General features: G+C 72.6%; 43 protein-coding genes and 2 pseudogenes (1 of these 45 running past the window's edge). 18 read left to right on the top strand and 27 right to left on the bottom strand.

Going from position 1 to position 57671, the window contains the following annotated elements:
• Positions 1-154: the 3' portion of an iron-containing redox enzyme family protein gene (locus tag IF17_RS0113010; RefSeq protein ID WP_030565310.1), read on the top strand. It extends 854 nt beyond the left edge of the window; the window shows 154 of its 1008 coding nt (coding positions 855-1008); the start codon falls outside the window, past its left edge; its stop codon occupies positions 152-154.
• Between the two features lie 145 nt (positions 155-299).
• The gene (locus IF17_RS1000000139265; protein ID WP_167344517.1) at positions 300-467 is read left to right on the top strand and encodes a DUF6381 family protein; all 168 of its coding nucleotides are present in this window, start codon (positions 300-302) and stop codon (positions 465-467) included.
• 48 nt (positions 468-515) lie between these two features.
• Here IF17_RS1000000139265 and IF17_RS0113000 read toward each other — a convergent pair whose 3' ends face one another.
• The 3 genes from IF17_RS0113000 to IF17_RS0112990 form a co-directional block, all read right to left on the bottom strand.
• Positions 516-1271 (bottom strand): transporter substrate-binding domain-containing protein, encoded by a 756-nt coding sequence (locus IF17_RS0113000; protein ID WP_030565309.1) that lies wholly within the window; start codon positions 1269-1271, stop codon positions 516-518.
• A 115-nt stretch (positions 1272-1386) separates the two neighbouring features.
• Complete coding sequence (locus IF17_RS0112995; protein ID WP_030565308.1) at positions 1387-1896, bottom strand: DinB family protein; 510 nt, start codon at positions 1894-1896, stop codon at positions 1387-1389.
• 60 nt (positions 1897-1956) lie between these two features.
• On the bottom strand, positions 1957-4368 hold the full coding sequence (locus tag IF17_RS0112990) for a polysaccharide lyase 8 family protein (protein ID WP_030565307.1): 2412 nt from the start codon (positions 4366-4368) through the stop codon (positions 1957-1959).
• Positions 4369-4641: 273 nt separating this feature from the next.
• On the opposite strand from IF17_RS0112990, the gene IF17_RS0112985 reads away from it, so the two are divergent.
• The 6 genes and pseudogenes from IF17_RS0112985 (at position 4642) to IF17_RS0112960 (ending at position 11534) form a co-directional block, all read left to right on the top strand.
• On the top strand, positions 4642-5742 hold the full coding sequence (locus IF17_RS0112985) for a substrate-binding domain-containing protein (protein ID WP_030565305.1): 1101 nt from the start codon (positions 4642-4644) through the stop codon (positions 5740-5742).
• Between the two features lie 217 nt (positions 5743-5959).
• Positions 5960-7045 (top strand): annotated as a pseudogene (locus IF17_RS0112980) (ABC transporter substrate-binding protein); the annotation flags it as partial.
• Positions 7046-7084: 39 nt separating this feature from the next.
• Positions 7085-8071 carry a carbohydrate ABC transporter permease gene (locus IF17_RS01000000136400; RefSeq protein ID WP_032771906.1) on the top strand — a complete coding sequence of 329 codons (987 nt, stop codon included), beginning with the start codon at positions 7085-7087 and terminating at the stop codon, positions 8069-8071.
• Entirely contained in the window at positions 8068-8988 is a 921-nt protein-coding gene (locus IF17_RS0112970; RefSeq protein WP_030565301.1) for a carbohydrate ABC transporter permease, read from the top strand. The genes IF17_RS01000000136400 and IF17_RS0112970 overlap by 4 nt, the downstream gene beginning before the upstream one ends.
• Positions 8989-9044: 56 nt before the next feature.
• Positions 9045-10031, top strand: coding sequence for a hydroxyacid dehydrogenase (locus tag IF17_RS0112965; protein ID WP_051884001.1), 987 nt, complete (start codon positions 9045-9047; stop codon positions 10029-10031).
• Between the two features lie 21 nt (positions 10032-10052).
• The gene (locus IF17_RS0112960; protein WP_030565297.1) at positions 10053-11534 is read left to right on the top strand and encodes an HAD-IA family hydrolase; all 1482 of its coding nucleotides are present in this window, start codon (positions 10053-10055) and stop codon (positions 11532-11534) included.
• Here the strand turns inward: IF17_RS0112960 and IF17_RS0112955 are convergent.
• The 3 genes from IF17_RS0112955 to IF17_RS0112945 all read right to left on the bottom strand — a co-directional run bounded on the left by IF17_RS0112955 (position 11531) and on the right by IF17_RS0112945 (position 15679).
• Positions 11531-12400, bottom strand: coding sequence for a class II fructose-bisphosphate aldolase (locus IF17_RS0112955; protein WP_030565295.1), 870 nt, complete (start codon positions 12398-12400; stop codon positions 11531-11533). The two genes, IF17_RS0112960 and IF17_RS0112955, sit on opposite strands and share 4 nt — an antisense overlap.
• Before the next feature lie 23 nt (positions 12401-12423).
• Positions 12424-13305 carry an SIS domain-containing protein gene (locus IF17_RS0112950; protein WP_030565293.1) on the bottom strand — a complete coding sequence of 294 codons (882 nt, stop codon included), beginning with the start codon at positions 13303-13305 and terminating at the stop codon, positions 12424-12426.
• A gap of 163 nt (positions 13306-13468) precedes the next feature.
• The gene (locus tag IF17_RS0112945; RefSeq protein WP_030565291.1) at positions 13469-15679 is read right to left on the bottom strand and encodes a HelD family protein; all 2211 of its coding nucleotides are present in this window, start codon (positions 15677-15679) and stop codon (positions 13469-13471) included.
• Positions 15680-15987: 308 nt separating this feature from the next.
• Between IF17_RS0112945 and IF17_RS0112940 the strand changes: the two genes are divergently transcribed.
• The gene (locus IF17_RS0112940; protein WP_018512755.1) at positions 15988-16242 is read left to right on the top strand and encodes a hypothetical protein; all 255 of its coding nucleotides are present in this window, start codon (positions 15988-15990) and stop codon (positions 16240-16242) included.
• Positions 16243-16314: 72 nt separating this feature from the next.
• On the opposite strand, the gene IF17_RS0112935 is transcribed toward IF17_RS0112940, so the two are convergent.
• From IF17_RS0112935 to IF17_RS0112925, 3 genes are all read right to left on the bottom strand, one after another.
• A complete protein-coding gene (locus tag IF17_RS0112935; RefSeq protein WP_030565289.1) occupies positions 16315-16743 on the bottom strand; it encodes a pyridoxamine 5'-phosphate oxidase family protein in 429 nt (142 codons plus the stop codon).
• Between the two features lie 65 nt (positions 16744-16808).
• Positions 16809-17723: a serine hydrolase gene (locus IF17_RS0112930; RefSeq protein ID WP_030565287.1), complete on the bottom strand. Its 915-nt coding sequence runs from the start codon at positions 17721-17723 to the stop codon at positions 16809-16811.
• Positions 17720-18610 carry a LysR family transcriptional regulator gene (locus IF17_RS0112925; protein ID WP_030565285.1) on the bottom strand — a complete coding sequence of 297 codons (891 nt, stop codon included), beginning with the start codon at positions 18608-18610 and terminating at the stop codon, positions 17720-17722. Before IF17_RS0112925 ends, IF17_RS0112930 begins: the two co-directional genes overlap by 4 nt.
• A 183-nt stretch (positions 18611-18793) precedes the next feature.
• Between IF17_RS0112925 and bla the strand changes: the two genes are divergently transcribed.
• Complete coding sequence (bla, locus tag IF17_RS0112920) at positions 18794-19753, top strand: class A beta-lactamase (RefSeq protein WP_030565283.1); 960 nt, start codon at positions 18794-18796, stop codon at positions 19751-19753.
• Between the two features lie 13 nt (positions 19754-19766).
• On the opposite strand, the gene IF17_RS0112915 is transcribed toward bla, so the two are convergent.
• The 9 genes from IF17_RS0112915 to IF17_RS0112875 all read right to left on the bottom strand — a co-directional run bounded on the left by IF17_RS0112915 (position 19767) and on the right by IF17_RS0112875 (position 43149).
• A complete protein-coding gene (locus IF17_RS0112915) occupies positions 19767-21527 on the bottom strand; it encodes a thiopeptide-type bacteriocin biosynthesis protein (RefSeq protein WP_030565281.1) in 1761 nt (586 codons plus the stop codon).
• Between the two features lie 56 nt (positions 21528-21583).
• A complete protein-coding gene (locus tag IF17_RS0112910) occupies positions 21584-23500 on the bottom strand; it encodes a TOMM precursor leader peptide-binding protein (protein WP_030565279.1) in 1917 nt (638 codons plus the stop codon).
• Entirely contained in the window at positions 23497-25416 is a 1920-nt protein-coding gene (locus IF17_RS0112905) for a hypothetical protein (RefSeq protein WP_030565277.1), read from the bottom strand. Before IF17_RS0112905 ends, IF17_RS0112910 begins: the two co-directional genes overlap by 4 nt.
• The gene (locus IF17_RS0112900) at positions 25413-28184 is read right to left on the bottom strand and encodes a lantibiotic dehydratase (protein ID WP_244890472.1); all 2772 of its coding nucleotides are present in this window, start codon (positions 28182-28184) and stop codon (positions 25413-25415) included. The genes IF17_RS0112905 and IF17_RS0112900 overlap by 4 nt, the downstream gene beginning before the upstream one ends.
• A gap of 207 nt (positions 28185-28391) precedes the next feature.
• Positions 28392-28568 (bottom strand): thiazolylpeptide-type bacteriocin, encoded by a 177-nt coding sequence (locus IF17_RS0112895; RefSeq protein ID WP_225994999.1) that lies wholly within the window; start codon positions 28566-28568, stop codon positions 28392-28394.
• Between the two features lie 348 nt (positions 28569-28916).
• Positions 28917-41075: a hybrid non-ribosomal peptide synthetase/type I polyketide synthase gene (locus tag IF17_RS0112890; RefSeq protein WP_051884000.1), complete on the bottom strand. Its 12159-nt coding sequence runs from the start codon at positions 41073-41075 to the stop codon at positions 28917-28919.
• Positions 41076-41318: 243 nt separating this feature from the next.
• Complete coding sequence (locus IF17_RS0112885; RefSeq protein ID WP_018512744.1) at positions 41319-41654, bottom strand: antibiotic biosynthesis monooxygenase family protein; 336 nt, start codon at positions 41652-41654, stop codon at positions 41319-41321.
• A gap of 93 nt (positions 41655-41747) precedes the next feature.
• Positions 41748-42167: a hypothetical protein gene (locus IF17_RS01000000136395; protein WP_244890471.1), complete on the bottom strand. Its 420-nt coding sequence runs from the start codon at positions 42165-42167 to the stop codon at positions 41748-41750.
• Between the two features lie 121 nt (positions 42168-42288).
• The gene (locus IF17_RS0112875; protein ID WP_030565267.1) at positions 42289-43149 is read right to left on the bottom strand and encodes a helix-turn-helix transcriptional regulator; all 861 of its coding nucleotides are present in this window, start codon (positions 43147-43149) and stop codon (positions 42289-42291) included.
• A 125-nt stretch (positions 43150-43274) separates the two neighbouring features.
• Between IF17_RS0112875 and IF17_RS0112870 the strand changes: the two genes are divergently transcribed.
• Positions 43275-44267 (top strand): aldo/keto reductase, encoded by a 993-nt coding sequence (locus IF17_RS0112870; RefSeq protein ID WP_030565265.1) that lies wholly within the window; start codon positions 43275-43277, stop codon positions 44265-44267.
• 28 nt (positions 44268-44295) lie between these two features.
• On the opposite strand, the gene IF17_RS1000000139755 is transcribed toward IF17_RS0112870, so the two are convergent.
• Complete coding sequence (locus IF17_RS1000000139755; RefSeq protein WP_244890470.1) at positions 44296-44832, bottom strand: S1 RNA-binding domain-containing protein; 537 nt, start codon at positions 44830-44832, stop codon at positions 44296-44298.
• A complete protein-coding gene (locus IF17_RS01000000136390; RefSeq protein ID WP_237667265.1) occupies positions 44802-45839 on the bottom strand; it encodes an RNA-binding protein in 1038 nt (345 codons plus the stop codon). Before IF17_RS01000000136390 ends, IF17_RS1000000139755 begins: the two co-directional genes overlap by 31 nt.
• A 287-nt stretch (positions 45840-46126) precedes the next feature.
• Between IF17_RS01000000136390 and IF17_RS0112860 the strand changes: the two genes are divergently transcribed.
• Genes IF17_RS0112860 through IF17_RS0112850 form a run of 3 tightly spaced genes read left to right on the top strand, consistent with a single transcriptional unit; the run spans position 46127 to position 49059 of the window.
• A complete protein-coding gene (locus tag IF17_RS0112860) occupies positions 46127-47236 on the top strand; it encodes a FecCD family ABC transporter permease (RefSeq protein WP_030565263.1) in 1110 nt (369 codons plus the stop codon).
• Positions 47236-48021: an ABC transporter ATP-binding protein gene (locus tag IF17_RS0112855; protein WP_030565261.1), complete on the top strand. Its 786-nt coding sequence runs from the start codon at positions 47236-47238 to the stop codon at positions 48019-48021. Before IF17_RS0112860 ends, IF17_RS0112855 begins: the two co-directional genes overlap by 1 nt.
• Before the next feature lie 15 nt (positions 48022-48036).
• Positions 48037-49059: an ABC transporter substrate-binding protein gene (locus IF17_RS0112850; protein ID WP_030565259.1), complete on the top strand. Its 1023-nt coding sequence runs from the start codon at positions 48037-48039 to the stop codon at positions 49057-49059.
• A 73-nt stretch (positions 49060-49132) separates the two neighbouring features.
• On the opposite strand, the gene IF17_RS0112845 is transcribed toward IF17_RS0112850, so the two are convergent.
• Positions 49133-49729 (bottom strand): TetR/AcrR family transcriptional regulator, encoded by a 597-nt coding sequence (locus IF17_RS0112845; protein ID WP_030565257.1) that lies wholly within the window; start codon positions 49727-49729, stop codon positions 49133-49135.
• Positions 49730-49852: 123 nt separating this feature from the next.
• On the opposite strand from IF17_RS0112845, the gene IF17_RS0112840 reads away from it, so the two are divergent.
• Positions 49853-50539 (top strand): SDR family oxidoreductase, encoded by a 687-nt coding sequence (locus IF17_RS0112840; RefSeq protein ID WP_030565255.1) that lies wholly within the window; start codon positions 49853-49855, stop codon positions 50537-50539.
• Between the two features lie 78 nt (positions 50540-50617).
• On the opposite strand, the gene IF17_RS0112835 is transcribed toward IF17_RS0112840, so the two are convergent.
• The 3 genes from IF17_RS0112835 to IF17_RS0112825 all read right to left on the bottom strand — a co-directional run bounded on the left by IF17_RS0112835 (position 50618) and on the right by IF17_RS0112825 (position 54037).
• Entirely contained in the window at positions 50618-51445 is an 828-nt protein-coding gene (locus tag IF17_RS0112835) for an aldo/keto reductase (protein WP_030565254.1), read from the bottom strand.
• A gap of 145 nt (positions 51446-51590) precedes the next feature.
• Positions 51591-53006, bottom strand: coding sequence for an NAD-dependent succinate-semialdehyde dehydrogenase (locus IF17_RS0112830; RefSeq protein ID WP_030565253.1), 1416 nt, complete (start codon positions 53004-53006; stop codon positions 51591-51593).
• A gap of 125 nt (positions 53007-53131) precedes the next feature.
• Positions 53132-54037 carry an NAD-dependent protein deacetylase gene (locus tag IF17_RS0112825; protein ID WP_030565252.1) on the bottom strand — a complete coding sequence of 302 codons (906 nt, stop codon included), beginning with the start codon at positions 54035-54037 and terminating at the stop codon, positions 53132-53134.
• 344 nt (positions 54038-54381) lie between these two features.
• On the opposite strand from IF17_RS0112825, the gene IF17_RS0112820 reads away from it, so the two are divergent.
• Positions 54382-54963, top strand: coding sequence for a snapalysin family zinc-dependent metalloprotease (locus IF17_RS0112820; RefSeq protein WP_030565251.1), 582 nt, complete (start codon positions 54382-54384; stop codon positions 54961-54963).
• 41 nt (positions 54964-55004) lie between these two features.
• Here the strand turns inward: IF17_RS0112820 and IF17_RS0112815 are convergent, their stop codons facing one another.
• The 3 genes from IF17_RS0112815 to IF17_RS1000000138955 form a co-directional block, all read right to left on the bottom strand.
• A complete protein-coding gene (locus IF17_RS0112815; protein WP_030565250.1) occupies positions 55005-55634 on the bottom strand; it encodes a TMEM175 family protein in 630 nt (209 codons plus the stop codon).
• A 212-nt stretch (positions 55635-55846) separates the two neighbouring features.
• A complete protein-coding gene (locus tag IF17_RS0112810) occupies positions 55847-56677 on the bottom strand; it encodes an alpha/beta fold hydrolase (RefSeq protein WP_030565249.1) in 831 nt (276 codons plus the stop codon).
• 356 nt (positions 56678-57033) lie between these two features.
• Positions 57034-57177 (bottom strand): hypothetical protein, encoded by a 144-nt coding sequence (locus tag IF17_RS1000000138955; protein WP_157851153.1) that lies wholly within the window; start codon positions 57175-57177, stop codon positions 57034-57036.
• Positions 57178-57183: 6 nt separating this feature from the next.
• On the opposite strand from IF17_RS1000000138955, the pseudogene IF17_RS1000000140360 reads away from it, so the two are divergent.
• Together IF17_RS1000000140360 and IF17_RS0112800 are read left to right on the top strand one after the other, a co-directional pair.
• Positions 57184-57287 (top strand): annotated as a pseudogene (locus tag IF17_RS1000000140360) (IS5/IS1182 family transposase); the annotation flags it as partial.
• 43 nt (positions 57288-57330) lie between these two features.
• On the top strand, positions 57331-57519 hold the full coding sequence (locus IF17_RS0112800; RefSeq protein WP_030565248.1) for a hypothetical protein: 189 nt from the start codon (positions 57331-57333) through the stop codon (positions 57517-57519).
• Positions 57520-57671 lie beyond the last annotated feature (152 nt).

Here is a 57671-nt window from a genome sequence, read left to right as displayed (position 1 = left end):
TGTCATCGGCGGGCTGCTCGCCGACGAGCCGCACCTGGAACCCGACATCGCCTTCGGTATCGAGGCCACCGGACTCCTGGAGGACCGCCTCGCCACGCGTCTGCTCGCCGCCTGGCGGAGCAACTCCACAGCGTTGCGCGGCCCACTGGACTGACCGGCGGCGACACCAGAGGCCACGTGCGGGGTCACCGTACGTGACCCCACGAGATGCGATCCGGCCGGACTACGGTGACGCTGGGGCTCCGACCGCGCACGCAACACCACGTTGCCGACGGAGGAACCACGACGGAGGACACCCCATGAACCTGCCCGACACCCCGCTGGAACGAGCCCGCCGCAATCGCGAACGCGCCGAGGAACTGGGCCGCGCCGCCGACCGGGCGACCGACCCCGAGCACCGGCAGCGCCTGCGGGAGAAGGCCCGCCGCCTGCTCGGCGAGGAGGCGGCGGGCCAGGAGAGGAGCTGACCCGCGCCTCGCCGCGGCGGGCGCGGGTCGGAGGGGGAGCCGTGCGGGTCAGACGGGGAGCGGGGCGGCCGGTGCCACGAGCGCCCCCTCGATGCCGTGCCGCTCCAGCGCAGCGGCGACGAACCCGCTCGCCTTCATCTCCTCCACGAACGACGCCAGCACCTCCTGCGCCGCCGTACCCCGGGCGGCCGGGATGCCCATGGCCTGCTGGATCACCATGAAGCGCCCCGGCAGCACCCGTACACCGGGAGCGCGCCGGGCCTCGCCCTCCAGCAACTGGCGGATCCCGGCGGCCACTTCGACCTCACCCTCCCGCAGGGCGGCGAGCGCGGCGGGCGCGCCCTGCAGCCGCACGATCTCGGCGTCCTCGATCGCCCGGGTGAGGAAGAGGTCGTAGGCGCTGCCCGAGCCGACCGAGATACGGGTTCCCTGGACGTCCACCTCCCCGTTGCCGGCCAGCGCGGATGAGTCGCGTACGAGATAGCTGCCCTCGATCAGTACGTAGGGAGCGGTGAACAGCAGCCCCTCGCTCCGCGCGGGGTCCACGGCGAAGAAGCCGAGGTCCGCCTTCTCCGCCTTCACCGCCTCCACGGAAGCCGCCGCCTTCTCGAAGACCACGAGCTCCACAGGCACCCCGAGCCGCTGCCCGAACGCGTACGCGAGGTCGACCGACACCCCCACCGGGTCGCCGCCCGCCGGCCCCCGCTGGGCCAGGACCGGATTGCCGAGGTTGATGGACGCGCGCAGTGTGCCGTCGGGCGCGAACGCGGGAACAAGGGCCGGAGCTATCTGCTGCTGGGTCATGCGGGCGAGTCTACGAGCCGGGTGCCGGGCGACGACGGGGTCCGGCACCCCGCCGACCAGGCCCGCGACCGCCTCCGTACGGTCTTGTGCGCCCACCGTTCCGCCTCCGTACGCCTTACGCGCCCACCCTCCCGTCCACCCCTTCGCGCAGCAGGTCCGCGTGCCCGTTGTGACGCCCGTACTCCAGGAGGACGTGCACCATGACCATCCGGAGCGACACCTCCTCGCCCCACCGGGGCTGGTAGCCCGCCAGGTCCAGGGAGCCGGCCTCCCGCTCGATGCGCCGTGATATCTCGACCTCGGCCTCCCACGCGGTGAACGCCTCCGCCCGGGTCGACGCGCTCGCGTCGTACGCCGCCTGGAAGTCGGTCTTCTCGGACCAGACCATCGGGGCGTCCCGGTCCTCGAAGGTCCGGCGGAACCAGGCCCGTTCCACCTCCGCCATATGACGGACCAGGCCGAGCAGCGACAGGGCCGACGGCTCCACCGACTTCTCGCGCAGCTGCTCGTCGGTCAGCCCCTCGCACTTCATGGCGAGAGTTGCCCGGTGGTAGTCGAGGAAGGCCCGGAGGGTCTCGCGCTCGCTCCCGAAGGACGGGGGTCCCACTCGGTGATCATCGTTCATGGCCGCATCCCTCGTTCCGTTGTACCGGCGGTCAGTATCCCGAACCCTCGGCTCCGGCCGTCAGACCAGCCGCACCTTCACCGTCTGCGTGGCCCCGCGCGTCCCCGAGAGATCGCCGAACACCAGCCGCAGCGACGCCCCGGTGGTCGCCGATGTCACGGTCGGCGGTTTCGAGACGACGGAGGCGACGGCCCGGTTCCAGGTCAGGGTCAGGCTCGTCCGCATCCGCATGGGGTCGCTGACGCAGAGCGTCGCCGTGCCGTCCGGGTGCTCGGTGACCATGACGGAGCAGGGGGCGTCCGCGGTGAGCGGTCCGACGCTTCCGCCGAACCAGAAGTTGACGGCGGTCAGCCCGAGCGAGGGCACCGAAACCCCCTGCTGGTCATCGGTGTTGGCGAGCACCCGCAGCCAACCGGTGTCGGCGGCCCGGGCGGCGGTCCGCTGCTCGGAGGCGCCGGGGAGCAGCTGGTAGGCGTACGAGGCGCCTGCCGGGTTCTGGCCGTGGTCGACCCAGAGGGTGAGATAGGCGCGTGTCACCGTCTCCGTGGAGCCCCCGGTGTTGATGTCGCGCCACCGCCCGGACCGGTTCTCGCGCAGCGCCTTGACGGTCGCCCTGCCCGGGAACACATAGCCGCCGTGCCCGCCGAGATGGGCCCAGGAGACGTCGGTCAGGGTCGCCGACCACGGGCGGGTGACCGGTTTCACAGAGCCGTCGACGGTGAAGGGGGCGTTCCCCGTCGGACCAAGGTTGCGGTTGTCCACCGTGGTCTCCACCGCCGCCCCGTCCTGGCTGCGGATCCCCGCGCCGAGACAGACCACGGTGTCGTCCAGGAAGAACCACGACTTCTTCGCCAGCAGCGTGCTGGACAGCCCCTTGAGGTACTGCCCCACGGCTGCCCGCTTCTTGTCCGTGACCCCGCCGACCCAGTTCACATCCGGGAGCGCCACGCCCCAGTCGCCGCCCGCCCCGTCGGCCAGCGGCTTGCGCGAGGCGGTGGTGCCGGGGAGCCGGTACGGGTCGACGGTGGGCCAGAACGCGTCGCTGTACTGGCCGTTGGCGAAGGTGTCGCCCCACCAGTAGAGCATCCCGGACCCGGTGTGCCAGCCGCGCAGATTCTCGCCGTTGCCGGTCTCGTAGTACGTGATCCGCTTGTCGGCCATGGACAGGGCGGCGGCCCAGCCGGGGCGGCGGTGGGTGGCGCGGGCCATGTCGGGAAAGAGGCGGTGGCCTTCCGGCTCGGGGAGCGGGGTGAGCGAGGTGTCGTCCAGGACGGACTTGAGGCGGGAGAGCGCCGTGAGGTTGAGGGAGGGGTTGCTCAGCGGCGGGCTGTAGTAGTCGCGCTGGGCCCAGCCCTTGACCAGCGCCCGCCACCGGGCGTTCTCGGCGGCCGACGCGCCCCGGCCCAGCAGCACGATCGAGGCGAGGATGGGGTGGCCGCGCCGGTGGTCGTCGACCTCGCCGCGGCTGATCGCGCGGCCCGCGACGGAGTCCATGACGAGCCCGTTGTAGAGGAACGGCGCCCAGGCGTTCTCCACCGCGTCGAACACCACCTGCCGCTTCGGGTCGGTCACCTCCCACGCCGTCCCCTTCAGCAGGGCGAACAGCAGCCCGAGCCCGCCGAGCATCACCGACCCGTAGCTGCCGGTGTAGGGCACGGTGGTGTGCTGGATGAACGAGCCGTCGGCGTAGAGCCCGTCGCCCTTGGCGACCAGCGGGAAGACGGGGGAGAGGGCGTCCCGGGCGAGCGCGATCTTGGCGGCCGTCCCGCCGACGACCCCGCGCAGGGCCAGCACCCGGCACAGGTCGACCCGGTTCGCCCCGGTGCTCGTGCCCGTGTACGAGGCCACGGCGGAGTCCGGTACGAAGTGGTCGACGGCCGCGCAGTAGCGCCCGACCTGCGCCGCGGTGAGGGCGTCGTACATCAGCACGCACACGTCCAGCAGGGCCTGGGGCGCGCCGATCTGCCAGCTGTACCAGTTCCCGTACCGGGTCTGCCCGGCCTTGTAGACCTGGCTGTTGAGGTGTTCGAGGCCGGTGACGATCGCGTCGCGCAGGCCGGTGCTCCCCGTCAGGCCGGTGCCCTGCTGCCGGTAGGCCTGGGCCATCGTGTTGAGGCGGATGAAGCTGTCGGCCATCTTCGCGGAGAAGCCGTACGACTCGGAGTCGGTGTCCGGGTCGGGGTCCGCGTACACCGCGTCCGGCCACAGGGCCCCGTTCACCGGAGCCATGGTGTCCAGCCACTGCCGGGCCTGGGTGCCGAGCGTCGCGAGCCGCGTCTTGAAAGGTTCGGCGGTCGGACTGAACCCCTCGCCGAGGATCAGGGCGCTCCAGGTGGCGCGCAGCGCGGCGTACGGATCGTCGGCAGCGGCGGTGGCCGTGCGGGGCGTGGCCAGCACGAGGGCGCTGCCGCCCGCCGCGGTGAGCACGGCGGAGGTGGCGAGGAACGTACGGCGGGACCAGGCAGATGTCATGGGGGAGCTCCGGGCTGGATCCGACTGTTCTGAGCGGGCAGGCACTTTCTAACAGCCGTCCGGCGATCCGCTCAATAACTCTGACTGAATTGATCGTGTCGATCGGTTCGATGGGGGTGTATGGCGCTGCCTCGGGTGCGCGGCCGCGTCGGCACCCGGCAGAGACAGAGCCGCCGGTGGGATCGTTTCGAGCGGATGTGATCGATATGGTTGAGGGGTGTGAGCGAGAGCAGCCGCCACCGCCACAGCCGTCTCAAGAGACCAAGGGGATCCATGCGACTCCATGTCGACCAGCGCCACGAGCGGGTGCTCCAGCTCGTCCGCGAACGAGGCAGCCTCCGGGTCGCCGAACTCGCCGAGGAGCTCGGCATGTCCGCGGTCACCCTGCGCCGGGACGTCGAGGCGCTCGCGGCCCAGGGGCTGGTGGAACGGCTGCACGGCGCGGTGGTCTGGCCCTCCGGGGCGTCCCGGCCGGCCACCTCCGCCGCCCCCTCCGCCGAAGGTCTCGTGGTGGGCATGGTCGTCCCGACCACCGAGTACTACTACGCGGATGTCGTGCGCGGTGCCCGGGAAGCGGTGGAGGCGGCGGGCGCACGCCTGACGATCGGGCTCTCCCGTTACCTCCCCGACGAGGACGAGGCCCAGGTCCGCCGCCTGCTCTCCACCGGCGCCGACGGCCTCCTCCTGACGCCCAGCTGGGAGCGGGGCCACCCGGAGCCGGGCGAGGGGCTGTGGGCGGCCGAGCAGGAGACCCCGGTCGTGCTGGTGGAGCGCTGGGCCCCGCTCGGTCATCCGGTGGCGGGGCTCGACCGGGTCCGCTCCGACCACGCCCACGGCGCCGCGGAGGCGGTCGCGCACCTGGCCGGGCTCGGCCACCGCTCCATCGCGCTCGCCGTGCAGGAGAGCCCCACGGCCCCCCGGCTCAGGGCCGGTTACGCGGCCGCCGTGGCGGCCCTCGGACTGAGCCCGGTCGCCGCCTCGCCCCTTCAGGATGCGCCGTCACGCTCGGAGACCGACCGTTTCGAGCGGACGCTGGAGTACCTGTGCGAGGGGGTGGCGGGCGGCGACGTCACCGCCGCGATCGTGCACAGCGACGCGGACGCGATCGTGCTCATCCCGCGCCTCCAGGCCCGGGGCGTGCGGGTCCCGGAGGACCTCGCGGTGATCGCGTACGACGACGAGGTGGCGAGCCTGGCCGATCTGCCGCTCACCGCCGTGGCGCCGGACAAGCACGCGGTCGGCGCGGCGGCGGCGAAGCTCCTGCTCTCCCGGCTGGGCGTGTCCGACGAGGGCCCGGCCGCCCGCCGCCACCTCGACATCCTGCCCACCCTGCGCGTCCGGGTCTCGTGCGGGGCGGCCGCCGCCGGCGCCTGATCCGACGCGCTCCAGCCGTACCCCGGGTGTCAACGGGCCCTGCGGGTACGGCTTTTCGCATGCCCGGACGCACCGCACGGGCGGCCTGTCCGCCCATCACTCCGTGATCGATTCGATTGAATTGGTCATTTCCTCTTGACGGTGATCGGTTCTGCGCAAAATGATGTGTGGCGTTCGCCTCATCTCCCGCAGTTCGAGGTCCCGTAGGAGCCGGTCCATGTCCTGTACGCACCGCACCACCCGCCTCGCCCTCGTGGCGTCCGCCGCCTCACTGGCCCTGCTCACCACCGCCTGCGGTGGCGGCTCGGGCTCGGACGCCTCGGACCCCGGCGACGGCAAGCCCGTCACGCTCACCTTCTGGTCGGCCACCGCGGGCGCCAAGGAGACGGCCGAGGCGTTCAACAAGACGCACCCCGGGATCAAGGTGAAGTTCTCGCTCGTCCCGGCGGGCCCCGAGGGCGTCACCAAGCTCTCCAACGCGGTCAAGGGCGGCAACGCCCCCGACATCGCCACCATGGACTACTCCGCCCTCCCCGAGTACGCCAGCGAGGGCAACCTGGAGGACCTCACCCCCAGCTCCGGCGAGCTGGTGAAGAAGGAGTTCCCCGAGGCGGTGCAGTCGCTGGTCAACCTCGGCGGCTCCACCTGGGCCGTCCCCTTCGACGTGACACCCATCCAGCTCTACTACCGCAAGGACCTCTTCAAGAAGTACGGCGTCGAGGTCCCCACCACCTGGGCCGAGTACCGCAAGGCCGCGGAGAAGATCCACCAGGGCGACCCGGACCTCACCATCACCAACTTCGGCGGCGGCGACCCGGCCCTGCTCTCCGGCCTCGCCTGGCAGGCCGGCGCCCAGTGGTACGGCACCAAGGACGACGCCTGGAAGGTGAACATCGACGAACCGGCGTCACAGAAGGTCGCCGCCTACTGGGACGGGCTCCTCAAGGACGGCCTCGCCTCCAAGACCCCGCTCTGGGGCGAGGGCGAGACCAAGGAGCGCGCCACCGGCAAGGTCGCCACCATCATCGGCGCCGCCTGGAGCGCGGGGAACTTCCCCGTCAGCTACCCCGACAGCAAGGGCAAGTGGGGCATAGCCCCGCTCCCGACGTGGGACGGCACACCGAGCACCGGCATGTACGGCGGCACCTCCTACATCGTCCCCAAGGGCAGCAAGCACACCGAAGCGGCGGCCGAGTTCATCAAGTGGGTCACCACCGACCCGAAGGCCATGACCGCCCGCCTCTCCTCGCTCAAGACCCCCAGCAGCGCCCTGCCCGCCAACGAAGGCATGCGGGCCGCCGCGCATCCCCCCTCCCCGCCCATCCTGCCGAAGGAGCACCAGGTGGCAGCCCCCCTCACCCGGCCGGTCACGGCCCCACCACCCCGCCGGGCCGCACCGCCGTCGGAGCGCCCCGCCGCACCGAAGAGCCCCGGTGGCCCGGGCGCGCGGCGCGGACAGCGCCGGGCCGTGGCCCTGTTCATGGTGCCGTTCTTCGCCCTGTTCACCGCCGTCACCGTGCTGCCGATGTTCTACGCGGCCTGGATGAGCCTCTTCCGCGAGGAGTCCTCCGGCCTCGGATTCGGCGGCACCGAACGGGTCTTCGCCGGATTCGGCAACTTCACCGAGGCCCTCGGCAACGAGGCGTTCCTCCGCTCCTTCGGCCACATCGCGTTCTACTGCGTGCTGTACATCCCCGCCATGGTCGGCGGCGCGCTCATCCTCGCCCTGCTCGTCGACTCGGCGATGGCCCGGGCCCGCCGCTTCTTCCAGATCGCCTACTTCCTGCCGCACGCGGTACCGGGCCTGATCGCCTCGCTCATCTGGCTCTACCTCTACACGCCGGGCCTCAGCCCGGTCACCGACGTACTCGACGCCCTCGGCGCCAACTGGAACTTCTTCGGCCAGGACGAGGCGATCTACTCCGTCGTCAACATCTCCGCCTGGCAGTGGACCGGCTACAACATGATCATCTTCTACGCCGGGCTCCAGGCGGTCCCGCGCGAGGTCCTGGAGGCCGCGACCGTCGACGGCTCCGGCGCCCTGCGCACCGCCCTCCAGGTCAAGGTCCCGATGATCCGGCCCACCGTCGTCCTGACCCTGCTCTTCACCTGCGTCGGCGCCATCCAGCTCTTCGACGCCCCCAAACTCGTCCAGCTCCGGGCCAACACCATGGGCGAGGACTGGTCGCCGACCATGTTCATCTACACCGCGGCCTTCAAGGGCCACGACTACGGCCTGGCCGCCGCGAGCTCCCTGATCCTCGCCCTCGTCGCCGGCCTGCTGTCCTTCGTCGTCACCAAGCTCGGCAACCGGTGGAAGGCCTCATGAGCACCCAGACAGCCACCCCCGACGCACCGCCCGCCCCCGCGCCCGCACGCCGGCCCTCCCCGCCCCGGCGCCCGCGACGTACCGGCGGACTCACCTCGAAGGTCGCGGTCAACGCCGTCCTGGCCGTCGTCGCCGTCTACACCCTCATGCCGCTGACCTGGCTGCTCATCGCCGCCACCAAGAACTACCGCGACCTCTTCGCCACCAACCCGTTCAGCCTCGGCGACTTCCACCTCCTGTCCAACCTGGACGCCCTCTTCGCGTACAACGACGGGCTGTACGGCCGCTGGCTGCTCAACAGCCTCCTCTACACCCTGGTCGCGGCCGTCCTCTCCACCCTGGTCTCCGTCGCCTGCGGCTACGCCTTCGACAAGTACGTCTTCCGAGGCAAGGAGAAGCTGTTCGGCGTCGTCCTCGTCGGCGTCCTGATCCCGTCCACCGTCGTCCAGCTCCCGCTGTACCTGATGGCCTCGGAGCTCGGCCTCGTCGACACCTACTGGGCCGTGCTCATCCCGAGCCTCGTCAACCCGTTCGGCGTCTACCTGGCCCGCGTCTTCTCCGAGGGGTACGTACCGGGTGAGGTCCTGGAAGCGGCCCGGGTCGACGGGGCGGGGGAGCTCACGACCTTCACCAAGGTCGCCCTGCCGATGCTCGCGCCCGGCTTCGTGACCATCTTCCTGTTCTCGTTCACCGCCAACTGGAACAACTTCTACGGCGCGCTGATGATGCTCAACGACGAACGCCTCTACCCCGTCAACCTGGGCCTGTTCATGTGGAACCAGAACGTCTACCAGCAGCCGGAGCTGTACCCCCTGGTCATCATCGGCTCCCTGGTGGCCGTCGTCCCGCTGATCATCGCCTTCCTCTGCCTGCAGCGCTTCTGGCGCTCGGGCCTCACCGCAGGAGCCGTCAAGTGAGCCGCCCCGCCCCCACCGCCAGCCGGCTCCGCACCCGCCCCCGAACCGTCCTGGCGATGAGCGGGGAGACCCGCGACGCGATCCTCCCCCCGGCTGCTCTGGAGCGGCTCGCCCGGATCGCGGACGTACAACCCGCCCTGCTGGTCACCGACTTCGGCGCCGACGACCCGGTCCAGCGCGCCGCGTTGCGCGAGGCCGAGGCCCTCTTCACCGGCTGGGGCTGCCCGCCCCTGACCGCCGACGCCCTGAGCGCCATGCCCCGCCTGCGGACCGTCGTGCACGCGGCCGGCTCGGTCAAGCACCACATCACCCAGGACGTCTGGGACCGGGGCATCACCGTCTCCACGGCCGCCACGGCCAACGCCCTCCCGGTCGCGGAGTACACGGTGGCGGCGATCCTCTTCGCCAACAAGCACATCCTGCAGAGCGCCCGCGTCTACCGGGAGTCGAGGAGCCGGGTCAACCTGCTGCGTGAGTTCCCGTCCATCGGCAACTACCGCCGTACGGTGGGCATCGTCGGCGCCTCCCGCATCGGCCGCCGCGTCGCCGAACTGCTGCGCCCCTTCGACCTGCGCCTCCTCGTGCACGACCCGTATCTGGACGAGGAGAGCGCGCGGGCTCTCGGCGTGGAGCTGACCTATCTGGACGCGCTCGTCGCGCAGAGCGACGTGGTCACCATCCACGCCCCCGAACTCCCGCAGACCCGGCACCTGTTCGACGCCGGACGCCTCGCGCTGATGCGGGACGGGGCGACCCTCGTCAACACGGCACGCGGTTCGCTGGTCGACACCGACGCACTGGTCAAGGAGCTGGTCACCGGCCGGCTCAACGCCGTACTCGACCACACGGAACCCGAAGTGCTGCCCGCTGACTCGCCGTTGTACGACCTGCCGAACGTGCTGCTCACCCCGCACATCGCCGGCTCCCAGGGCGGCGAGCTCCACCGGCTGGCCGACGCCGCGGTCGACGAGCTCGAACGGTACGCCCACGGGCTGCCGTTCGCCCACGCGGTGGACCCCCGCACCCTGCACCAGCAGGCCTGACCCCCTCCAGGAAGGCACCCCATGCCCCGCGCCCGCCGGGTGCTCGTCGTCGGCATCGACGGCGTACGCCTCGACACGCTCGCCCGTGTCCCCACACCGCACCTCGATACGGTCGCGGACTCCGGATTCCTGGCCCCCGTGACCGTCGCCGAGTCCACCCCCACCATGTCCGGCCCGTGCTGGGCGACGATCGTCACCGGCGTCCGCGTCACCAAACACGCCGTGTGGTCCAACGACTTCACCGGCCACCGCCTCGGCGTCTTCCCGGACTTCACCACCCGCCTTGCCCGCCAGGACGGCCGCCGCACCTATGTCGCGGCGGCCTGGGAACCCCTGGTCACCGTGGCCGACGGCGGCCCGATGTTCCGCCGCCCCACCCGGCTCACCCACCACGCACCGGCCGCCGACACCCCGCAGGCCTGGGAGGACGCCGACGAGGCGACCGTGCGCGACGCCGTCGCCGTCCTGACCCACGAGGACCCCGAGGCCTCCTTCGTCTACCTCGGCGCCCCCGACGAAACCGCCCACCACCTCGGCTGCGGAACGGCGTACGAGGAGTCCATCGCCGCGGCCGACCGCCGCCTGGGCCGTCTTCTCACCGTCCTGCGCACCCGCCCGACGTACGCCGACGAGGCCTGGACCGTCCTCGTCGTCACCGATCACGGGCACCGGGTAGAGGGCGGCCACGGCGGGGCGAGCGAGGCCGAACGCACGGCATGGCTGGCCTGCGCGGGCCCGGACATCACGGCGGGCGCCCGACCGCTGCGCCCGGTCCGGCACGAGGACGTCGCGGCCCAGGTGTACGCCGCGCTCGACCGCACCCCCGACTCGCACTGGACCCTCGACGGCACCGCCGTACCGACCCTGCCGCAGGCCGTCCTCCTCGACATGGACGGCACGCTGGTGGACACCGAACCCCTGTGGCTCGACGCCGCCCGCGAGGTCGCCGCCGCCCACGGCCACACGCTGACCGACGAGGAGGGCGCCGGCGTCCTCGGCCGCACCTGCGCCGACACGGCGACCTACCTCGCGACGCTGAGCCCACGGGAAGTGAGCTACCGGGCCCTGGAATCCGACCTGGAGGACACGTTCCTCACAGCGGTCGAGAAGGGGGTACGGCTACGCCCCGGCGCCCGCGAGCTGCTCGACCGCCTGGCCGACGGGAACATCCCCGCCGCCCTGGTCTCGGCCTCCCCGCGCCGGGTCGTGGACGCGGTGCTCAAGACGCTGGGCGGCGAGGTGTTCCGTACGACGGTGGCGGACGGCGAGACGGACCGCTCCAAGCCCCACCCGGACCCGTACCTCGAAGCGGCGGCGCGCCTCCACCTCCCGCCCGGGGCCTGCCTGGTGATCGAGGACAGCCCCACCGGCATCGCGGCGGCCGAGGCGGCGGGCTGCCGGGTGGTGGCCGTGCCCTCCGCGACCCCGGTCGACGCGGCCCCGGGCCGGAGGGTGCTCGGCGACCTCACGGCGCTGCTGCACACCTGGGGAACACAGCTTTAGGCGGCGCGCGCGGCAGGTGCCGGCAGCACGGAGATCAGCCGGCTCACCGTCCGCGCCATCGCGTCCCTGCCCAGCGCGAGGTACGCGCGCGGATCGACGCCCCGCTCGTCCTGTGCGAGGCGTTCCCGTATCGCCCCGGTCATCGCGATGTTCAGCGCGGTGCCGATGTTGACCTTGGCGATTCCTCCGGCGACGGCCCGCGCCAGCTCGTCGTCGGAGGCGCCGGACGAACCGTGCAGCACCAGCGGCACCGGCACGGCGTGACGGAGCCGGGCCAGCAGGCCGTGGTCGATACGGGCGTCGCGTGAGGTCATGGCGTGGGAGGTGCCGACCGCCACGGCCAGCGCGTCGACCCCGGTGGCGGCGACGAAGGCGAGCGCCTCCTCCGGGTCCGTACGGGCGCCGGGCGCATGGGCGTCCAGCGCATCCTCCCCGTTCTTGCCGCCGACCTGCCCGAGCTCGGCCTCCAGCCAGAGACCCTCGCCATGTGCCCATACGACGGCTGCGCGGGTGGCCGCCAGGTTCTCCGCGTACGGCAGCCGGGCGGCGTCGAACATCGCCGAGCTGAACCCGCACTCCGCCGCCTGGTGCAGCAGTTCGGGGGAGTGGACGTGGTCGAGATGGAGGGCGACCGGAACCGAGGCCGCCCGGGCGCTCTCGTGCGCGGCGCGGGCCAGCGGGCGCAGCCGGCCGCCGTGGTACTTGACCGCGTTCTCGCTGATCTGGAGGATCACCGGCGACCCTGCGGCCTCCGCTCCCTCCACGATCGCTTCCGCGTGCTCCAGGGTGATGACGTTGAACGCGGCGACCGCACCGCGCCGGGCTGCGGCATCGGCGATCAGCTCGCCGGTGGCGGCGATGGGCATGGCAACTCCGGGGTGAGGGGCCGTCAGGCCGTGCTGAGGATGACCGAGCGCGTCAGGTGGCGCGGCCGGTCGGGATCGAGGCCGCGGGCCTGAGCGATCGCCAGCGCGAGGCGCTGCACCCGGACCAGCTCCGCGAGCGGGTCCAGTCCGCCGGCCACCCACCGGGCGCCGGTCGCGTGGACCTCGTCGGACAGCCCGGCCGGTGCGTCACCGAGCATCCAGGTGGCGGTGGAACGGGTGGAGATGCTGATCGGGCCGTGCCGGTACTCCATCGCCGGATACGCCTCGCTCCAGGACAGCGCCGCCTCACGCATCTTCAGCGCCCCCTCGTTGGCGAGCCCCACGCTCCAGCCCCGACCGAGGAAGGTGAACTGGGTGCACTCCACCAGCCCGGTCGGCAGCGGTTCGGCGAGCGCGACCTGGGCGTCCTCCACCACCGCGTCGGTGTGCAGGCCCAGCTGGGCGCGGAGCAGGGTCAGCGCCGAGGTCGCGAACCGCGTCTGCACGACCGACCGCTCGTCGGCGAAGTCGAGGACCACGGTGTCGTCGGCCATCGTCGCCATGGGGGAGTCGGGATCCCCGATGATCACGGTCCGTCGGGTGCCCTTGGCCTGGGCGAGCAGGCCGAGCACTTCGGTCGTGGTGCCGGAGCGGCTCAGCGCCACGATCCGGTCGTAGCGGCGGCCGGCGGGGAACTCCGACGCGGCGAAGGCGTCGGTCTCGCCCTGGCCACTGCCCTCGCGGAGGGCCGCGTAGGCCTGGGCCATGAAGTACGAGGTGCCGCAGCCGACGACAGCGATGCGCTCGCCGGACGCGGGGAGCTGTCCCGCGAGTCCGCCGGCCATCCCCGCCGCCCGCCGCCAGCAGTCGGGCTGACTGGCCAACTCCCGTGCCACATGCGTCATCTGATCTCCCCATGTCCGGTGAATGCTCGAAGCTGCATATTAGGCCCGTGTTTCGAGCATTATCAAGCAGTGCAGGGTGCGGGCCTACGCGACAGGAACGGAAACGCCCCCCGGTGCGTGCCGGGGGGCGTGATGGATGGGAGGAGGGAACGGGCGGCGGTGATCAGCGCAGTGCCGAGGGCAGCGCCTCCCGGTGGATGATGCCCAGCCGCTGGGTGGCCCGGGTCAGCGCCACGTACAGATCGCTCGTCCCGTACCGGCCGGGCTCCACGACCAGCACATGGTCGAACTCCAGCCCCTTCGCCTGCCGCGGGTCGAGCAGCACCACCGGCTGCGTGAGATCGGGCTCGGCCCCCACGGTGAGCTCTTCCAGCGGCGCGGCGATCTCCTCGTGCAGCGCGCGCGGAGCGATCACCGCGAGACGCCCCTCCTGGGGGGTCAGCTCCGCGACGGCCTTCGCCACCGCACCCGCCAGATCCTCCCCGGCGTCCCGCACCCACGGCTCCTCGCCGGTCGACCGCACCGAACCGGGCGCCGCGAAGGAGGGGTTCCGCTCCCGTACGACGCGGGCGGCCAGCTCCATGATCTCGGCGGGCGTGCGGTAGTTGACCGCGAGCGTCACATGCTCGAAGCGGTCCCCGACGTACGGCTGAAGGATCTTCCCCCACGAACCGACGCCGGCCTCCTCCGAGGTCTGGGCCGGGTCGCCGACCAGCGTCAGCGAACGGGTCGGCGAGCGGCGCATCAGCAGGCGCCACGCCATCGGCGACAGCTCCTGCGCCTCGTCCACGATGATGTGCCCGAACGCCCAGGTGCGGTCGGCGGCGGCCCGCTCGGCCGCGCTGCGGTGGTCGATCTCCTCGTGCCGCTCCGCCATGCGCTCGGCGTCGATGATGTCGTGGGCCGCGAGGACCTCGGACTCCTCGTCCTCGAACTCGTACGTCTCCGAACCCCGCGACAGCTCCAACAGCCCCTGTGCATAGGCGATCCGCTCCTGCCGCTCGGCCTCGGCGGCGGCCCGCGCGGCACTGTCGTCGGCCCCGAGCAGCTCGGCCGCCTCGTCGAGCAGGGGGACGTCCGCCGGGGTCCACGCCCCGCTGCCGGGCACCCGCCGCAGGGCGTCGGCATCCGCGTCGCGCACATACACGGGCTCGGCCAGATATCCGGCGAGGAACTCCTCCGGAGTGAGCACCGGCCACAGCGACTCGATGGCCTCGTGGACCTCGCCGCTCATCGCGACGGCCTTGCCGAGCTGCGCGATGTCGTCCGGCCCGAGGAAGTTGGGCCCGCCGTACGGGTCGGCGCCGATGCGCTCGGTGAGCTGCGCGGTGAGGGCGTCGATGATCCGGAACGCGAAGTGCGGGCGGGCGAGGTTGTGCGGCAGCAGGGTGTCCCGGGCCGCCTGCCGGGCCTCGTACGCGATCTCCCAGTCCAGGACGAGATCGCCGTCGTCGTGCGGGATGACCAACGGCGCACCGGGCTCGGGAAGTTGCTGCCGGTCGCGTACGGCGAGGGCGAGCGACTCCGCCATCTGCGCGCTGCCCTTGACCGCGGCCGCGCGGGGGGTGTCCGTGCCGGTGGCATGGACGCCGGGGAAGAGTTCGGCCTGCGTGGCGAGCAGGACGCCGGTCTCACCGAGGGCGGGCAGCACCTCCGCGATGTACCGCAGGAAGGCCGGGTTGGGCCCCACGATCAGCACGGCACGCTTGGCCAGCACCTCGCGGTGCTCGTACAGCAGGAAGGCCGCCCGGTGCAGTGCGACGGCCGTCTTGCCCGTGCCGGGCCCGCCCTCGACGACCAGGACACCGCGGTGCGGGGCGCGGATGATGTGGTCCTGCTCCGCCTGGATGGTCCGCACGATGTCACCCATACGGCCGGTGCGGGCGGAATTCAGCGCGGACAGCAGAACGGCGTCGCCGTTGCGGTCCTCGAAACCCGTGCGGTCCTCGTCCCCGAGGTCCAGGATCTCGTCATGGAGCTCGGTGACCGTACGCCCCTCGGACGTGATGTGCCGACGCCGCCGCAGCCCCATCGGCACATGTCCGGTGGCCAGATAGAAAGGCCGGGCGACCGGCGCGCGCCAGTCGATGAGAAGAGGCGTGTGCTCGGTGTCGTCCTCACGGATCCCGATACGCCCGATATGGTGCGCGGTGCCGTCGGAAAGGTCGATGCGCCCGAAACACAGTGAGCCGTCCACCGCGTTGAGCGCGGCCAGCAGCCCCGACCGCTCCGTGACGAGCACATCGCGCTCCAGCTTGGCCTGGAGCCCGGTCCCCACGGGCGTCAGCGCCTCCTCGACATGCCGGGCCGTGACCCCGCGCAGCTCGTCGACGCGCGCGTGGACGCGGTCGACGAATTCCTGCTCTTCCCGCAATTCGACGGCTTCCCGGTTTGACAAAACGGCTCCCTGCCGGATATGGTTCTTCTTATAAGGCCTCCGCGTGGGGCCTTTCTGCATGAGCGCAGAAGAATCAAATATACGCGGGAAAATCCCTGGTACGCAATTGCGGACCGGGGATTCTTTTTGTGGCGAGGAGGTCCGCTCGGTGCCGGGAGGGCGGCGTGCGGCCGTCCAGGTGTATTGCCCCTGGCATGTGCGTGTCCGCCCGGTCGCCGCGACCCTCCTGCGTAATGGTTTGGGCTCCGCACCATCCGTTACGCATTTGCTGAGAAGGAGCACCCATGCTTCGTCGTATCGCCGTCACTCTTGCGACCGTCGCCGCGGCCGGCCTCATGGCGGCCACGCCCGCCGTCGCCGACGAGTGGGAGGGCGGAAAGGCCGGTGCCGAGTACGGGGCCGTCGAAGGACACCGTGGCACCGCCGAGTACACCAACCTCGGTGGCCCGTACGGGATCACCCACGCCACGGAGAGCCGGGAGCACATCGCGGCGGAGCACGGCTACTTCTACGCCCAGTACCTGCAGGGCCGCCGCTGACCGTCCGACGGTCGACAGGGCCCGCCCCCCTCGGGGGCGGGCCCTGTCCGCGTCGCCGGTCCCGCCGGCCGTTCAGAATCCGCCGAGGTCCGAACTCAGCCAGCGCTGGGGCCGCATGTGGATGACCACCTGGTCGCCGTGTTCCCTCCAGGCGAAGTCGACATAGCCGTCGACCTTCTCCGCGGGCAGATAGCGGGACGAGATTTCCACCAGCTGCTCACGGGTGGCGGGGAGCGTCGCGACGACGGGGCCCTCGACGGACACATAGCGGACGGTCGGTTCGACCCGGTCCACCATCAGGGAGAACCGGCCTGCCCCGGCGATCAGCCGGCCCTTGCGGGAGTCGCGCCCCGTCATGATCCAGAGGTCGCCGCCGGGCGCGTACTGGTACCAGATGGGCACGGTGAGCGGGGCGCGCCCCTCGTCCGCCGCGTCCACGGCCAGCGCGGCGACATGCGGTTCGGCCAGGAACTGTTCACGCTCTTCACGGGTCAGAGCCACAGGTGCTTCCTCCATCGTGCGGATGTCCTGCGCCCAGGATGCCGTCCGCCACCGCTGGCGGCCGGTCAGACACCCTGGCCCGCGCGGAGATCCTCCACCGCGGCCCTCGCCGCCGCCCCGATCACGGCGTCCGCGCGCGGCAGCTTCCGGTCGGCACGGGCGGCCTGGGTGAAGACCACGGCCGTGTAGACGCTGCCGTCCGCGAGCTCCACCACCCCCGCCTCGTGGCGCATCGAGCCGAACGTGCCGGTCTTGCCGTGGACGGTCACGTCGTCGTACGGGAATCCGGAGGCCAGGCGGTGCGTCCACGGCTGGGTGAGCATCGCCGCGCGCATGAAGGAGCAGCTCTCGGGGGAAGCGGCCTCGTCCGTCCAGATGGCCCGGAGCAGCCGGGCGGTCTCGGCCGGGGTGGAGGACGCCTTGTACGCGGGGTCGTAGACGTCCGGCGGTACGACGGTGTCGTTGTCCTCGACATGGGCCATGGCCGCGTCGAGCGACCCGGCGCCCGTATCGGCGAGCAGCCGGTCGAACGTACCGACGACCCCTCCGTGGATCCGGGTGTGCGGCAGACCGAGATCGGCGCACATCCCGTCGACGGCCTCGGCGCCGACCGTACGCAGCACGACGTGGGCCGCCGTGTTGTCGGAGACGCTCATCATCTGCACCACCAGGTCGCGCAGCGACATCGTGACCGGGTCGCGCAGGATGGACAGGCCCGTGGGGCCGGGGACCCGGTCGGCGGCCTCCAGCGTGAGCCGGTGGCGTGGGTCGACCAGCCCCGCGTCGGCCAGCCGGCAGAAGGCCGTCATGAGCGCGATCTTGTAGACGGAGCCCATCGGCACCTGCTCGTCCGGGTCGACGACCACGCGGGCCGAGGGGCGGTGCAGGTCCGCCACATGCAGCCAGCCCCGGACGCCGGCGTCGTCGAAGAGGGAGCGGATGGTCCGCTCCACCCCGCCGCCGTGCCGGGAGCCGGTCACCGTGCCGCCTTGCGGGCGAGGACGTCCTCCAGCAGTTGGGCCGTCCCGGCCGGATCACCGGAACCGGAACCGGAACGCCGGGGGTTCCAGACCACCCGTAGCCGCAGGGGGAGCGGAGGGTCGACCGCCCGCCGCCGCTCGACCCGGGAGGCCGTCAGCGCTTCGTCCGCCGTGACCAGGACGGCCTGCCCCGCCGCCACCAGCGCCAGCCCGGCCCGCTCGTCGGTGACCACCACCGTCTCCACCCGGCGGCCCCGGCTCGCCAGCGTGTCGACGAACAGATCGTGGGCGGCGGGCGCCTCGCCCCGGGGGCGTACCGCGACGGGCAGCCGCCGTGGCGACGGACCCGCAGACGAATCACCGGACTCCGCCGGACGGGCCGGGGCGAGGATCCAGGTCGGCAGCAGGATCACCTGCCCGGCGGCGAGACCGAGCAGGACGGAGGGGTGCCGGACCACGGCGAGGTCCAGGCGGCCCGACGCGACATCGGAGAGCAGAGTCGCGGTGGGAGCCGTCACCGTGCTGATGCGCGCCCGGTCACCCGCCCGGACCGGGGCCGCCGCCACATCGGCCGCCAGCGGCGCCGGCACCTCGGGGGCCAGCCCCAGCCGCAGCCGGCGGCCGCCCGCGTGTTCACGGGCACCGGTCTTCCGGAGCTCCGCCAGGGCGGCCAGAGCCCGCCGCGCGTGCGGCAGCAGCAGGGCGCCCTCCTCGGTGAGGAACACCCCGCGCTCCCGTTCGAACAGCCGGACACCGAGCAGCGCCTCCAGTCGGCGCAGCCCTTGGGAGAGGGGCGGCTGGGTGATCCCGACGCGTTGGGCGGCGGCACCGAAATGCTCTTCCTCCGCCAGCGCGACGAAGATTTCCAGGTGCCGTTCCGTCAGCACTCCATCTCCCTGGCATGCGGCGATATGGCGGATGAATCACTCCGATGCCGAGATCGTATTCGACATGCGGACCGGCCGCGGGTTTGACTCCGCTGAGGCCGACGACTCGGCCCGCCGCCCGGCTACGACCGGGCGCGAGAAGCCCGCGCTCCACGAACACCGCCGAGAGAGAGGTCCACCGCCGTGCCCTCCCGTACGCCCGCCCCTGCCTCCCGCCGCTCCGCACTCGCCGCACTGGCCGGTGCCACCCTGCTCCCGCTCACCGGCTGTACGTCAGCCGGATCGGACACCGCCACCGACGGAAGGAGCGGGCCGAGCCGCTCCGGCCCCGGACCCTCCCCGTCGGCCTCGGCCCTGCCCCGTACGGACCGCGCCTTCGCCGAACTGGAGCGGACGTTCGACGCCCGGCTGGGCGTGTACGCGGTCGACACGGGCGACGGACGGACCATCGCCCACCGCCCCGACGAACGGTTCGCCTACGCCTCCACCTGCAAGGCCCTCCTGTCCGGTGCCGTACTGGCGAAGAAGACCCTGCCGCAGATGGAGCGCCTGGTGCGCTACGGCCAGGAGGAGATCATCAGCAACTCGCCCATCACCGAGAAGCATGTCGCCACCGGCATGACGCTGCGCGAACTGTGCGACGCCACCATCCGGTACAGCGACAACGCCGCCGCCAACCTCCTCTTCCGCGAACTGGGCGGCCCCCGGGGCCTCCAGGACGCCCTGCGCGGACTCGGGGACCGCGTCACCCGCTGCGACCGCTACGAAGTCGCCCTCAGCGACGCCACCCCCGGCGACCTCCGGGACACCAGCACACCCCGCGCCCTGGCCGCCGATCTGCGGGCGTACACCCTCGGATCCGCCCTCCCCGCGGAGAAGCGGGCCGTCCTCATCGACTGGCTGAAGCGCAACACCACCGGCGACCACACCATCCGCGCGGGCACGCCCCGCGGCTGGGAGGTCGGCGACAAGACCGGCACCGGCGGCTACGGGACCCGTAACGACATCGCCATCGTCTGGCCTTCCGGTGGCGCCGCGCCGATCGCGCTTGCCGTCCTCTCCCGGCGCGACATCAAGAACGCCGAGACCGACGACGCCCTGATCGCCGGGGCCGCGAAGGTCGCCCTCGGCGCGTTCGCCTGAGCGGTCCGGGGCTCTACGGCACGGGCAACTCCGGGTGGCGGCCGACCGGCAGGACGTACTGGAGTGGCTGGTCCAGGTCGTCGAGCCCGAAGATCTCGTGCGCCAGGTCGTCCCGGAACCCGCCGAGCGGTGTGGAGCCCAGCCGTAGCGCCGTGGCAGTGAGCAGGAGCGACTGCGCCAGGTGGCCCGCCTCCAGGAGGCCCAGGCGCAGAGCACGGAGACCGTAGCGCTCACGGAGCCGGCCCAGGTCGACGTAGAGGCCGAGCACCACCGGCAGCGCGTCCGGCACGATGCCGTCGGGGTCGTCGTCGGCGCGGGAGAGGTACGAGGACAACGACCTGACGTCGTCCAGGGCGGGCGCAGGGCCGATGTACCGCAGCGCCCAGCGGTCCGGAAGGCACTGGTAGGTGCCCGGTGCCAGCCCTTGGACGTCCAGCGCGATCAGCCGGAGCCCGGCGGTGTAGAGGGCGCCCGCGCTCGGATACGGCCGATGGCGCATGAGCCGCTCACCGCCGTCGGCGAACCGGTGCACCGACTCGTGCCCGGACGCGTGCGCGCCCCACAGCAGCGTGCCGAGCGACGCCGCGTCCAGAGGTCCGGTGAGTGAACCTCGCCGGGAGACGCGGCTGTTCATCACCGTCCGCAGATCCGCGTCCGGGAACGGGCCTGCGGGGAGCGGGAGTTCGGTGCCGCGCGAGGAGCCGGGCGCTTCGGCGGAGACGGCTGGGACGGCCGGGAGGGGCCGGACGGTCGGGAGGGCCGGGACGGCCGGTACGTCACGCGGCGCCGAATCCTGCTCCCGCCCGAGGTGGAACTTGCTCCGCTCCAGGTATTGCCGGTCGGGCGCGGTGTGGTCGTCCGGGAAGTACGAGGCCGGCTCCCCCCGGTCCAGCAGCGTGCGCGCGGCCAGCCGGCACACCGCGCGCTCCTCGTCGGGCGCCAGGCCCAGCCGGTTGAAGAGCATGTGCAGCTGGGACGCCCAGACATACGGGCGGCCCACCGACGAGGAAGCGGAGCGCAGAGCAGGGTCGGCCTTGCGGACACCGTCGTACCAGTCGGCCGGCACGCCGGTGGCCGTGCCCTCCTCCAGCGCTTGCCGCAGGGCCCGCGCCCGGCCCGCGAGGACCTCGCGTTGCAGGGCGTAGACGCTGTTGACCTTCGCGTGGACGTGCCGGGGGCCGAGCAGGGGCACGTCCTCCGCCCACCGCCAGCTCGCGGCGTGGCGCCGTAGCCACTGCGCCGCCGACAGCCGGTCCATGCCGCAGGCGAGAGCGGTGGCATGCGCGAGATCGATGGCGAGGGCGAGCCGGGCACTGCCGCGCGGAGTGTCCCGGACGGCCCGCACGGCCACCCGGCTCGACAGGATGAACACCTCTTCCGCCACCGGCAGGGCCGCGGGCCCTCCGTAGCGCGCGGTTTCGGGAACGTACGGCTCCACGCGGACCTCGGCGTGCTCCGCCTGCCCGCGTACATCCTGCCCGCTTACGTGGTGCCCGCGTACGTCCTGCCCACGTACGGACTCGGCGACGGGCACCCGCTCGGCCAGGCGCGCGAGAGCCTCCGGCAGGGACGCAGCCCGCGCCGGCGACACCCCGCGCACCCGGAGACGCAGATGGTGCCCGCCCTCGTCGTAGCGGATGAAGAACCAGTCGCCGGCCCCGAGCCCGTCGAGGAGCGGGGTCACGTCCTCGGTGAGGAAAGCGTCGACGTCCTCGGGAGCGGAGCGCAGGAAGCAGTGGAGGCTGAGCCAGGTGTCCGGGGATCCGTTCGTCACGGGATGGCTTCCTGTTCCGGTGTTCGGTCGGTCGGGCAGCGGGAAGGCGGAGTTCCTCACGGGAAGGGGTGCGGATGCAGGGCGAGTTCGTCGTGGAGGACCCTGCGCGGTACCTGCCCCAGCCGGAACGGCACGTCCAGCAGCCGGTCGAGCCCGAGCGTGCGCCGGTTGACATGACCGAACGTCATCGGCAGCGAGCCCGGGACCACGATCTTCGCCGTGTGCAGCCCGAGCCGGTCGCGTACGACGGACTCGCTCAGCGGTACGGCGACGACCTCCAGGCCGAGACCGGCCAGCCGGGTCACGGTCTGCTCCAGCAGGGCGGTGACATCCGGTACGGGACGCGGCGCGGACGCGGCGGGCCAGATGTCCCGCCAGTCCGTCTCGGGGCCGTCCGGGTCGAGGAAGTCCAGCCGGGGGCGGGCCTCGGGAAGGGTGTTGACGGCCACGTGGTCGTCAAGCGTCGTGACCAGCTCGGGCCGCTCCAGCATCGGGAGCAGCCGCCGCCGGCCGAACGTCTCCGGTTCGGCCCGGTGCCGGTGGACGGCGTTGACCACATTGGTCACCACCTCGGCGAGCGCGGAGCGGATCGCGGCGAGCGGATGGTGATGGCTCCCGGCGGCGACGAACGCACCCGGCGTCGTCGCCGGTTCGCCCCGGTGCAGGGCGACCGCGATGACGGCAGGGATCCGGAAGTCGTTCGTCGCGTCGAACAGCGCCACCCGGTAGCCGGTGAGCGCCGCCCGGTCCACGAGGTGCGCCACCTCCGCGTCCTCGGCCGGCACGGTAATCCGGCGCAGCGGGGTGCGCGCGTACCACGCCATCAGGAACGCGTCCCGCTCGGCGACCTCGAACAGCCCGTACAACGCCGCCTCCACCGGGCTGTTGCCCAGCCCGCACCCGTTGGAGCACTCGTACACCACCCGGGGCCGGCCCGGGCTCGCGTCCCAGTAGGCGACGTGCTCGGGCACCGCCGTCGTCCGGTCACGGGTCAGGGACCAGCCGTGCACCCAGTCCAGTTCCAGGTCCGGCGTGTACGGCACGGTCGCCGAGGCGGGGTGGCCGTGATGGGCGGGGTCGGGCAGTCCCAGCCTCACCGGGTCCACCGCCCGTTCGGGGCCGAGTTCGGCGTACGGGGCGCGCAGGACGGTCCGGTGACCGGTGGGGCTCATCGACGCCAGGCGTTCCGCCCCCTCGAACAGGGCGATGCGCTCGCTGCTCGCGAAGTCGCTGCTCCGCCCGTAGCCGCCATCTCGCATATGACGGCCGTACGTCACATACGCGCTGGTCAGGCTGTGTACGGACTCCTCGGTGCGCAGGATTTGGTGGACCGGCCCGAACCGCTCGTCGAACAGCACCTCCCGCAGACCCGCCACGTCCGTACGGGAGTTGGGCTCCCGCAGCGACACCGGGTCGGCGGCCGGCCTCGGGGCGCGGCGGGCGACCGGGCCGAAGGCCGCCTCGGCGACCTCGGCACCGTCGGGCGGCAGCGGCAGGCAGACCGCGCACCCGCCTATGGGCTCGAAGCGGTGCGTCGACCAGGTGCCCCGGCCGTTGTGGACGACATGGACGACCGCCCCGTCACTGTCCAGAAGCGAGGCGGCCAGAACACCGACCGCGTCGGTGAACGCGGGGGAGGGGCGGCCCTCCAGCCGCAGTCCTGGGCTGTGCCACGGCACCCGGCCGCCGATCGTGGCCAGCCGCCGGTACTCGCCGCACGCCAGACACCCCCGTGCGCCGGGCCGCAGGACCGGCCCCACCACCGTCAGCGCCCCGTCGCCCCGGACGGGGACGAGCGTCACCGGATGGGCCAGCGCGTGCCGGGACAGCTCCTCCGCCGTCCCCAGGGTCCAGGCATCCAGGACGACGACGGCGCTGCCTTCGGTGAGACGCAGGGCGCCCGCCGCGTCGAGCACGGTGGTGGCGGGTAACTCCTGGGCCAGGGCGTGCCGGAGCGGGTCTGCGGCGGTCACCGGGATCCTTCCGTGAGGGTGGGGTGCGTACGGTGACCGGGCCGGGCGGAGAGCACGGAGAAGCCGCACTGACGCAGCGCCGACCACAGCGCGCGTACGTCGGCGTGCGCGTCGGTCGGCGGCTCCCACGGCTGCGGGGACCACCCGGTCAGTGCGGCCAGGGCCTCCTGGAGTTCCGGTTCCCGGGCGGCCGAATCCGCCAGCCAGGTCGTCGTCCACCCCGCGTCCTCCCAGGGGGCCGTCGCCTCCGGCCGGGCGAGCGAGGCGACCGCACCGCCGGGTGTCACCAGATGCCGGGCGTGCGGAGCGTCGGCGGCCGCCTGGACCCTGACCACGGCGGAGAGCGCGGCGAAGGCGACGGCCTCGTCCGCCGACGCCTCGACGGCCGTGCCGAGCACGCCGCCCGTTGCCGCACGTCCCTGGGTCTGGACCTGGACCTGGACCTCTGCGTGGAATACGGCCCCGCCGCCGACCGTATCGAGACGTGACACCGCGACATCCGCGTCGACCCCGAGCCGCCGGACCAGGACGGACCACCAGTGCAGCGCCTGCGGATGGCGTCCGGGCTCCGGGCTCCAGGGCACGGGCGCGGCCCCACCGAACGGACCTGCGGTGTCGCCCGCGCGTGCGCCCTGCTGCCGTACGGCCGCCCCCGCCCCCGCCCGCCGCAGCGCGCGCCCGCGCGCGTGCACGGCGCCCGCTCCGACCACCGGGCCCGCATCCCCCTCCAGGCCCGATTCGCCCTTCCCCAGAAGGAGTTCGGCCGCCCGGCAGACCGCCTCCAGCCGGGCCAGGTCCGCCCGGGCGGAACCGGACACCAGGACCTCGCCCGCCACCGAGGAGCGGACCAACGCCGCCGGGAGCTGGGGGAGCGCCCCGGGGTCCGGCTCGTCCAGGACACCGGCCAGGCGGTCGGTGAGCACCGGAATACGGGCCAGGGCCTCGGTCAGCGTACGTACGTCAGCACGCGGGCGGACCCGGTCGGCGTCCACGAGCACGGGGCCCACCCAGGTGCGGTACTCGCCCCGCAACGGCGCCCGCTCCGCGACCAGTGCCGTCGGCAGCCCGGGGATCAGCCGGGCATCGCCCGCCTCGGCCGACGGGTCGCGGAGCCCGGCCACCGCGCAGATCAGCCGCTGCGCCGCCGAGGAGGCCAGGAGCGCGGGCAGACCGGGAGGCTCGGCCCCGCCGGGGGCCTCCCGTGGGCGCAACCTGTCCGCCAGCCCGTCGGCATCGGCCCGTGCCTGCCGCGCGCTGCCCACGGGGGTGACGAACCCGACGCCCGGGCGCAGGCCGACGACCACCGCCCGGTCTTCCGCGTCCTGTTCCGCCGCGAGCGGCGGCTCGCCCGGCCCGGCGGCGACGAGCAGGACTTGCCCGTCCGGCAGGTCAGCCGCTTCTGCGGTCGCCGCCCGGACTCCGGCTCGGTCCAGCGCCCGTGCGGCGGCGCGGGCGAGCGGACCGTCCGGACGCGCGGCAAGGACCCGCACCCGGCTGCGGATGAGGGCGGCCGCAGCTTCCGCGGGCCGGTCGGCGACTGCCCCGAGCCACGGCCCGGCCGCATCGCCGTTCTCCCCGGCCGGGCGCTCGACCAGGAGATCGTGGTCGTGCAACTGGCCGACCACCGTGACCAGGGCGGCCCGCAGCGGCGAACCCGCCACGGCTGCCCGCGCCGGCTCCGCGCCCCCGTCGCCCGCGAGCGCCTCGGCCAGACGGCCCCACAGCACCGGCAGCCCGGCGCCGCCCTCCAGCGTGACGCTGGTGATCCAGCCCCGCAGATGTACGCCGTGGGGGAGGACGGTCACCGAGACCCCCGGCCGTAACGTCCACCGCCCCAGGGAATCCAGCGCGTCCGGCGTGGCCCGCTCGCCCTCCGGGGAGGTGGCCGTGTCCGGCCCCGCCTGATCGACGGTCATCGGTCGTCCCTTCGGTTCGCCCACCCGGCAGCCGCACGGGCACCGGCATCACCGACATCGCCCATGCCGAGCCCGGCCCGGTAGGTCTCCACCACCAGCTCCACCGCCGCGTGCGCCTCGCCCCGGGCCGGTGCGGGCAGCGCCTCCTCCAGGACCGCCCCGCCGGGGTGGCGGGCCAGCCACTTGCCCAGGCAGCGCAGATGCAGCGCGTCCCCGAGATCGACGTACTGCGGCCGGGGGCGGTCGAGCGCGCTCAGGAGGTCCTCGTCCACCCGCCCGCCCCGGGCCGGAGGGGCGGCATGCAGATAGAGCTGATCGGGGACGCCGAGCAGAGCCCGCCACCGCGCCACCGTTCCCACCGGCACCTCACCCTCCGCCGCGAGCTCCGCGAGCAGCACCGCCACCGTGGGCCCCGCCAGCTCCCACCGGCGGCGGCGCAGCACGAGGTGGCGGTGGCGCAGGCGTGGGGTGCGTACGAGGTCTCCGCCCGGTACGGCGGTGAGGTGACGGGGGACCAGGGCGCCGAAATCGGTGATGCCGTGCGGATGGTCCATCAGCAGAGGGGCGAGCCTCGGCTGCAGCAGGAGCGGCGCGAACACCCCCGCGTAGAGCACATCGGCCCACGCGCCGGTGGCCTTGACCCGGACGCGTACCTCGTCACCGTGCAGGTCATGGACGAGTTCGACATCGTCCATGCCGAGGGAGGCGTACGAGCGGTCCGGCCCGATCTCCTCCGGTACGAACCGGGGATGCAGGTTGGCGTTGAAGCCGCTGACCGGGCGCACCTGGGCCACCGTGGCGCCGGGGCCGAGCGTGCCGGACACGGCGGTGGCCGCCATTCGGGCGGCCCCGGGGCCCAGGGAATCCAGGAACCTGCTGCTGAACCGCCCCCACCCCCCGTACACATGGTTCACGCACAGCACCCCGCCGCCCGCCCGCTGGACGAACCCGGTGTACGAGACCGGGCGCCGGGTCGCCCACGACGGCATCCGTGAGCCGAGCCCGGCCACCAGGCCGGCCGGCAGGACGACGTCGTCGTCGGGCCCGCCGCCGCTGTCGGCGTGTGCCCGGTGCACGGCCTCCGTCAGCTCGGCCCGGAGGGCGGCGAGTCGGCGGATGGCGTCGGCGGCGGCGGACCCGTCGCCGTCCGTGCCGGGAGCGCCCCCGTCGGCGGCCCGTGAGGCCCGCTGCCAGGCCTCGTCGGCGTCGGCGCCGAAGTCCCACACGTGCGGGCAGACCCCGCCGGGCCCGTACCGGGCGACGAAACTGTCCCGCACCTGCCGGCGTACCGCCGGGCCGAGGTCGAACACCTCGGACAGGGAGGCCAGTTCACCCAGTGCCCGGTGGTCGGCGGCGCCGAGGAAGCCGTCCAGCCGGATCGGCTGCCGCATGACGACGTCCTCGCTGAGGACGGTGAGGCGGGCGGGGTCGGGGGCAACCGGGTGGCCCAGGTCGGCGAGGAGCGTCACCCAGCGGTCCCTGAGGGCGGCGAGCAGGGCGGCGCGGCGGCCGGGTTCCGCCGCACCGAACTCGCCGGTCGCGGCGGAGAGTTCGTCGATACGGAGGGCCAGTTCGCGGTCGTGCGGTGCGCCGGTGCTCCGTAACCAGCCGGCCAGCCGGGGGAGGGGGTCGGGGTCCTGGGGGGCGTAGGGCTCCACCGGGACGAGCAGCCCCGCGTCGCAGACCTGGCGGAGGAAGGCGGTCGCGGCGGCTACCTGGTCCGGTGCTGCGGCGACCTGGTCCGGGTCCGGTTCGGCGGAGCCTCCCCTCGCGAGCATCCCGGCCAGCGCCTCTAGCGTCGCCGGGGGGTCGCACAGCGCGGCGAGCCGCCGCAGCGGTTCCGCCGCACCGAGGGTGACCTCGTCGTCCTCCACCGCGAGGAAGCGCGCGGCGGTGAAGGCCGTACGGGAGCGGGCGAAGGCGGCCCGCCCGCCGGAGTCACGCAGGCTGCTGCACATGCGGTGCGGCAGGGTCGGGCGGCGGCGCGGGTCCGCCGCCAGCGCCGCGAACAGGGTGTCCACCAGCGTCCGGTTGGCGCGGACCACGGCGCGGGACGAACCGACCGGCAGATCCGCCCCGTTCCAGGAGACGTCCCCCCGGTCCACGGCCGACGGGGTCGGCAGCACCCCCCAGCCGACCGCCGTGAACGCGGACAGCGGGGTCGTGCGGGCAACCGCCCGCACCGCGTGCCGCGCCACCCCCGCCTCCTCCTTCCGCGCCCGGCGGTCCGTCGGCCCGTGCCCGGCCCGCAGCACCGCCCGCAGCAGGTCGGCGCTGGTGAACGACGCGGCGCGGAGGAACGAGGGCTCCCTGCACAACCCGGCGAGCACCGACCGGCCGGCCGCGAGGGCGGGGTCCGTACCGGACCGGAGGGCCGCGAGCACGTCCTCCCTGCGCCCGCGTGCGTCGAGCCAGGCGCGCAGTTCGGGCACCCGCCCGGCCAGGCCGTCCAGACGGCGGAGAAGGGCGGGGCGCGGTTCGCGCCCGTTGTGCACCGCACGCCGGAGCGGGAGTACCACCTCGCGGTGGAAGTCCTCCGTATGGCCCGCCCGGCTCGCGTACAGCGCATCGCCGAGCGCGGGGGCCAGGGCCGTGAGCCGGCCCTCCAGCACCACCAGTTCGGCCAGCGCCGCCCGGAAGGCGGCGGCGGGGGCGGGCTCGGCGGGCAGGCTCAGCAGGGTTGTACGGACGATTGCGCCGGGGGCGACCCGGGGGAGCGGGACCGGGTGCCCGTCATGCGCTCCGTCATGCGCTGGGGCCACGGGCATCGCGGGCATCTGGAGTTCCGGTACGGGCGGTTTCACATCGTTCCAGTCGGCTGGGCGGTGGACAGGGCCGCCCGGCGGGCGGTGCGGACGCGCCGGGTGCGTACGCGGGTGATTCGGATGCGTTGGTTCGCACGCGAGCGGGCCTCCGCGGCACCGTGCCGCGGAACGGGGCCGGGCGGTGCCGCGGAAGCCCTCACAGTTCCTGTGTCACGCGGTGTCGAGCTGGAGCGGCGGCTGCACGCTGCAACCGCTGCAGCCCTGACACGAGGTCGAGGAGGAGGACGACAGCGAGTACGTGGACTCGCCGATTCCCGCCGTGTCGCGCATCGCGGTGACGGTGATCTCACCGAGGTCCAGCGCGTCGAGATCGAATGAGGTGGCCATCTCGGGAAGTGACATAGGTGCTCCGGGAGTTGTGAGAGCAGAAGCGGTGCTGATGTGCACCGGTTCGGCAGCGTAGGTCGGAGCGCGGAGCCCGGAGCAGCACCGTATTCAGCCAACGGGACGGCAGAGAAATGTCTCAAAAGCGCGATTACCGGCGGATGAGCATGCGTAGACCGCAGGGACGTGGTGCCACACGTTTGCTGCCGGGAAGCAGCCGGGATGCGGACCGGTGGCTCTGCCGGGATTTCCCTGGAGCGAGCGATACCGGAAGGCAAATGTGACCTTACGGAGCCCCTCCGTCCGGATCTTTCTGCCGTCCGGAGGGGCGCAGGGAGACACTTCTTACGTTTATTCCGGGAATGCCCTTTGCCGGATCCGGCGGGCCACCTCCGCGTCGACGGTGCGGGTGAGCAGATGGAGCGGCGCCGCGTCGATCCCGCCCGCTTCCGCCGCAGCCCAGTAGGCCAGGCCGGTGGCCGCGTCGACCGTGCCGCGAACGAGGGGCACGTCGGCTCCTGAGGCGTGGAGCAGGGACTCCAGCCGGCAGGAGGCGATGGTGCCCGGGATCGAGGGCTGGGCGAGGTATCCGGCCACCGCGGCGGCCGGCAGGCCGTCGGCCACCCGCCGTTCGACGGTCCCGATGCTCAGCAGCCCGCCGCCCACGACCAGGACGTCCCTCGCCCGGTCCATCCGGTCGAGGGCGCGCCCGGTGTCGAAGCAGTGCGGGAACGAGTCGTCGACCACCGTCGTACCCGGTTCGAGACGGTCGACGTCCAGGAGCGTGCCGCCGCCGCTGACCGCCGCGACGATCAGGCGTGCCCCGTACACCGCGTCGGGCAGCCCCTCGTCCGATGTGAGTACGGCGACGGCGTCGGCGAGTCCGCGTGCACGGAGGCGTTCGGCCAGTTCCTTCAGGCGGGGCCCGCTGCCCGGTACGTCGCACAGCAGGAGCCGCGCGGGCGGGGTCGTCGCCTGGCCGAGCAGCAGCTCCAGGGCGGAGGAACCGATGGAGCCCAGTCCCACGAACGCGACGGTGAGGGAACCCAATTCCTCCCCGGTGGCGCCGAGCGCGGCGTGGACGGTCTTGACGACGGAGACGACGGTCGCCGCATGGCCGGTGGTCACGGCCGTGGTGGATGCGCTGCCCCCGATGGCGCGCAGGACATCGAAGCCGTAGCCGGTGAGCGAAGGGATCATGCCGGCGAGTGAGACGGACCGTGCGCCGAAGGACGAGGCGAGTTCCACGGCGTGTGCGGTGTGCCCGAGGAGAGCGGATCCTGGCGCCAGTTCGTCCGCGAACAGGGGGGCGCACACGAAGCCCGAACGCCCCAGCGGGGTGCTCAGGGTTTCGAGGAGCCGTGGGCGCCCGTCCGGGAAGAGCAGGGCCCGCAGCTCCTCGCGGCGCAGCGCCGCCTCCGGCAGGCGGGCCAGCCGGGCGAGGTGGGACGGGGACGGCAGGTAGCCGATGAGCGCCGCATCCATGCGTGGCTCCTGGCCGGGGCCGTCCAGGCTCAGGTCCGGGCTCGGGCTCGCCACGGTCCGGCTCCCGGCGCTCCGTTGCTTCGGCACCGGCGCGCGCACCGGCACTGGGCCGGGCACCCGCACCGGCACTGTTACTGGCATCGGTCCAGGCGCCCGCACCGGATCGGCCCCCGCGTGCGTCAGCGCGTCCCGTATCGCCTCCGCGAACGCGGCCAGCGCCCGCGGCGTGAACGCCGCCGCCGACGCGCGAACGGTGAGCCGCAACTGCCCGGAATCCAGGCCGGCCGCCAGGAACACATCCGTACCGAGCGGAGGCGGGGTGTACTCGCCGACGCTGTCCTGACGGCCGACCGTGAGGGTCCGCCCGCTCTCCGGCCCGAGACCGGAGAAGTCCAGGTAGGTGAAGAAGAACTGTGAGGCCAGGGGCAGCCCGTCGGGCAGTGACGGTACGGGACCCTCGTGGATCTGCGCCGCCGTCGCCTCGGCGACGATCCGCCGCAGATCGTCCTCGAAGTCCGCGCCCGGAGGCCGCCCGGAATCCGGACCGGCCGGCCGCAGGGGTACGGCCGTGGCATAGGGGCCGAACACCCGGTGCGCGTCCGGCAGGGCGAGGTCCCTGCCGCTGACGGCGAGACCGAGCACCAGATCCTCCCGGCCGGTCGTGGCCATGAGCGCCCGGTAGTAGGCGGTCAGCACGGGGGCGTAGAGGGTGGCGCCGGTGCGGGAGGCGAGACCGCGCAGCTGCTCCACCTGGTCCGCCCCGAGAGTGAACCCGTCGGTCAGGAAAAGCACGTGACGGCCCGCCTCACCGCCGCTCCCGTCGGTCCCGGCGCTCAGTACCGGCGGCCGGTAGGGCGCACTCAGCAGCGTCCACCTGCTCCCGTCCCGCGTCGCTGCCGCCGGCGCGACAGCGTCGGCATCCGCACCGGCACCGGCACCCGTGGTGGTGATCGCGTCCGCCCGTACGGAGAGACGGGCGGCGTGGTCGCGGAACGTACTGCGCAGCGGGTCCAGGCCCGGTTCCTCGCCACGGGACAGCGCGTCGTACACGGTCGTCAGCTCCCGGATCAGGAGCGCCGCGCTGTAGCCGTCGCCGATGATGTGGTGCGCGTGCACCAGCAGCACGTGGTCCTCGGGGGCGAGGGTGAGCACCCGCAGGCGCAGCAGGGGCCAGGCCCAGGGTTCGAAGCGGCGCGTCCGTTCGGCCGCGGTCGCCTCCTCGATGCCGTGCGGTCCGGTGACGGTCTCGAAGTCGACCGGCAGGCGCAGCGACGGCGGTAGCTCCTGCTGGACGGCCGGGCGTGCCCCGGCGGGAAAGACGGTGCGCAGCATGGGATGCCGTACGACGAGGGCGTCCACCGCCTGCTGGAACCGGGCGGTGTCGAGCGGGCCGTGCAGGCGGAGCCGCGTCAGCCAGGACGATGCCTCACCCGGCGCGATGGCCTCGGCCAGCAGGAAGCCCCGCTGGGTGGGCGTGAGCGGGAAGGGCAGGGGCCCCGCCCCGCCGGTCTCCGCCCCGGCGACACCTGCGTCCCGGAACGACGGGTCCACGGCGGTGACAGGCTGGTCGACAGGGTCCGCCGCGGCCGCGTCCACGGCATCGGCGAGGGCGGCCAGGGTGCGGTGACGGTAGATCACGGTCGGCCGGGGGAGCGGCCCGCCCTCCTTCTCCAGCCGGGCGAACACCTCCAGGACGAGCAGGGAGTCGCCGCCCAGCGCGAAGAAGTCGTCCTCACGGCACACGTCGTCGGTCCGGAGCAGCACGGACCAGATGCGGGCCAGCCGGACCTCGGTCGGCGTGAGCGGCGCCGTACGGGAGACATCCGCCGGCTCCACCGGCTCCTGGCGTCCCTCCGTCCGCGCATCCGCCGGGAGGGCCGGCAGCCGACGCCGGTCGATCTTGCCCGTGCCGGTGAGCGGCATCCTGGCGACCCAGGTGATGCGGGACGGAACCATGTACGGCGGCAGCGTCCCGGCGAGATGGAGCCGAAGTGCCACCGCATCCGCGGCGGGCACCCCCGCCCTCGGGGTCACGAACGCCACCAGGCGGCCGTCCTGGAGGAGGACGACGGCCTGGGCGATGTCCGGACGGGCCTGCAGCACGGCCTCGATCTCGCCGGGCTCGACCCGGTTGCCCCGGACCTTCACCTGGTCGTCCAGCCGCCCGAGGAACTCCAGGGTGCCGTCCTCGGCGACCCGTGCCCGGTCGCCGCTGCGGTACCAGCGCCGCCCCCGCCGATTCGTGAACGCGGCCTCGGTCAGGGCCGGTTCACCGAGATATCCGGCCGTCAGGCCGACCCCCGCGATGAGGAGCTCACCGGCCTCGCCGGGCTGCCGAAGCTCCCCGTCGGGCCCGACGATCTCCACCTCCGTCCCGGCCACGGGAGTGCCGATGGGCAGTTGGCGTACGTCGTCGCCGGGGCGGGCGCCGATGATGTGGCAGGTCGTGTTGATGGTTGCTTCGGTCGGCCCGTACAGGTTGGCGATGCGCTGTCCGCTGCCGAACAGGTCGAACCAGCGGCGTACGTGAGCGGGCGACAGGGCCTCGCCGCCGACGTGGATCCACCGGAGGGAGGACAGATCCGGCCGTGGCGCGCCGCGCCGTACCCGCTCCTCGGAGGCGGTGAGGAGCTGTTCCCAGAGGGTGGGTACGGAGCTCCACACGGTGATCCGGGTGCGTTCGACGTGGGTCAGCAGGAGGTCGGGGTCGCGCAGGAGGTCCCGTTCCACCGTCACCACGGTCGCACCGACGAGCAGCGGGGCGAGGAGCTGGCGGACGGAGGCGTCGAAGCAGAGCGACGCCGTCTGGGCGAGACGGTCGTGCTCGTCGTACCCGAAGGTACCGATGGCCCAGGCGAGGTAGTTCTCCATCGAACGGTAGGTGATGGGCACGGCCTTGGGCCGCCCGGTGGAGCCGGAGGTGAAGATCACGTAGGCGATCGAGTCCCCGTCGACGGGTCCGACCGGCTCTGGGGCAGACCCCTGCGAGGCGGGTTCGTCCATGTCGCTGGAGACCAGAGTGACGTCACCGAGCGCTTCGCCCGCCGCACGGGTGGCGGCGTGGCAGAGCACCGTACGGGCACCCGAGCGGGCGAGCTGGTCCGCGAGGCGCGGGGTCGGGTGGCCGGAGTCCAGCGGCACCCAGCCCGCACCGGCGCGCAGGACGGCGACGACCGAGACGACCGCGTCGGCGCCGGGTTCGGTCAGGAGCCCGACCAGGCTTCCCGGCGTGACACCGTGGGCCAGGAGGCGGGCCGCGAGGGCGTGGGAGGCACGGTCGAGTTCCCCGTACGTCAGGGTCTCGGCGCCCGTGTCGATGGCGACCGCGTCCGGGGTGGCCCGGAACCGGGCGAGCAGCCGCTCCACGATCGTGGCAAACCGGGATTCCGGTGCCGGATGTGCGGCCTCGGCGTCGGCCAGGGCGGCCAGCTCACCGTGGAAGTCGCGGTCCAGACGCGCCACCGTCTCCGGTGCGAAGAGCCGGACGGGGAAGTTCCACGAGAAGCGCAGGACCTCGCCGTCCTGCCAGCACAGCAGGCTGAGACGGGTCGCCGGGGTGCCGGTCCCGGCGGCGGTCGGCCGCACGGTCACCGGGCACCGCGCGTCGAGAGCGGCAGGGAAGCGGGCGAAGCTGAACCCGGCCGGGCTCACCGTCCGAGGCCCGGCCCCCGTCGGCCTGCCCGGCAGCAGCCGGGCCAGGTCGAGGCTGGTGGGCGCCGCATGCCGCTCACTCGCCGGCCAGACCCGCCCGAGCCGCTCGGCCAGCTCCCACACCGACTCGTCCGGGTCGCTCTCCCAGAGCAGCGGCAGGGTGTCGGCCAGCGGCCCCACGAGCCGGTCCAGACCCGGCAGCCGGGCGTCGCGCCGGGCGCGGGCCACGTTCACCGCGACCTCGCGCTGTCCGCTCCACCGGCCCAGGCACCGCACATGGGCGGCGAGCAGCAGATGGAACAGGCTCACGCCGTGCTCGGCGGCCCGCTTCTCCAGCGCGGCGGTCAGCGGCGCGTCGAGGGCGCTTCCGTGGGTCGCCAGGGGAGCGGTCGGGAGGGCGTCGGGATCACCGTCGTACGGCAGCCGCAGCGCCTCGCCCCGGCCGGCCAGTCGCTCCGACCAGTGGCGCAGGTCGGCGGCGAGAGCCTGGGCACCGGCCGCCGAGGAGCGCTCCTCGGCGGCAGCGGCGGAGTACCGCGCGAAGTCGGTGCCGAGAGCGGGCAGCGACGGCGCGGCTGCGGGCTCCTGGGCGAGGGCGGTGTACAGCGACCAGAGATCCTCGGCGAGGACATTGAGGCTGTAGCCGTCGCCCCCCACATGGTGGATGACCAGCGTCAGATGAGCCAGGTCCGGGCTCTCCCGGATAAGGACCGCCCGGATAGGAGGCTCGGCGGAAAGGTCGAACGGCCGGTTGCGCAGGGCGCTTTCGACATCCTCGATACGCCCGGCGTCCTCCCGCACCTCGTACCAGGCGGACAGGGCGGTGGGCGGCGCGATGTACTGCCGGGGTGCGGTCGTGCCGTTCCCGTCCGTGCGGTCCTCGACGCGGACCCGCAGCATGGTGTGCCGCTCGGCGAGCGCGGTGAGCGCGCGGCCGAGGAGCTCGCTGTCCAGGGGGCCCCGGACGGTCTGGCGTACGTATCCGTGGGCCGGGATGTCCGGGTGGAGCCGCCCGCTGGTGTGCAGGGCCAGCTGGACGGGGGTGAGCGGGAACGGCACCCCGTCCGCGACGGGGGAGGGGGCCGCCGGGGACACCGGGGGCGGGCCGGCCGGGGCATCCAGATGCGCGGCCAGTTCGCGGACGGTCCGGTACTCGAAGAAGAGCGTGGCGGGCAGGGAGGTGCCCAGCTCCCGCTCCAACTGCCGTACGAGGTCGACGGCGGCGAGCGAGTCCAGGCCGAGGGAGAGGAACGGCGCGTCGTCGGGGATCTCGGCGGGAGACAGCCGCAACGCCGCCGCCAGGAGCCGGCGCAACAGCGCGGCGGTACCCGAGCCCGTACGCGTAACGGCCTCTGCGGCTCCATGCAGGGAGGCAGGCTGCGCATCCGACACAGCCTCGGACTCCGCCCCCGGCACGGGCAGCGACGCCACGGCCCCGGCCACGGTCCCCGGGACATCGATGCGGGGCTCGGCCGGTGCCAGATCCGCCAGCACCAACTGCGCCGCGTCGACACCCCATGCCGTACGGAGCGCCGCCAGCGCGGGAGCGGTGGCCACCGGCCGACTGCCGACGCGCTGTACGGCGGCGGAACCAGGCCCCGTTTCTGCGCCGAGGCCCGCCGCCATGCCCGTTTCGGCGAGCGCGGCGAGGTTCACGGACTGCCAGGGCCGGCCCGCCCGCCGCTCCGACGCGGCGAACGCGTCCAGGAAGGCGTTGGCACCCGCGTAGTCGCCCAACGCGCCTGCCAGACCGGGCAGCAGGGCGGAGACCGAGGAGAACACGACACAGACCGCCGGGGCGAGCCCGTGCCGTCGCAAGCCCTGCGAGAGCAGCCACGTGCCCCGCGTCTTGGCGGCCAGGGCGTCGGCGGTCTCCCGCACGCTCCTGTTCCGCAATGTGCCGGGGCGGACCACACCCGCAGCATGGAAGAGCCCGTCCAGACGGGGAAGTTGGGCGAGGAGCGCGTCGACGTCCCGTTCCACCGAGACGTCGGCCACGCGGTAGCGCACGGTGGCGCCCAGGGCTCGGAGCTCCTCGACGAGGTCTGCGGGCGGCTGGGGGGAGCGCCCGGCGAGTAGGAGTGTAGGGCGGCCCCTTCCGGCCAGGTCCCGGGCGAGCGCACCCCCGATCCCGCCGCCGCCTCCGGTGATGAGGAAGGTGCCGTCGGGCGGCAACGGGGACGCCGCCGCATCCTTCGCCGCCAGCGGCGCGATCCTCCGGGTGAGCCTGCGGCCCGCGCGCCAGGCGACCGTGGTGGTCCCGCCCGGAGCGCTGACCGCCCGGAGTTCGGCGAGCACGGCGGCAAGCCGCTGGGCAGGGGTGTCCAGCGAGCAAAGGTCCACCTCGGTGGCCGAACAGCCCGGCGTCTCCTGCGGCAGAGCCAGCAGCGGCCCGGCCAGCACCGCATGGGCCGGCCGCGGCCGCTCGGGCCCGGCCCCCGTGGTGTGGACGTCCTCCGTCAGCACCAGCATCCGGCGCGCCCGGGTCTCGTCCAGCCGGGCGAGGGCCTCATCGAAGGCGGCCAGCGCGCTCTCCTGCGCCCGGCCGAGTGCGTCGGCGTCTTCCTGGGCGGGCGCGGGCCCGGCCACCAGCACCACGGCGTCCGGCGGCTCCTCCTCCCCGGTGTGCAGCCGGATGCCCTCGGCGGCGAGCTGCTCGGCGAGCCGGCTGACGGACGCGGCGTCAGGGCCGGTCAACAGGACGGATCCCACGGCCGACGCCGACGCGTCGGGCAAACCGGCTTCCTCCCACAGCACCCGGTGCAGCAGCGGGCTCACCGGCGGATCGGCCCAGTACCGGTCGCGCCGGAAGGGGTAGGTGGGCAGCGGAACCCGGTGGTGGTCCGCGTCGAGCGCGCTACGGTCCAGCGGCACACCACGCGACCACAGCCGCCCGATGGTCTCCAGGAGCGCCCGCCGGTCACCGGCCGACGTGCCGCCCTCGGCACCGCCGGGGAGAGCGGGGACCACCATCACGGCCTCTCCCCGGCCCGCTGCCGCCGCACGTGCCGCGCCGGACAGGGTCGCCCCGTGCCCGACCTCCACGAACGTGTCGTACCCCTCCCCGGCCAGGCGCTCCACGGCGGCCCCGAACAGCACCGGCCGCAGGGCGTGTTCGCGCAGGTACTCGGGACTCAGGACCGGCTGCCACTCGGCGGTGACCGTGCTCATCAGAGGGACGGACGGTTCATGGAGGGTGAGCGCACGCGCCGCGTCGGCGAGCCGCTCGGCGACCGGGCGCATGAGCGGCGAGTGGAAGGCACGGGAGACTCGCAGACGACGTACGGGAACGCCCTGGGCATCAAGGACGCGGGCGGCCTTCTCCACCCCGAGGACGGAACCGGAGAGCACCTGAAGCCCCGGCCCGTTGTACGCGGCCACGGCGAGATCACCGGGGGCCTCCGCCACCACCGCGGCGACGGCCTCCTCACTTCCCCGTACGGCGATCATGGCGCCGGGCTCGGTGAACGCGCCCATGAGACGGCCGCGTTCGGCGGCGAACCGTACGGCGTCCCGCAGGGTCAGCACCCCGCCGGCACAGGCGGCGGCGATCTCCCCGACACTGTGCCCGGCGACCGCGTCCGGCTCCACGCCCCACTCCCGCAACTGCCGGGCGAGCGCGACCCCGGAGGCGACCAGCAGTGGTTGCGCCACCTCCGTCATGGCCAGCGCCTCGGGGTCCGCCTCCTGATCCAGGCCCCAGTCCGTCAACGGCCGCCCGCACACCGGCCCGAGGAGCGCGGACGCCTCGTCGAGCGTGTCCCGGAACACCCGCGCCGTCCGGTACAGCGCCCGGTCCCGCCCGGGGAACTGCGCGCCCTGCCCGGGAAACAGGAAGACGAGCCGCGGCCGCGAGGGGGCGATGCTCTCCACGCCCGGCACGGACGCCGCGAGCCGGGCCCGCAGATCACCGTCCGCGACGACGGCGAGCCGGTGGGGACCGTCGTCCCGGGACGTGCTGGCGGTCAGGCACACGTCCCCTTCGTCCAGCTCCGGGTGCTCGTCGAGGTGGGCGGCCAACCGGTCCGCCGCCTCCCGCAGCCCGTCCGCGCTCCGGGCCGACAGCGTCAGCAGATGCGGCCCGGCCGAGGCGCCCTCGTACGGGACGCGACGCGGGGCCTCCTCCAGCACGGCATGCGCGTTGGTGCCGCCGAAACCGAAGGCGTTGATGCCCGCCACGAGCGGCCCGGCGGAGGTCCACTCCCGGCCCTCGGTCACCACGGAGAAACCGGCGGGCGCGAGGCCTGGTGAAGGAGACGCGTGGTGCAACGACGGGGGAAGCCTGCGGTGGCTCAGCGCGAGCACGACCTTCACCAGGGCCGGCAGGGCGGCCGCGTTGAGCAGATGCCCGATGTTCGTCTTCACCGAACCGAGCAGCCGAGGCTCACCGCCGGCCCGTACGGGAAACGCGTGGGCGAGCGAGCGCAGCTCGATCGGATCCCCCACGGCCGTGCCCGTTCCGTGGGCCTCCACATAGGTCACCGAAGCGGGATCGACACCGGCCGCCTCGTACGCACGGCTGATGACCTCGCGCTGCCGCAGCGGATTGGGGACCATGAGGCTCATCGAACGGCCGTCGTTGTTGACGGCCGTGCCCCGGACCACCGCGAGCACGGAGTCGTCGGTGGCACGGGCGGCATCCAGGCGCGTCAGGACGATGGCCGCGCCGCCCTCGCCGGGCACGAAGCCGTCGGCGTCGGCGCTGAAGGCGCGGCTGCGGCCGGTGGGGGAGAGGGCCTGTGCCTCCTCCAGCAGACGGTGACCGGTGGACGTCAGGTGGAGGTTGACCCCGCCGACCACGGCGAGGTCGCACTCCCCGTCCAGCAGGCTGCGCCGCGCCAGGTGCAGCGCCACCAGCCCCGACGAGCACGCCGTGTCCACGGCGAGCGCGGGACCGTCGAGGTCGAGGCACTGGGAGACGCGGGCGGCGATGAGGCTGGGCAGGTTCCCGGTGAGCGTGGCGGGAAGAGGCGATCCGTCGGCGGAGGCACGGTCCAGCACCTCCCGGTAGCCGCTCTCCCCGACGGCCGCGAAGACCCCGACCCTGCGGCCCCGCCGACGGGGCCCCGCGTACCCGGCGCGTTCGAGGGCCTCATGGGCGAGTTCGAGGAAGAGCCGCGCCTGCGGATCGAGGGCGCGGGCCTCGTCCTCGCCGATACCGAAGTAGCCGGCGTCGAAAGCGGCGGGGTCGTCGAGCAGAGCGCCCCAGCGCTTCCGGGCCGCTGCCGTACGGGCCCCGGGGTCGTCCCATCGCCCGTCCGGTACGGGGGTGACGGCGTCGTGCCCGTCGATGAGCAGGTCCCAGAAGGCGTCGGGAGTGTCGGCGCCGGGGAACCGGCACGCCATCCCGATGACGGCCGCTGACACGTCCGCCGCCCCTGAAAGCCGCTCACTCTCCGGGCCGGAGGCCGGGCGTACCGGGACGGAGACGGAGGAGGCCAGAAGACGACCGGCGAGTGCGGCGACCGTGCCGTGGTCCCGGATCACCGCCGGCGGCAGCGTCAGACCGAACGCGTCCTCCAGCGCCACGAGAACCTCCATGGCCTTGAGCGAGGTCCCCCCGAGGCTCCCGAACGGCTCGTGGAGCCCGATCGACTCCACGGCCCGGCCCAGCACACGCGCCCACACCTCCCGTACGGCCTGTTCGGCCTCGTCCCGCGACCGGGGCGCCACGGCCGGTACGGCCGGCCGGGGAGGCACAGGGGGCACAGGGGGCACAGGAGGCACAGGGGACGCGGCAGCCTCCCCCGGCCCCCACTCACCCGCCTCGAACCGCTCCCGCAGCCGCTGCCGTTGCAGCTTCCCGCTCGTCGTACGGGGAAAGGCCCCCGGAGGCAGCGCCAGCACCCGTACGTCGTCGTGGAGCAGCGCCCCGCGCACCCGGGCGGCGACCCGTTCGAGCACCTCCGCCGCCTCGCCCGGAGGCCGGGCCCAGGGGACGAAGACGACGACGCGTTCCCCGCCGGTCACGGGATCGGTCGAGCCGATCACCGCCGGAGCACCGGCCGGCAGCCCGGGGGTCGCCGCCGCGACCGCCTCCATGTCCGGGGCGTGGAAGGTCCGGCCGTTGAGGAACAGCACGTCCTTGTGCCGCCCCGTGACGCACAGCCGTCCGTCCCGCAGAAAGCCCAGGTCGCCGGTACGCAGCCACCCGTCCGCGAACACCTCGGCGCTGACGCCGGGAAGCCCGTGGTAACCGCGGGCCAGCTGAGGACCGCTCACCAGGATGTGCCCGACCCGCCGGTCCCCGAGCTCCGCGCCCTCGTCGTCGACGATCCGTACGGCGCATCCCGCCACCGGAAGCCCGACGTCCATCAGCTCGACGGCTCCCTCGCCTGCAACGGAGCCCACCACCGGGTCCACCGCCACGCCCCTGCTCAGCGCTTCCCGGTCCAGGACCAGCGGCTCGGCCACTTCCCCCGGCGGCGGGAAGGTCACCGCCAGCGTCGCCTCCGCCAGCCCGTAGACGGGCTGGGCCGCTGCCGGATCGAGCCCCGCCGGGCGCATCGTACGGGCGAACTCCCGCCACACCGCAGGTGCGATCGGCTCCGCCCCCACCAGCATCAGCCGCACGGCCGACAGGTCCAGCCGGGCGACGACCTCGTCCGGAACCCGTCGTACGGCCAGCGCCAGGGCGAAGTTGGCCGCGGAGAGCACGGTGGCCCGGTGCCGGTCCGCCACCTCGAACCAGATCCGGGGCCGCTTGGCGAACGACAGCGGACCGATCTTCACCTGCTTGGAGCGGGCGGCCAGCGGGGCGAGGTGGGTACCGATGAGCCCCATGTCATGGAAGTACGGCATCCAGCTGACCAGGACGTCGTCGGCACCGAGCGCCGAGGCCTCCCGTATCTGCTCCAGATTGGCCAGCACCGCACGATGGGTGACCTCCACACCCTTGGGCGCACCGGTGCTCCCCGAGGAGAACTGCACGAAGGCGACGTCGTCCGGCCCGGCGACGACGGGTTGCCGCGGCAGGGGCCCCTGCCGCAGCACATCGAGCCTCAGAACGCGTACGTCACCGGCCAGTTCACCGGCCACCGCCCCGTTCGCCGCGTCCACCAGAACGGGCGGTCGGCCCAGGTGCTCCCAGACCGGCAGGACGCGCCGGGCGTCGGGAGCCAGCGGTACGGGGACGAGACCGGCGGCCAGCGCGCCCCAGAACATCGGCTGGAAGTCCTCGCTGCGATCGGCGAGCAACGGCACACAGGTCCCCGGCACGACGCCGGCCTCCCGGAGGCCGCCGGCCACATGCAGCGCATCGTCGAGGAGTTCGCGCAGCGTGACGGTCAGCTCGCTGCCGTCGCCGCGAACATGGACGACGACCTGCTCGGGAGCCTCACGGACCGCGCCCAGCAGTACATCCAGCAGTGTCATGTCGTTGTCCACCGGTCCGTCAGTCCGTTCCCCATACGCGCGGCGACGCACGCACTGATCATTTCCCGGCCGGTCACCGGCCCCCAGTGATGATCTTAGAAACGCCCAGTTCGCGAGGAATCCACCGGCGGGAGGAGACCGCGTGCGCCCTGAGTCTGACCCGGACCCCGGCGAGGGATGACGCACCGGTGATGTCGGGTGTCCTGCCCGGCCGGGCGACCGGACAGGACACCCGACGGCTCGCTACGCCCCGGCCGGACCGGTCTGCTGCACGACCTCGAAGGACCACACGGTGGACCCGCTGGCAGCCGGCTTCGGACGCTCGCCGCCCTCCGCGCCCCCGCCACCGCCCTGGTGGGCCGCCTTCATCGGACCCTCCATCCAGGCCTGGAAGGACGCCTCGTCACGCCACCGCGTGTAGACGAGGTAGTCGTCCGTGCCCTCGACGGGCCGGAGGAGCTCGAACCACTCGAACCCGTCGGAGCTCTCGACGGCGTGGGCCCGGGACGCGAAGCGCTTCTCCAGCGTCTCGCGCTGTTCCTGGGGGACGGTCAGCACATTGATCTTGACTACGCTCATGGCCTCATCCTGCCGTACGGCGCCCCACGGGAGGGGCGGCGGCCCCGCAGCGTACGGATACGAGCCGATCGGCCGTCCGCCACCGGGCGACCCCTACTCGGGCTGCGTCACGGTCAACGCCCGCCGGATGTCGTCGTGCGAGGCGTCGACTCCTACGGAGAACGACCCCGGCCGCACCACCCCCGGGTCCATCGCCACCGAGCCCACACCCGCATCGCCCACGGGACAGTCCACCGCGAACGCCGCGACCCGGACCCCCTGCGACTCCATCGTCACCCGCACGTCACCGCCGCCCTCACACGCCACCGTGAGCACGGTCGGCAACGTGTTCCACGCGCCCCCCGAGGCGACACCGCCGTCCCCCGTCCTCTCCTCCACCCACACCAGGCCGTCCGGGCCAGGATGAGGAAGGAGCCCCCCGGTCGTCGCCGCGGCGGCAGGTACCGTCCCTGCCCCCGCGATCGCGAACACCGTCAGCACTGCCATCATCGCGGTCTTCCGTGCACCCGTCACGCCCACTCCTCAACTGCTCGGCAGAAAGCCCTCAGCATGGCGCCGGGAGAGCCGGCTCACACGAGTACGCGTACTCATGACACCCCCTCGCGGACATGCCGCGATCAGGGGCCCGGCGCTCTCACCGCTCGGGCGTGCCCGAACCCCCTGTCGTGAACTCTTCGACGCCCAGCACGCGCAGCAGATCCAGCCGCTCACGGGTCTCGGCATCCGCCGGGGTGAGGACGAGCAGCAGCTGGCCGTGGTCGGGGGTGACCAGCGTTTCGCAGTCCATCACCAGGCGGCCCACCCGAGGGTTCAGCAGGGTCTTGCGGTCGGCACGCCGGACCGCGACCTCGTGCTCGGACCAGAGCCGGTCGAAGTCGGGGTTCGCGGCCCGCAGCCGGCCGACGAGGCGGGCGACCGCGTGATCGCCGGACCGGCGTCCGACGGCCGCCCGCAGGTCCGCCACCAGCTGCCGTGCCTGGTGCTCCCCCTCCTCCGGCGCGCCCGCCGCGCGGACGGCGGGATCGGTGAACCAGCGGTACACGAGGTAGCGCCGGTCGCCCGAGAAGCCGGTGTGGTCGCCCGCCAGCAGGAGGGACATGCGGTTCTGGGCGAGGACCTCCCCCAGATCGGACACCACCATGGCCGGGGTGTCGCCGAGCAGGTCGAGCATGCGGACCAGCCCGGCACGGGCGAGACCGGCCACCGATTCGCCGGGCGGAGGCTGGTGACCGGCCAGGTGGAAGAGGTGGTCCCGCTCGTCGTCGGTGAGGCGCAACGCCCTGGCCAGCGCGCCGAGCAACTGGGGCGAGGGCTGACTGCTGCGGCCCTGTTCCAGGCGTACGACGTAGTCCACCGACATACCGGCGAGCATCGCCACCTCCTCCCGGCGCAGCCCGGCGGTGCGACGCCGGGGACCCTCGGCGATGCCCACCTCGGCCGGGCGGATCGCCCCACGGCGCCTGCGCAGGAAATCGGCCAGCTGATCACGTTCCATGGCTCCATGGTCCCTCGCGCGGCGGGACGCATCCAGGGAGCGCCGCTCCCACGATGAACGCTCCGCTCCCGCCGGGCGCGGCACGGGCGCAGGGTGGTGGCAGACAGAAGACGAAGGAGCACGTCATGCAGACACGAACCCTGGGCACCACCGGACCCGCCGTCTCCGCACTCGGCCTGGGCGCGATGGGCATGTCGGACGCCTACGGCCCCACCGACCGCGCGGAGTCCGTCGCGACCGTCCACGCCGCGCTGGAGGCCGGTGTCACACTGATCGACACCGGCGACTTCTACGCCATGGGCCACAACGAACTGCTGCTCGCGGAGGCGCTGCGCGGCCGCGACCGGGACAGCTACGTGCTGAGCGTCAAATTCGGCGCGCTGCGGGGGCCGGGCCATGAGTTCAACGGGCAGGACAGCCGTCCCGAGGCGGTGAAGAACTTCCTGGCCTACTCGCTGACCCGGCTCGGCACCGACCACATCGACATCTACCGCCCGGCCCGGCTGGACCCGGACGTACCGATCGAGGAGACGGTGGGCGCGATCAAGGAGATGGTCGACGCCGGGTACGTACGCCACATCGGCCTCTCGGAGGTCGACGCCGCGACGATCCGCCGGGCGCACGCCGTGCACCCGGTCGCCGACCTCCAGATCGAGTACTCGCTGATCTCCCGCGCGGTCGAGGCGGACGTCCTGCCCACCCTTCGGGAGCTCGGCATCGGCCTCACCGCGTACGGCGTCCTGAGCCGCGGCCTCATCTCCGGCCACTGGTCCACCGACCGCGCTGCCCCCGGCGACAGCCGAGGCTTCGTCCCGCGGTTCTCGCCCGGGAACGTGGAGCACAACCTCGCCCTCGTGGAGGCCCTGCGCCGGGTCGCCGAGGACAAGGGGTGCACCGTCGCCCAGCTGGTCATCGCCTGGGTGGCCGCACAGGGCCAGGACATCGTGCCGCTCGTCGGCGCCCGCACCCGCGAGCGGCTGACCGAGGCGCTGCCCGCGCTGGACGTGGACCTCACCGCGGACGACCTCGCCGAGATCGAGAAGGCCGTTCCGCGGGGCTCCGCACGCGGCGACCGGTACCCGGCCGCGTTCATGGCAGGCCTCGGCGTCGGCAACTGAGCAGGCTCCCGGGCGAAGGCGACGGCTGTCAGGCCTCCGGGACAGCCTGCCGGTGCGAGAGGGCGATCCGGCGCCGGGTCGGATCGACGTCCAGGATCTTGACCGGCAGGAAGTCACCGACCTGGACGGCGATGTCCGCGCCGTCCACGTGCTCGTCGGCCAGTTCGGAGATGTGCACCAGCCCTTCGAACCCGTTCTCCGCCTCTTCGACGCGCACGAACACACCGAAGGGCAGGACCTTGGTGACAGGTCCGACGACCGTCCGGCCGGTCTGCCCGGTCAGCAGCCGCATCGGATCGTCGTGCAGGGGCTTGAGGGACAGCGCCACCCGTTCGGGAAGGTGCTCGACGCCCAGAATCTCGGCTTCGACCCGCTCACCGACGGAGACGACGTCGGACGGGTGGTCGAAGCGGCGCCACGAGAGCTCGGGGATGTTGATCATCGCCTCGAATCCGCCGATGTCCACGAAGGTGACGCCGAAGTCGGCGATGCGGGTCACCGTCCGCGTGACGACCTGTCCGGGGCGCAGGGTCATCAGCAGGGCCCGGTGCCGGTCGGCAGGCATCGGCTCGGTCCGCCACCGGGCCCGTACGACCCCGTCGCTATCGGGCATGACGGCGGTGAACAGCGGAACGCGCTCATCGGCGGCCAAGGCAGGAGCGATGCGGCGACGGCAGCGGACATCCGGCCGGCGAGCCCGGGGAACGTGTCCTCGTCGGCGAGCGCGCTGTGGACAGGACCGCCCTCCACGTCCTGCCAGAGGCACTCCACCGTGCCGTCGGCCGGGAAGGCGCTCAGTACGGCATCGACGTCGGACGACAGACCGGGCCACACGGCGAGCCGGGCACGCGGGGCGATCCGGGCCCGGACCGCCCCCACACCGCCCCGGGAGAGGCTGTGCCATCGCGAGGCGCCCTCGACGTACATCTCCTCCAGCATCCCGGCGCGGCACGCCCGGACCATCCGGCCGAGACCGGCCCAGAACGCCTCGTCGGCCGGGCGCTGGACGTCCTCGCCGCCGGTCTCGACGGCGTACGGGGAGGAGTCCAGGCGTTCCGGGAACAGCCCGAGCCGCCGGGTCCGCGCCGACGCCCGCTCGCAGGGCCGGTCGCTGCCGATGTAGAGGTACTGGTCCCAGCCCACATGGACCGTGAACCTGTCCTCCACCTCCAGCCGGCACCACGCACCGTTGTCGCGCAGCATCGCCCGCACCAGCTCAAGGGCGACATCGAGCGACACGACGGCCCCATCGTGAAAGCCCTCCGGCACCTGGTCCGGTGAGACTTCGCCCGAGCTTGCGCGGGAGCCCTGTCGGACGGACGGAAACAGGCCGGCCAGACCGAAGCCGTCCACCGGCGGCTCGGCGCCGAAGTGGGCGAGGGAAGGGACCTGCGGCTCGCGTACGGTCAGCCGGTCGACGCCCGAGTCCTCCGCGAAGGCCGCGACCGCCCGGAGGTAGGCCGCCTCGACCTCACCATGGTCGCTGAGGGTGTCCTCCGGGCCGGTGTGGTGACCCTGTTCGTCGCGGTGGGCGGGGCCGTACTTGGTCACGCGGTGGATGAAGGCCGGCATGCGCCCCATCCTCCGGCACCGGCCGCCCGCCGGAAAAGCGGCCGGTGCCAGGGGGCCGGACGAACGCACCCGGTAGGCTGCGACTTCGCCACGGGGGAAGTCCGGTCGAAGTCCGGCGCTGACCCGCAACGGTAGGCGGAACCTCGGTTCCGTGAGCCCGATCACCCGTGGCGCAGAAGGCTCCTGACAATTCGCCGTGGACTGCGAAGGGCGCTGCGCGGGCGTCCGCCGTCCGGGGCTGCTCCTCCTTGCGCAGACGTACGGCCCGAGGCGAAAGCGACCGGCCTGTGGCCACGTCTGTCGACCGCATACCCGCCAAGCCCGCGCGCCCGTCCCGCGCCGGTACGGGGTCGCCGCCACCCCGGCGCATACCCCTGCCGATCCTCCTGGCCGGCCTGTGCCTGGCCCTCCCCGTCTCCCTCGTCTGCGGGGCCGGACTGGGGGCTTCAGGGCTCTCCTGGGCCGAAGTGCTGCGCTACTTGTGGGCGGGCCTGACCGGTGGCGCCATCGGGCCCGACGAGGTGTCGGCGTACACCATCGTCTGGGAACTGCGCCTGTCGCGCGCCGTGCTGGCCGCGATCGTGGGAGCCGGGCTGTCAGCCATCGGGGTCGCCGTCCAGGCCATGGTCCGCAACGCGCTCGCGGACCCGTTCGTGCTCGGCATCTCCTCGGGCGCGGCGGTCGGCGCCAACGCCGTACTGATCTTCGGGGCGCTGGGAGCACTGGGCATCTGGGCCCTGTCCACGGCGGCGTTCGTCTCGGCCCTGCTCGCCATGCTGCTCGTGTACGCGGTGGCCCGCACCGAACGCGGACTGACTCCGCTGCGACTCGTCCTGACGGGCACCGCGATGTACTACGGCTTCTCGGCCGTCACCACGTTCATGGTGTTCGCGGCCGAGCGGGGCGAGGCGGCCCGCTCCGCGATGATGTGGCTGCTCGGCAGCCTGAGCGGCGCCAACTGGGCCTCCGTACCGATCGCCGCAGGCGCCGTGCTCGCCGGCCTCGCCCACCTCGGCTGGTCGGCACAGCGCCTCAACGCCCTCGCCATGGGCGACGAGACCGCCGCCGCCCTCGGCGTCGACCCAGGGAGGCTCCGCAAGGAGCTCTTCCTCGTCTCGGCGGCCGTCACCGGGGCGGTCGTCGCGGTGAGCGGGGCGATCGGCTTCGTCGGACTGATGGTCCCGCACGCCGTACGGATGCTGGTCGGCGCTGACCACCGGAGGGTCCTGCTCGTCGCACCGCTCGCGGGAGCCGTGCTGCTGATCTGGGTGGACATCCTCTCCCGCGTGGTCCTGGCCCCGGCCGAACTCCCGGTCGGCGTCCTCACCGCGGTCATCGGCGTGCCCTGCTTCATCCTGCTGATGCGCCGCAGGTCCTACTCCTTCGGAGGCATCTGATGCGGATCGACATCGACGCGCTGACCGTCGAGACCGCCGGCGCACGCCTGGTGGACGAGGTGACCCTCGGGGCGGGGGAGGGACAGCTCGTCGGCCTGGTCGGCCCCAACGGAAGCGGCAAGTCCACGCTTCTGCGGTGCGTCTACCGGGCCCTGCGCCCCTCCTCCGGCACCGTCCGTATCGGCGGTGACGACTTCCACGCCCTGAGCACCCGGGAGGGCGCCCGCCGCCTGGCCGCCCTCCCTCAGGACGCGGTCGTGGAGTTCGACTTCACCGTGGCCGAGATCGTGGCGATGGGGCGTATGCCGCACCAGGGCCCGATGGCCCGGGCGACCGACGAGGACCGCGACCGCTGCACCGAGGCACTGGACGGGGTCGGCGCGGCCCACCTGGCCGAACGCGGCTTCCTCACCCTCTCCGGCGGCGAGAGGCAACGCGTCCTGATCGCCCGCGCGCTCGCCCAGCAGCCCCGCGTCCTGGTGCTCGACGAACCCACCAACCACCTGGACATCGCCCACCAGCTGGAAATCCTCGCCCTGGTCCGCGGCAGCGGCCTGACCGTGCTCACCGCCCTGCACGACCTCAACCTCGCCGCTCTCCACTGCGACCTGATCCACGTCATCGACGGCGGCCGGATCGTCGCCTCCGGAGCCCCGTACGACGTCCTGACCACCGAGCTGCTGGCCGAGGTCTTCGGCGTACGGGCGCACCGCGTCGCCCACCCCGAGACCGGCGCGCTGCAACTGCTCTTCGACCTTCCCCGAGCCCGCCCCGCCACCCCCTGAGGAGCCCCAGCCACCATGCCGAACTCCCTGCGCCCCGCAGCCCTCGTCCTCGCCGCCGCCCTGGCCCTCACCGGCTGCGGAGCGGACGTCACGCCGCAGTCGGACGGGAAGGACGACAGCGCGAATGCCGACCGGCACTACCCGGTGACCGTAGAGAACTGCGGTCAGAAGAAGAGCTACGACAAGGCGCCGCAGCGCGTCGTGACGAACGACGTCGGCATCACCGAGATCATGTTCGCCCTCGGACTCGAGGACCACATGGCCGGCTATGTGATGCCCGACGACAAGGGCGACATGACGTCCGTCCCGTGGAAGGACGGCTACAAGAAGACGACGTGGCTCTCCAAGGAGCGCATCAACAAGGAACTGGTCCTGGGCGCCCGCGCCGACCTGGTCTTCGCCGGCTGGAACTACGGCTTCAACGAGGGCGAGGGCTTCACCCCCGCCGAGCTGAAGCGCGTGGGCGTCGACTCGTATCTGCTGAGCGAATCGTGCCGCAACGGACAGGGCAAGGCCCGGGGAGTCATGCCGCCCCTCGAAGCGCTCTACACCGACCTGGGGAACCTCGGGAAAATCTTCGACGTGGAGGACCGCGCGGACACCCTCATCGCGTCCTTCCGGAAGCAGGTCGCCGACGCCCAGGCGAAGGCGCCGAAGGGGAGTGACCGCCCGCGCGTCTTCCTGTACGACGACGGGAAGGACAAGCCGCTGACCTCGGGCGCGTACGCCGGACCGCACGACATCATCACCAAGGCCGGCGGCGACCACATCATGAAGGACCTCAAGGACAGCTGGACGACGGTGGGCTGGGAGACGGTGGTCGACCGCGACCCCGAGGTCATCGTCATCAACAACTACGGGGACACCAGCGCCGAGCAGAAGCGCACGTTCCTGAAGACCTACAAGCCGCTCGCGAACGTCTCCGCGATCAGGAACGACCGGATCGTCGTACTCGATTACGTTGACCTGGTCGAGAGCCCGCGCAATCCCGCGGCCATCAGCTCGCTGGCGGCTGACCTGCGGAAGTTCGCTTCGTAACCCGGCGTATCCCGCGAGCCTCGTGAACGCCGCGAACCCGGCGAGCACCGCGAACCCCGCACCACCCGCGCGATCACGGCCGCTGCGCGGGTGGTGACGGCGGCTGTGCCGGACCGGCGTCCGTCAGCGCTTCGCGCGCGGCGGTGAGGATCTCCTCGGAGATGGGTGAGCCCTTGGTGGCGCGGGCCAGGACGAGCGCGCCGACCAGGGTGCTCAGCCGGGCGAGGCCGTCCTCGTCCTCGGTCGAGAGCCACCGGGCGAAGTCGGCCACGCCCTCCGCGTAGACGCGGTGGGCCGTGTCGCTCCCGGACGCGCGGGCCATGTCGGAGGCGAGTCCGGCGGCGGGGCAGCCGTCCGCGGCGCTGTCGCGGTGCTCCGCCGAGAGATAGGTGGAGATCAGCGCCCGCTGGGCGGCGTCGCGCTGCCCGGCGTGCCGTTCGAGCCCGTCCTCACGGAGCCGGGCGAACCCGTCGAAGGCGTGGGCGGTGGCCTCGTCGACGAGCGCCTCCTTGGACGCGAACTGCTTGTAGAAGCCGCCATGGGTCAGGCCCGCCGCCTTCATGAGATCCGCGACGCTGACGTGGGTGCCCTGCTCCCGGAAGAGCCGCGACGCGGTCTCCACCACCCGTCGCCGGTTCTCCTCCGCCTGCGCCTGCGATACGCGGCCCATGGCCCACCTCTCGTGCTCTCTCCTGCGGATGCCCCAGACGGGAAGCTCCGGATGTCGGTTGACATCTATCCTACTCCTCCGTTTAGATTGGAGCCATCATCTAAAGTGCCCTGAGGAGTGGACATGGAACTCAAGAACGCGGTCGCCGTGGTCACCGGCGCCAACCGAGGGCTCGGACGGCATCTGGCGGCCCAGCTCCTGGAGCGCGGAGCGACGGTGTACGCGGCGGCCCGCCACCCCGGCACCGTGGACCTTCCGGGCGCCATCCCGCTGCGGCTGGACGTGACGGACGAGGAGTCGATCAGGGCCGCCGCCCGCACCGCATCCGACGCGACGTTGCTGGTGAACAACGCGGGCATCTCCACCGCCACGTCCCTGCTCACGGGCGACCTGGACGCGGTGCGCCGGGAGATGGAGACGAACTTCTACGGCCCCCTCGCCGTGACGCGGGCCTTCACCCCCGTCATCGAGGGCAACGGCGGGGGAGCGGTGCTCAACGTCCTGTCGGTCCTGTCCTGGCTGCACCCGGCAGGACTCGGGTCCTACGCCGCGACCAAGGCCGCCGCCTGGGCGCTGACCGACGCCACCCGGGAGGAGCTGGCACCCCGCGGCATCACCGTATCGGCGCTGCACGTCGGCTACATGGACACGGACATGGCCGCCGCCGTCCCCGCCGATCAGAAGGCCGACCCCGCCGATGTCGCTGCGCAGGCCCTGGACGGCATCGAGAAGGGCGTGCCGGAAATTCTCGCGGACGCGACGACCCGGCAGGTCCGGCAGAGCCTGGCTGCCCTGCCGTACGCGCCGTGAGCATGGACCCGGCCGTACGGAGGCCCGCCCCCGGAGCCGTTGCCCGGGGACGGGCCCGCGAATCACCTGACGTCAGGGTCAACCGTTGAACGTGTCCGGGTCGGGCCCGGTGCGCTCGTCACGGTTGAGGGCGGAGATCTCACCGATGTCGCCTTCGGTGAGCTCGAAGTCGAAGAGTTCGAAGTTCTCCTCGATCCGCTTCTTCGTCACGGACTTGGGGAAGACGATGTCCCCGCGCTGGAGGTGCCAGCGCAGCGTCACCTGCGCGGCCGACCGGCCCACCCGCTCGGCGATGCGGGTGATCGCCGGGTCCGAGAGGACCTTGCCCTGGGCGATGGGCGACCAGGCCTCCGTGGCGATGTCGTGCTCGGCGCCGAAGGCCCGTACAGCGTCCTGGGTGAGGTAGGGGTGCACCTCGATCTGGTTGACGGCGGGCACCACCGTGCTGCTCTCCAGGAGCCGGCGCAGGTGGTTCGGCTGGAAGTTGGAGACCCCGATCGCCTTGGCCCGGCCGGACCGGTAGATCTCCTCCAGGGCCTTCCAGGTCTCCACGAAGTCCCCCGAGCTCGGCAGGGGCCAGTGGATGAGGAAGAGGTCCAGGTACTCCAGACCGAGCTCATCCATCGTGCGGTCGAACGCCCGCAGTGCCTCGTCGTGCTGGTGGGCGTCGTTGTTCAGCTTGCTCGTCACGAAGACGTCGGCGCGGTCGAGCCCGGAGTCGCGGACGGCCTGGCCGACCTCCTTCTCGTTGCCGTACATCTCCGCCGTGTCGATGTGCCGGTAACCGGTCTCCAGAGCGGCCAGCGTCGTCTCGCGGGTCTCCTTCGGCGGGATCTGGAAGGTCCCGAAGCCGAGCTGAGGGATGGTCACGCCGTTGTTGAGGGTGATGTCGGGTACTGCGGGCACGGTGACTCCTTGCTGTCGACGCCTCGGAAGGCGGTGAGAGGGGTGTACGGGACGGATTGCCGTGCCGGTCCGCCTGCGGGCGGGCACGACGGGCCGGCGGGAAGGGCGGACCAGGAGCCGGGCGCGGAACGGGCCCGGGCGTTCCTCAGCCCGCGATGCCGCTCAGCTCGGCGTCCGGCGGCAGTACCCGTACGAGCTTGCGGTTGACGAACTCCTGCATGCCGAGCTTCGAGAGCTCCCGCCCGTAGCCGGAGCGCTTGATCCCGCCGAACGGCAGGTCGGGCTGGGTCGAGGTCGGGTGGTTGACCCAGACCATGCCGGTCTCCACCCGTTCGGCCACCCGGCGGCCCCGGTCCACGTCCGAGCAGAAGACCGACCCGCCGAGCCCGTACTGGCTGTCGTTGGCGAGCGCGATGGCCTCGTCCTCGTCCTCGACCCGGTAGATCACGGCGGCGGGCCCGAAGAGCTCCTCCGCGTACGCCCGCATGCCGGGCTTGACGCCGGTGAGGATCGTCGGCTGGACGAAGGCCCCGGGGCGGTCGATCCGGCCGCCGCCGATCACCAGCTCGGCGCCCTGCTCCACGGTCTCGCGGATCTGCTCGGCCAGGCCGGAGGCGGCCTGCTCGGAGGAGAGCGGCCCCAGCGTCGTCGCCTCGTCGGACGGATCGCCGGGCGTGAGCGCCGCGAACGTGCCGCGCATCCCCTCGACGAAGTCGTCGTAGACCTCCGCGAGCACGATGAAGCGCTTCGACGCCACGCAGCTCTGCCCGGTGTTGGCCATCCGGCCGGCCACCGCGGCGCCGACCGTACGCTCCAGGTTTTCACCGTCGAGCACGATGAAGACATCGCTGCCGCCCAGCTCCAGCAGGCTGGGCTTCATGTTGCGGCCGGCCCGTTCCGCGACCTGGGCCCCCGCCCGCTCGCTGCCGGTCAGTGAGGCGCCCTTCACCACCGGGCTGTCGATGATGCGCGAGATCTCGTCGTGGCTCACGAACAGGTTCGTGTAGACGCCCTCGGGCGCGCCCGCGTCGCGGAACAGCACCTCCAGGGCGAGCGCGGACTGCGGACAGATCCCGGCGTGCTTGACGAGAACGGTGTTGCCCAGCACGAGGTTGGGCCCCGCGAAGCGCACCACCTGATAGAGCGGGAAGTTCCAGGGCATGACGCCGAGCAGAACCCCGAGCGGCTCGCTGACGAGATACGCCTCGCCCTCCTCGACGTCGAGCGGCTCCCGGGCCGCGAAAGCGGGGCCGTGCTCCGCGTAGTACGCGAGGATCGACGCGGCGAGATCCACCTCTCCGCGGGCTTCGGAGATCAGCTTGCCCATCTCCAGGGTGATCAGGCGCGCCAAGGTCTCCTTGCGCTCCTTCATCAGCCCGGCGACGCGCCCGACCAGCGCGGCACGCTCCTCGATGCTCCGCTTGCGCCACGCGTCGAAGGCGTCGCCCGCGGTCTCCAGGACGGCGTCCACCTCCGCGCCCTCGATGGCCGGGAACTCCGCGAGGGTCTCCCCGGTGTACGGGTTGACGGTGGCGAACGGACTCTTGCGCTGCTCTGACATGAAAACTCCAGAACGACGGGTGCTGCATGAGGCGGAACCCTGCGCTCCGCCTCACTGCGAGTTCCCGACTCAGCGCGCGAGAAACTATCCCAAAAGCATCTACATCGGATATCTCCCGGCCGACCTCACCCGGTCCCGGCCGACCCGTCGTCGACGGGGATGCCCAGCCGGCCGGCCAGGGTGGTGAGGGCCGTCCCCAGCGGGAGCGCGACGCGGGTGACGGCGTGGCGGTCACCCCGGGTGTGATCCCGGTTGATGATCAGCACGGGCTGTCCGGCCTGAGCCGCCTGGCGGACGAACCGGAGCCCGGACATCACGGTCAGTGAGGATCCCAGGACGAGCAGTGTGGTGGCCTGACGGACCAGCGAGCGGCAGTGTTCGACCCGCTCGACGGGCACGGCCTCCCCGAAGAACACCACGTCGGGTTTGAGGATGCCGCCGCAGACGGTGCACGGCACCACGCGGAAGTCGCCGACCTGCTCGTCGGTGAGGTCGGCGTCGCCGTCCGGGTTGATAGCGGCGGCCACGGGCGCGAAGCCCTCATTGGCCTCCTCCAGCCGCCGGGCGAGCTCGCGGCGCAGGCTGAGGGTGCCGCAGGAGAGACAGACCACCCGGTCCAGGCTTCCGTGCAGCTCCACGACCTCTTCGCTGCCGGCGGCCTGGTGCAGACCGTCGACGTTCTGGGTGATCACACCCGAGAGCATGCCGTGCCGTTCGAACGAGGCCACGGCCCGGTGCCCGGCATTGGGGCGGGCGCTGCCGAAGGTGCGCCAGCCGAGATGGCTGCGCGCCCAGTACCTGCGACGGGCCTGGGGGTCGGCGGTGAAGTCCTGGTACGTCATCGGGGTGTGCCGGCTCAGGCTTCCGCCCTCACCCCGGTAGTCGGGGATGCCCGACTCGGTGGAGATGCCCGCCCCGCTCAGCACCAGCACACCGCCACCGCTCAGCGCGTCGGCGACCGGCTCCAGATCGGTGGTGCCCGGCGACAGCTCCTCGGTGGGGGTCCAGCTCAGAGTGGGGCGCATACGCATGCCCCCAGCGTACGGAACGGGCCGCCGGCGCCCGGCGTCGCCACCGCACCACGGGCGCACCGTTCCGGTCCCACGCCCGCGGGAGACCAGCCCTATCCGGCCAGAGCAGTGCCAGCGGCGGGACACCCGGTACGGGTAGGTACTGCCACGTTGCGATCCGCACCACCGATTTCCAGCCTGTCTCGCGTGACAGGAGCATGGCGAACACCTCTTGGTGGGCATAGGTTCTGCGGCTCCTGGAGGCTCGGCAACTGTCCCTGTGGAAAGGCAGGTTGGCGGCAGCCGTCCTCCCGTCACTCTCGGCTCCGCCCGGAGCCGAGCCCCCCATGAGTGAAGGGACAGCAATGTTGAATTCGATAGCGCTGAAGGCGGCCGGTATCGCCGCGGCGATCACCCTGACCACCGTCACGGCGGCGAGCGCCACGCAGGCGCCGGTTCCGCACGTCACGGAAGGCGCGGCGGCCGTGGTGACACTCCGCTACGACGACAGCCGTGCGGGCGGCTGGGAGGCGGCGATCGCGGCTGGGGTCGCCTCGTGGAACTCGAACGTCGACAACGTCAAACTGGTCGAGGCCGCGCCCGGCGCGCGCGCCGAGATCCAGATCGTGGCCACCAACGGCTGGCCGCAGGCCACACTCGGCCCGGTCCGCCCTGGCGGCCAGGTCCGGGTGGAGCTGGGCAGCCAGGCCGTCACCCAGGGGCATGACAAGACCCGCATCGCCGCACACGAGATCGGCCACAGCCTGGGCCTGCCGGACACCAAGCCCGGCCCGTGCTCCCAGCTGATGTCGGGCTCCAGCGCCGGAACCGGGTGCAGGAATTCGGTCCCGAACGCGACGGAGCAGTCCCGCGTCGAATCCTTCTACGCCAACGGCCTCGCTTCACGGACCCCGGCCGACGGACGGATCCTGGTGGACGCGCCGTAGCGGGTCGCCCGACGAGCGCGAGGTACTCATCGCCCAAGGTCTCAGCCGTCCTGCCGGGTACTCCGGAGCCGTTCCTGCCGACCGAGGGCGGCCTTGACGGGGAAGAGGGCGAGCCAGCACCACATGGCCGCCTGCGGGGCGAAAAAAGCAATGGGTACGGAGGCTCCGAACACCGCGATCGTCGCGCTCAGGTCTGCCGCGGTGTCCCGCCACTCGCCCACGGCGCGGACACCGTGGCGGCCCCTCAGCGTCGCGAACATGGCGAGCTGCAGCAGGTCGATGAGGCAGATGGTCGCGGCGTACATCACCACCGCCCACGGCTCGCGTGCTCCGTACTCGGCGAGGATGGACGTGGGGAAGGGGACCAAGGCGATCATGCCGAGCACCGCGAGGGCCAGATGCTGGGGAAGGCCGCCCGTCTTCGCGGACATCAGGAGGATCTGCCGCTGGTCCCGCCAGAAGACACACAGGATGAGGAAGCTCAGCGCGTAGGCGGCGAGCTGGGGAGAGCTTTCGCGCAGCGCGTCGTGGAACTGCTCGGAGTCCAGGCCGGGCGGGACCCTCACATCGAGGGCGAGCAGGGTCATGGCGATCGCGAAGATGCCGTCCGACAACGTGATCAGACGGTCGGGGCGTGCTGATGAGGGGCTGCCGTTACTCACCCGGCTCACCCTGGCTCCTGGCCCGCGATCGAAGGCGAATTGCTCCGACTGCGGGCACGCCGCTCTTCACCCGGTTGGCGGCCCACGACCACTCGGAGCTTGGTGCCCGAAGCCGAGGACCAGGTCTGACTGAAACGCCCCCGCTCGGCCCACGGATGCCCGTGACAGCGCACCGGAGTTCCGGTGCGCCGTCGGAGGCCGACGGTCAAAGGCTGAGCTGCCTACTCCTTGATGAAGGCCAGCAGGTCGGGGTTGAGCACCTCGGGTTGCGTCGTGAGCATGCCGTGAGGGAAACCGTCGTAGCTCTTGAGCCGGCCGTTCTTGAGGAGTTCGACCGACAGCGGCGCCGAGTCGTCGTAGGGCACGATCTGGTCGTCGGTGCCATGCGCCACCAGGACGGGGACGTCGATCGCCTTGAGGTCCTCGGTGAAGTCCGTCTCGGAGAACGCCTTGATGCACTCGTAGTGTGCGTTGGCGGCTCCCCGCATACCCTGGCGCCACCAGTTGTCGATCACTCCCTGGGACACCTCGGTGCCGGGTCGGTTGTACCCGTAGAACGGCCCTGAGGGGACATCGATGTAGAACTGCGCACGGTTGGCGACGAGGGACGCGCGGAAGCCGTCGAACACCTCGATGGGCAGGCCGCCGGGGTTGGACGGCGTTCGCACCATGATTGGTGGCACCGCTCCGACCAGGACTGCCTTGGCGACCCGTCCCGGCTTCGCGCGCGCCACGTACCGGGCGACTTCGCCACCGCCGGTGGAGTGGCCGATGTGGACGGCGTCCCGCAGGTCGAGAACGTCGGTCACCGCTGCCACATCGGCGGCATAGGTGTCCATCTCGTGACCGCTCTGACTCTGGGAGGAACGCCCATGTCCTCGACGGTCGTGGGCAATCACGCGATAGCCCTCCGCGAGGAAGAACAGCATTTGATTGTCCCAGTCGTCTGCGCTGAGTGGCCAGCCGTGGTGGAACACGATCGGTCGGCCGTCGCGCGGACCCCAGTCCTTGTAGAAGATGCTCGTACCGTCGCTCGTGGTGACCTTGCTCATGGCAGACCCTCCCGCCTGGCGGATGTGAAAGGTGAGTTCGGTGATCCTTCAGCCGACCGAGCGGCACGGAGGGCGGAAGGCGGAAGCCTTCTTCGTCGTCCGGTGGGCGCGGCACAGCCGACGCGGCCAAATGTGACATTACACCTTAAGCCCGCCATGGGGCATATGTACTCCCGGGCGTGTGGACGAGTCTCCGGGCTGGCGGTGTCTGCCACCGGGAGTGGCGGCGTCCTCGCATGCGCTCGGAGTGCGGGGCTGCGGGCGAAGTCCGCCGTCCCCATTCATTCCTGCAGCTCAAAGGCAGCACCAACCACATCACAGCGATTGTCCAGGCCGTCCTCGTCCTTCACCACGCCTCAGCCAGTCGCCTTCCAGTCCGACCAGGCGGACACGAGCCGGGCGTCGGCGCTGATCGACGACGGCAGCACCGGCACGATCTTCAGCGCCGACACCAGCGGGAACATCAGCTTCGCGCCGTACTTGTCGGCCAGCGCGCCCACCGGGACCGGCTCAGGAACTCCCGCGCGGTCGCGACCCGTTACGACAGACGGGCCTACGTCTCCACGGCACCGTCACCGCCGCCGCGATCCGACTCTGGCTCCGCCAGTGATCCGCCGGACACGACCTACGGGATCGTCCGATCGGTCGAACGCGTGAACGGCGACAAGGACCTGTACGCGGTCAAGCTCTTCGAACCCACACAGAACCGCGAGAACACGGTCTACGTCCTCGGCAGCGACAATATCTTTGCACCCGACAGGCGGCAGGGCGAAGCCAACATCGAGGTGGACAGGCAGCTCAAGTTCGATCGGGAGCAGAACGGGTGGAGGACCTCGTCCTGAACCCGTGACGCAGTCCCCTGGCCGGTACGCGCCACGGGTTCTTGAGAGTGGCTCGTCCCGTGGGGACTCAACTTAACTCCTCCCGATCAAGAACTCGTCCGTTCGGCTGCCTCAGCGGGCTGCATCATCGTCACGAGCCTCGTTGCCCCGCG

The organism is Streptomyces cyaneofuscatus, assembly GCF_000718135.1.
Taxonomy (GTDB): Bacteria; Actinomycetota; Actinomycetes; order Streptomycetales; family Streptomycetaceae; genus Streptomyces; species Streptomyces cyaneofuscatus.
This window is presented reverse-complemented; position numbering and strand designations above follow the sequence as displayed.

Coding starts and splice junctions, on each gene's coding strand:
- IF17_RS1000000139265 (WP_167344517.1), top strand. CDS start 300: ATGAACCTGCCCGACACCCCGCTGGAACGAGCCCGCCGCAATCGCGAA.
- IF17_RS0113000 (WP_030565309.1), bottom strand. CDS start 1,271: ATGACCCAGCAGCAGATAGCTCCGGCCCTTGTTCCCGCGTTCGCGCCC.
- IF17_RS0112995 (WP_030565308.1), bottom strand. CDS start 1,896: ATGAACGATGATCACCGAGTGGGACCCCCGTCCTTCGGGAGCGAGCGC.
- IF17_RS0112990 (WP_030565307.1), bottom strand. CDS start 4,368: ATGACATCTGCCTGGTCCCGCCGTACGTTCCTCGCCACCTCCGCCGTG.
- IF17_RS0112985 (WP_030565305.1), top strand. CDS start 4,642: ATGCGACTCCATGTCGACCAGCGCCACGAGCGGGTGCTCCAGCTCGTC.
- IF17_RS0112970 (WP_030565301.1), top strand. CDS start 8,068: ATGAGCACCCAGACAGCCACCCCCGACGCACCGCCCGCCCCCGCGCCC.
- IF17_RS0112965 (WP_051884001.1), top strand. CDS start 9,045: ATGAGCGGGGAGACCCGCGACGCGATCCTCCCCCCGGCTGCTCTGGAG.
- IF17_RS0112960 (WP_030565297.1), top strand. CDS start 10,053: ATGCCCCGCGCCCGCCGGGTGCTCGTCGTCGGCATCGACGGCGTACGC.
- IF17_RS0112955 (WP_030565295.1), bottom strand. CDS start 12,400: ATGCCCATCGCCGCCACCGGCGAGCTGATCGCCGATGCCGCAGCCCGG.
- IF17_RS0112950 (WP_030565293.1), bottom strand. CDS start 13,305: ATGACGCATGTGGCACGGGAGTTGGCCAGTCAGCCCGACTGCTGGCGG.
- IF17_RS0112940 (WP_018512755.1), top strand. CDS start 15,988: ATGCTTCGTCGTATCGCCGTCACTCTTGCGACCGTCGCCGCGGCCGGC.
- IF17_RS0112905 (WP_030565277.1), bottom strand. CDS start 25,416: ATGACCGTCGATCAGGCGGGGCCGGACACGGCCACCTCCCCGGAGGGC.
- IF17_RS0112900 (WP_244890472.1), bottom strand. CDS start 28,184: ATGCCCGTGGCCCCAGCGCATGACGGAGCGCATGACGGGCACCCGGTC.
- IF17_RS0112895 (WP_225994999.1), bottom strand. CDS start 28,568: ATGGCCACCTCATTCGATCTCGACGCGCTGGACCTCGGTGAGATCACC.
- IF17_RS0112890 (WP_051884000.1), bottom strand. CDS start 41,075: ATGACACTGCTGGATGTACTGCTGGGCGCGGTCCGTGAGGCTCCCGAG.
- IF17_RS0112885 (WP_018512744.1), bottom strand. CDS start 41,654: ATGAGCGTAGTCAAGATCAATGTGCTGACCGTCCCCCAGGAACAGCGC.
- IF17_RS0112875 (WP_030565267.1), bottom strand. CDS start 43,149: ATGGAACGTGATCAGCTGGCCGATTTCCTGCGCAGGCGCCGTGGGGCG.
- IF17_RS0112870 (WP_030565265.1), top strand. CDS start 43,275: ATGCAGACACGAACCCTGGGCACCACCGGACCCGCCGTCTCCGCACTC.
- IF17_RS1000000139755 (WP_244890470.1), bottom strand. CDS start 44,832: ATGCCTGCCGACCGGCACCGGGCCCTGCTGATGACCCTGCGCCCCGGA.
- IF17_RS01000000136390 (WP_237667265.1), bottom strand. CDS start 45,839: ATGCCGGCCTTCATCCACCGCGTGACCAAGTACGGCCCCGCCCACCGC.
- IF17_RS0112855 (WP_030565261.1), top strand. CDS start 47,236: ATGCGGATCGACATCGACGCGCTGACCGTCGAGACCGCCGGCGCACGC.
- IF17_RS0112850 (WP_030565259.1), top strand. CDS start 48,037: ATGCCGAACTCCCTGCGCCCCGCAGCCCTCGTCCTCGCCGCCGCCCTG.
- IF17_RS0112845 (WP_030565257.1), bottom strand. CDS start 49,729: ATGGGCCGCGTATCGCAGGCGCAGGCGGAGGAGAACCGGCGACGGGTG.
- IF17_RS0112840 (WP_030565255.1), top strand. CDS start 49,853: ATGGAACTCAAGAACGCGGTCGCCGTGGTCACCGGCGCCAACCGAGGG.
- IF17_RS0112830 (WP_030565253.1), bottom strand. CDS start 53,006: ATGTCAGAGCAGCGCAAGAGTCCGTTCGCCACCGTCAACCCGTACACC.
- IF17_RS0112825 (WP_030565252.1), bottom strand. CDS start 54,037: ATGCGTATGCGCCCCACTCTGAGCTGGACCCCCACCGAGGAGCTGTCG.
- IF17_RS0112820 (WP_030565251.1), top strand. CDS start 54,382: ATGTTGAATTCGATAGCGCTGAAGGCGGCCGGTATCGCCGCGGCGATC.
- IF17_RS0112810 (WP_030565249.1), bottom strand. CDS start 56,677: ATGAGCAAGGTCACCACGAGCGACGGTACGAGCATCTTCTACAAGGAC.